We start from the raw sequence: 55,637 nt of genomic DNA, 5'->3' as shown, positions 1-55,637 counted from the left end.
CCTTGAGCGGCGTGACGCAGCCGAAGCAGATGCCCATGCGGCACCCGGAGGGCATGAGCACGCCGGCTTCCTCGCCGATGTCCAGCAACGGTGTGGCGCCGTCGGCCTCGACGGTTTTGCCGGTGGTGCTGAAGGTGACCTCGCCGCCGTCGCCGGTGGCGACGACGCTGGGGCGGAAGCGTTCGGTGTGCAGGCGCTCCGGGACGCCGTGCTCGCTCCAGTGCTTCTCGGCGGCGTCGAGCAGGCCCGCAGGCCCGCAGGCCCAGGTCTCGCGCTCGGTCCAGTCGGGCACGATTTCGTCGAGACGGGCGATGTCGAGCATGCCGTCCGTGTCGGTGTGCACCTCGGTGAGCCGCAGCTTCTTGTCCGCGACCAGGTCGTGCAGTTCGTTGCGGAAGATCACGTCTTGCGGCCGTGGCGCGGAGTGGACCATGACGACGTCGTCGAACTCGGTGTCGCGCAGCATGCCCATCACAGGCGTGATGCCGCTGCCGGCCGTCAGGTAGAGCACCTTGGCGGGCTTGGCCTGCGGCAGCACGAAGTCACCGGTCGCCTGGTCGAGTTGGATCAACGTGCCCGGTTTCGCCCTGCGGACCAGGTGGTTGCTGACCTTGCCGTCCGGGATCGCCTTCACGGTGATCGTGACGCGTCCGTCTGGGCGGTCGGTCGGAGAGGTGAGGGAGTAGGCACGCCACAGGCGCACCCCGTCGACGTCGATCCCGATCCGCACGTACTGTCCGGCCGTGTGGCCGCGCCAGCCCCGTCCCGGCCTGATCACGATGGTCGCGGCGTCACCCGTCTCGGGGTGCACGGCCTCGATGCGCCCCCGCAGGTCGGCGCCCGCACGGAGCGGGCTGACCAGGTCGAGGTAGTCCGACGGCAGCAGCGGCGTCGTGACCATCTCCAGCAGTTTCCACGCCCTGCTGCGGAGGGCTGTACTCATCATGGCTTCAGCTTGCTGTGTCCCAGGGCGTAAAGTCCTGACCGCAGGACGTGAATCTGGTCGGCTGAATTGTTCGCAGGGAATAAAAGACGTGAGCCATGCAATGCGGAGGGTCAGCGAGCTGGCTCTGGATGAGACGACGGTCACCGCACTTCGGGGCGCGCTGAAGGCCACCGCCGACGAGGTCGTCCAGGCGATCATCGACGAGGTACCCCCTTATGCCAACGCCCTGACGGGCCACATGGGCGCCACCATCCGCCGAGCCGTCCGCACCGCCCTGGGGCACTACCTGGACCTCGCGAGCGGGAACGCCACAGGCGGCGATGCCGGTGACGCGGCCTACGAGCTGGGCCGCGGCGAGGTGCGCGACGGCCGTTCGATGGACGCTCTGCTCAGCGCCTACCGGGTCGGCGCCCGCGTGGCGTGGCGATGCCTGGCAGCGGGTGCGGTGCCCGCAGGTCTGCCCGCCGCCGAGGTTGCCAAGTTCGCCGAGCTGACCTTCGCCTACATCGACGAGCTCTCCGCCGCGAGTGCCGCGGGCCACGCCGACGAACTGGCCGCCCGGGGCAGGGCCCAAGAGCGCAACCTGGAACACCTGGCCCGCGACCTGCTTTCCGGCGCGAGCCCGGACGTGCTGCTGGTCTCTGTTCAACGAGCCGGGTGGCAGCCCCCGGTTTCGCTGACCGCGGTCCTGCTGCCCGCCGCCCAGGCCCGGCCTGCGTACCGCGCGCTCGACCCGAGCACCCTCGTCGTCGACGATCTGCCGGACGCCACCGGTGTGCTGCTCGTCCCCGATGCCGACCGATCACATCTCCTGCGGCAGCTGGCCGACCGCACCGCCGTGGTCGGCCCGGCCCGGCCATGGACTCGCGCGTCAGCCTCGTACGCGCGAGCCGTACGCGCCCGCTCCCTCTCCTCTGACATTCGTGACACCGAGGACCACCTGCCCGAGCTGGTGCTGAGCGCCGACGTGGACGCGTTCGCAGACCTGCGTGCCCGAGCCCTCGCACCGTTGCGGACCTTGCCTGACGCGACCGCACGGCGGCTGGAGGAGACGTTGCGGGCGTGGCTGCTGCACCAGGGCAGGCGGGACGAGGTGGCGGCGGAGTTGTTCGTCCATCCCCAGACAGTCCGGTACCGGATGTCGCAGCTGCGGGAGCTGTTTCCGGATCTCGCATCGCCACACCGGGTCCTTGAACTGACGCTGGCGGTCGGGCTTCGGGCCGGCTGACGCGTACTTCGACCGTCCTCGACCGCGTCCGCGAGCGGTCGAGGAAGCATGCCTCACTCTCGCTGCCATCAGCTGACCCACGGGCGCGCGGCGGGCTGCGGCTGGGGGACCGGCGGGGCGGTCAGGCCGGGTCACCCCCTGCGGGGCGGGACTACTCGCGCCGGGGACCACCGTGGTTCCGCGGCGGCCCCCGTGCCTCCCTTCGGACAGGCCAAATCGGACGGCCGACCGCCGACCTTGCACACCACGCGAGGGATGATGGGGATGGAATGACGAAACGTGAGGTCAGGAGCTTCCATGAAGCGGGTTCACCGACCCCGTGAGGACGCGGAGTTCAATTTCATCCTCGGGATGAGCGAAGTCCCGGTCTTCGCCTACTTCACCGGAACATGGCCCAAGGCAATAGAGCCCTGTCGGGTGATGGACCTCGTCGTGGGTGGCATCGCCGACGACTACTCGGGCCGCCTGACGGCCGTTCGCGCCGACATCACGCGTTGTCCGGCCGCAACCGAGCGATACGGGATCACCGGAGCCCCGTCCTACGTCCTGCTGAAGGAGGGAGAGGCGGTGGCGCACGGCACGGGGTCCATGACCATCGCCGAGATACGGGAGTTCCTGGACGGCCACCTCTGAGCGACCGGCCCTCCGAGGCGGTGCCGTCCGCCGGCCTGATCGGCGGCGTCATGGGTTTTCTCGTTACTCCACAGCGCGGCCGATGAGTTTGTGGCTCCCCGCCGGTCCAAGCTCGTGACACCCAGGAAAGGACACCGCCATGTCGGAGCTTCTCGTCGACTTCATCACCTCCCTCGACGGCTACGCCTCGGGAGAGGGATGGCCCGGGTTCTGGGGCCTCGAGGGCCCGGAGTACCTCGCATGGCTCGGCGAGCAGCCCCAGGCCACCTACCTGATGGGAGCGAACACCTACCGCCTGATGTCGGGCTTCGCCGCGGGCGAGGTCCCGAAGGGCCAAGACGAGTTCAGGCCCGAGGAAGAGGCGTCCGTCGACGAGCTCACGCAAGCGCCCAAGGTGGTGTTCTCCTCCTCCCTCGACGAGCCACTGACGTGGGCCAACTCCACGCTCGTCCGCGACGACGCCGTCGAGGCGGTCCGCGCCATGAAGTCGAGTGGCTCGGGGCTCCTCAGCACGATCGGTAGCCTCAGCCTGTGCCGGTCCCTGCTACGAGCCGGACTCGTCGACCGCTTCCGGGTCGTGATGTTCCCGGTGATCACCGGGGCCACGGGCGAAGAACGCATCTACGACGGCTATCCGGACGTTGCCCTCGAGATGATCGACCACCGCACCTTCGACGGCCGCATCCAGCTGGTCGAGTACAAGCCCCGCGTGCTCGAGCACCCGCCACTCGGCGTCCCTGCATGACCTTGCTGCGTCCGCCGGTCTGCAGGGTCGTCAGGCCAGGCGCCGACGGGCGCGGAGCAAGACCTCATAGGGGGCGAAGAGCCAACGTCAGGACGCCCGGTCCAGGTCGTCGCCGCGTGAGGGTGTCGGCACGATGGCCGACATGCCGCCCATCGATGCCGAGGACGCGCTCGACGACAGGATGCGCGCCCCTGTCATCAACGAGGCGACTGGCTAGGTGCGGGTTCCGGCCGAGCGGTGTGCGACGTGCATCTTCCGGCCCGGGACCTCTCACCCGCGCCTTCGCTCCCGCGTCCTCCTCGAAACGGCATCCACGGCAAGGCTCTGGTCCACTTCTCGTGGTCGCGTACGCGGCGTGACCGCAGCTGAATGAGCTGCTGGTCTCCTCAGCGGAAGGCGTGATGGGGGAGGCCGTTGACATGGCTGGCGCGGTTGTCCAAGTCGAGGTCCGGGGCACGGCTATAAGACTTGTCCCGTACGAGGGTGGTGCCCCGTATCGGACCATGTCAGTGCGTGGTGACAGGATCCGAGGGTGCTGATTAAGGGATACCACGGCGGCCCGCTGGTGGCGGGCGAGCCACTGCTGGCCCGCCCGGGCTTCTGGTCGAACCACCTTTTGGCGATGTGCAGCGACGGGGCATGTGCCGAGCGGCCGGCTCCGGAGTGGTTCGGCGATGACGGCGCCGATGCCGATGCCATGTCCGAGGTCCTCTTCGATCCCGAACACTGGCCGACGTTCCGGGTGCCGGCCGAAGACGGTCCAGGAGCTGTGGTGATCTACCGCAACCTGGTCGGCGACTACGGCACCGACTACCTCCTCACCCATGCAGACAGGAGCTACGCCCAGCAGATCGCCAGCTGGGAAGCAGATTTCTCGGGGATCGGCCTGACGTGGCACGACCTGGTCCGCATCGCTGACAATCCTTCGACAGTGGCCGAAGGCGTCCAGGACACAGTCGCCCGCCTGCTGCTGCTCCTTCCTCTCCTTACCGACCCGGACCTGTCAGAGGCAGCCCCGGCAAGGCTCACCGCCACCCTGACTGCGGTCGGCGCGCCGCAAGACACGGCCTCCATCACGGCGGAGCACCTGCTGGCCCACCTAGAGAAAAGGTCCCGACATGATCCCACGTGGGAGTCTCCTCTGAGCGGCAGCTGAACGGCAGGCCAGCCCTCAGGCCCCCATGGAATGATCTTGATGTGTCTGGTGTGCTTACCAAGCCTCGCGACCAAGCTCACCGCCTACAAGCCCTACCTCGAACTGAGTTGGCAGGAAGGCTGCACCAACGCCTGGAAGCTGTGGGAGGAGATCAGTGAGCAGGGCTACCCGGATGGCTGCGGCAACGTCCGCAACTCCTTGAGCAGGACCCTGCGCGGCAAACCCCAGCCGATCGGACCCCGGCCGCCATCGGGCCGCGCTGTGACCCGCTGGCTCCACCGGATTCAGCTCAAGGCCGTGCTGGCGAACTGCCCCGAGCTGGACGTCCGCGCCAAGCACGTGCGGTGTCGTCGAGGCCCATGTCAACCGGATCAAGAAGCTCAAGCGACAGATGTTCGGTCGTGCAGGATTCGAGCTCCTCCGCAAGCGCGTCCTGTTCGCCAAATGACCTGTCAGCGAGCCCGATCCGACTGCCTGTGATCGTCATCGATCCTGCGGGGCATCACGCCGAGAATCAGATTTTCGAGGGCGTGCGGCATCGGCCCGAAACTGGCGACCCAGGTCTCGACAAGGTAGATCTCACTGTCCTCATCGATACCGAGAAAGAATCGGCCGTGATCGAGCTCGCCGAGCGGGAAGAGACGCCTCCCCAGGGAGTCGCTCCACTCGGAGAACCGGTCATCCTCTCCCCAAGCCAGCTCCGGCTCCAGCTCGAATGGTTCCCGGGCACGGTTGATTCCCGGGCCGCCGATGCTGACGGTCAGCCCTCCGAACTCCCGGAGAAACCTCTCCGCAGCGTCGTGCATGACGATCCCGACCGCTTCGAACCTGGACCGCCAGCCGGTCGTGTCGACCCGCCTGCCCGCCGTCCATCCGGAAGCCTCCAGGACCTCCAGTACCTCCGGCGACCACTCGCTCATGACAGGCCCAACCCCCAGCTTGAAGCATGAGGTGATCATCCCAGCAGACGACTCGACGGAACAGCGTGTGACCGCACCACAAGAAGTGGACCAGAGCCGGTTCTCAGCGACAAAGTTGACGAGGGCCGGACCCGAGGCCGAGCAGAGGGCGGTGCGAAGCCTCAGCGACGGCTTCGCCTCCAGCAGGTGGGCCGAGCGCAACAGCGACCTCGTCGACCTCGACGCGGCAGATCTCGGCCTCCGCCTGCTCATGGCTTGAACCGGGTCGCAGGTTCAGCGTCATGACGGCTCCCGGACGGCTCGCTGGTTCGGCTGGTTGTCAGGCCGACCGCGGTCCCGCCGACGGTCAAAAGGCGGCGCCCGGGCGTGTGTTGGGAGCAGAGAGGAGCAGTCGGAACGAAACGATTCCCATGCGTCCCGGACGCGTCGGCTGCCCCGTCAAGCACGGCAGCCCCGGCGTTGCAGGACGCTGGAAACGACGCCGACTCGACCGAGACAGGACCAAATGCCCAGTGAGCCGATGGCTGCCGGGCTCGGCCCGGTCACAGCAGGCCGGGCTGCTGCCATTCGGCGCCGAGGACGTGGTGGTCGAGGAAGTGGAGGAACGTCTCGTACCACAGGCGCGTATGGTTCGGCTTCAGGATCCAGTGGTTCTCGTCCGGGAAGTAGAGGTACTTCGCGGGGACTTCGTGCCGCTGCAGCTCCTGGAAGAGCGTGGCGCCCTGCCCGACAGGCACGCGATAGTCCTTCGCGCCGTGGATGACCAGCATCGGGGTGCGGATCTTCGCGACGTCCAGGTGCGGCGAGTCGGCCTCGTACCGCTCGGGGCGGGTCAGCGGGTCGCCGAAGATCCGTTGGAAGTACCAGGGCACATCGGTGTCGCCCTGAAACATCCGCAGGTCCCACAGACCCGCATGGCTGACGATCGCCTTGAACCGGTCCGTGCTGGTGGCGACCCGGTTCGCCATGTACCCGCCGTACGAGCCGCCGGCGAGCGCCGTACGTGAGGCATCGATGTCGTCCCGGGCCTCGGTCGCGTCCGTCAGCGCGATCACATCCGTGTAGGGGCGCCTGCCCCACTGCCCCCAGCCGCGCCGGTGGTTGATCTGCCCGTAGCCGGTCGACAGGGCCGGATCCGGCAGCAGTACCGCATAGCCACGCGCGGCGAACGGCCACGGGTTCCACCGCCAGGTCCAGCCGTTCCAGCTGGACTGCGGTCCGCCGTGGACGGCGACGAGCAGCGGAGCGGGCCGCTCGGCGGACGCGCCCTCGGGCAGCACGAGCCAGGCGCGCAGCACGAAGCCGTCGTCCGCCTCGGCGCGCACCTCGGTGAGCGTGCCGGGCAGTTCCCCGACGCCACCCGGGGCGGGCAGCCCGGCCGGAGTCTGGTCGATGACGTCGGCGTCGATCCGGACGGGGGTCGGCGGTGCGTCGACCGCGTGGCGCAGGGCGTAGAGCGTCCGCCCGTCGGGGGCCACGGCCAGTGAGCCGTACGCGCCCGAAGCGGTGAGACGTGTGACGCCACCGTCTGGGTCGCGCCGGAAGACGGGGGCGTGCCCCTGCTCGTCGGAGGTGAAGAAGAGCGTGTCGTCCACCGGTGAACAGGCCACGCCACCAGGCCAGTTGTCGAACCCGGGCAGGAGGTCCCGCACCGTGCCGTCGGCCAGGTCGATCCGGACGAGAGTCGCTTCCCAGGGGTCGTTGTATGTCGGGAAGCGCATCCGGCAGCACACGACGGCCGAGCCGTCGTGGGTGAAGCGCGGCGCCTCGTAGAGGTGGTCCAGATCACCGACGACGTGGATCTCCTCACCGCTCACCGCGTCGGCCACCACGATGGCGGTGCGATGCTCGTCCGGGACCCGCCCGGGCACGAACCGGCGGTACGCGACCCGTGTGCCGTCCGGCGACAACGCCGCGTCCCCCGGGTCCTCCAGACCGATCCCCTGCCCGCCGACAACGACCGGCTCCGCGTCGGCATTGGCACGGACGAAGGTGTGCGGCTCCGCCGGACCGAGGTCGTGGTCCCAGGCACGGGTCGGCCCGGCCTCGTACAGGATCGCGGTGACCTTCGCGTCCTTTCGCGCCGCGCGCAGCTTCCCGTGCGCCTCGGCATCGGCGGCACCCGGCAGCAGCCCAGCGGTGTGGCACAGCGCGCCGGAGTCCCGGGCGACGGTGACTGCGGCGATCCCGCCCGGGTGCCGGGCCACGACGACGGCCTCCCCGCGCGGCGGAAGCGCCCACAGCGCGGCGCCCTCGTCCTCGTCGCCGTCCGCAGCGTCGCGACCGGACAGAAAGTACAGCGTCCCGTCCGGACCGAACACTGGCCCCGACTCACCCTTGTCGGACCGGGTCAGCCGCAGCGCGTCGCGCTCCCCGGTCGGATCGATCTCCCACAGACTGGACACGAACCGCGTCCCGTCCCCGGACAGCGACTGCACGGCGGCGACGAGACGAGTGCCATCGACGGACAAGGCAAGGGTGTTGACGCGGGGGCAGGCAACGAGGGCGGACAGGTCACGGAAGGTGGACAAGCCACCGGAGGACTCGGTCATGCGGGCGATTGTCGCCCGTGTGCGACGCTGACGGCCAGGGAATATGACGTAGAGCGCCCGTCTGTGTGCAGCCCTTCCGGCATAGCCGCACATGCATGGAGGTGACGCCGTCCGTTATCGTTGTTACCGAGACGCTTTCGCGGGACCGCGACTCCTGCCCCAGAGGCCCCACGACGGATCTGCCCCGCCGCGTTGAGGCAGGAAGACACCTACTGAATGCCGCAGCACGATAAATGGCCGTCTTGCAGGGCGAGTTGGGCAGTATGCTTTGGCCCCTCGGTGAGCGTGGCCCGACGACCGGCTGACGTGTTCTGCAGCATCGGTGAACTGCCCTGCATCGGAGCGAGAGTTGGCTGAACGGCTGATCGGGCAACGCCCACGCCAGGATCACGCCGGGCGTCAGGCGCATGGCGGTTACGGCGAGGACCATCCAGAGCGCGGTGACGTCGCGGCCGGTCCGTGATTGCAGCCGGACGCTGTCGTCGGTCCGCCACAGCACGGTCCGGTGGCCATCGCCCTTGGTCTCGTACGCCCACGACGGTCCCGCCGGGGGCTGCGTCACAGGCCGCGCCGGGGCGGCGTCCAGAGGCCACTCCACCGCATCAGCCTTAGCGCCTCTGGGACACCGGCTGCCTGCTGGCGACCCCGCTGGGGGGTGTGACACCGGCCGGGACCGAAGAGGTGCAGGTACCGGTATGGGGCCTGAGCGGATCCGGTGGTCGGCCGTGGTGGACCGGGCGAGGCAGGTCGTGGAGGGGGATACGCCCCGCTCAAGGTCACGCTTCGGCAGGTCATGTACCGGCTGGCCGCCGAAGGCGTCCTGCCGCACACGCCGCCGATGTACCGCCGCCCGTCCTCGCAGCCGGCCAAGGCCCGGGCGCACGGGCAGCCTCCCCGACCTGATCGACACCCTGTCGGAGGTCTAGGTCCCGGCGGCCCGGCCCGACGTGGACACCTTCCTGAGCGAGGCCCCGGACTGGTTCCGTCTGGACCGCACCGAGGGTCAGGGGAACGCTCTGTACGTCGCAGCGGAGAAGGGCCACCCCGCCGGCGGCTCTCCGACTGGCTTGCGCCGTTCGACATCCCGGTGCTCGTGGCCCGCGGCTTCCGCTCCCAGTGCGACGTCGACGTCGTCCGCAGACCGGACCGGTGCTACAGGCCACAGGTTGGTCGCGGGCTCCACCGCGAGTCGCCGGGTTCACCGTTGGCGGTGTTCCTCGTGCGCGCACACCGCAGACCAGCCATCGTGGAGGAGACCGGAGCCGGGATGTGCACCTGTATCTGCTCTCGGAAGACCTCGGTGCAAGGTGAACGAGCACGGCCACGGCTGGGATGCAGGCGTGCGCATGCGTGAATTCAGGAAGGAACCGATTTGTCCAGGAAGTTCGCGGTTATCACGGTACTCGCTCTCAGTGTCTTCTGCGGTAGTGCAGGAGTTGCCTCCGCCGACACGAACACGGTCGTCACCGGCGGAGACGGCTTCTCGTCATCCACGGTCACCGTCAACGCCCCTCAGCAGGGCCTGATCGTCTCGAACGAACCTCTCCTCGACCTCCGCTGCCTCGGCGCCGGCGCGCCGAACGACCACTACGCGGCCTGCGTGGGGACGTAGGTGTGACGAATCCGTCGCCGATCACTGGATGAGAAGCGGTTTTCGATCCGGTGATCTTCAGAACGGAATGGCCGGCCAGCCCTCGCACAGTCGAAGCAGTGCCCTGCCCATGCATTCGGCGACCGAGGCCCCGCAAGCCCGCAGTCCACTGGACAGTTGGACCCCCGCCTCCTCATTGTCAGGCGACGAAGTCGGCGACCAGGGCGGCGAATTCGTCCGGGGTTGCCAGGCGGATGCCGGCTCCCGCCGCGGGGCGCGATGCCCGCGCGGCGGGTCCGCGATACCCAACTGGCCGGCGTGGTCTCGTTGATCCCCAGGTCCTTCGCGACCTCAATGAGCCGCGGGTGGTTGGTCAGGTCCAGTTCCAGTTCTGGGGTGCGTCCCCGTGCCGTCCGTCCGGCAAGGTCGGGGAGTGGTAGTCCCAGACCAGCACGGGGTCCCCGTTCTGCGACGGGTCGCTGCCGCCGTAGTTCTTGGCATCCATGAAGTCGAAGGTGCCGCCAGAGTCGGAGCCGCTCTGCAGTCGCGCCCACCCGTCGTTGTCACCGGAAAGCTGGTACCAGACCTGGTTCGCCTCAGGTTGCCCGTTGTTGGTGATGCAGTGCCACAGCTGGACCCGGTGTCCCATGCAGTCGTTGGGGATGTTGTGGTACGTGCCACGCCCACGGGGGTCTCGGTCGGGTGGTTGCCGCAGGCTGCGGGCATGGGGGAGTGGGTTTCTTGGCCCTTCGGAGCAGCGAAGCCGGCCGGTACGCGTTGGTGGTGTCACTGACAGCCGGGCCGGGGGCGCGCTGCCTGGCTTGGCGGATGCGGGCCGCTGGGCGGACTGCTGCTGTCACGGGCCGGCGGTGCCGGAGGAAGTCGACGACGGCACCGCCCTGCGAGCTGTCACGGTGGACAGGCGGCCACGCTCTGTACGACCCCGCATTCCGGCGCATCGCGCACTCCGGGCCCGGGCGTGACGTGCCGCTTCTGCTACGCCGGTGACACGCCCTGAGCTTGTTCCCCAAGCTCAGGGCCGTCGGGCGGTGGTCAGCGGGGACGCTCTGCCGTGCTGCGCCGCCGGCGTCATCCACTGACGGGCAGTTACGGTCGGTTCAGGACGACCGAGTTGATCGGCGTCAGGTTGAACACGCCGAATTCGTTGAGTCCGATGGTGATCACGCAGTCGGCGCCGTTGTAGCCGTTGCACAGCTGGGCGGTGGCGTTGGCGCCGCCGTACTGGTTGTTGAGCACGTAGTGGTTGCCGTACTGGTTGCTGAGATTGTGGGCGCCATAGCTGTAGAAGATGTTGGTCGGCGAGCTCGTGTGGATGTCTGCCCCTTCGGGGTAGATGCACACCGCCCCGCCCGGGCAGCCGTACACGGTCCTGTCGTTCGCGTGCGCCGAGCCGGTGCCGGCTGCTGCTATCGCGGCCGTGGCGAGCGCGAGCGCGGCGGCGCCGCGGGTGATCCTGCGCATCGTGGTGTCCCTCCGTCCGGGCCGGCCTCCGCCGGCCGTCACCACCGGTACTCGGCGCATGCCGGGCCGGTCCTTCCTAGACGCGCGCCGGGGTCGTGTCCTGCACCAACGGGCCGGCGCGGCCTGCACTTCAGCAGATGCCGCACCCGTCACATGTGATGGGTCGGGGCCTGCCGTCGTGGCACTCACCCTGCGACGGCTACGGCGGCTGGTCCATGAATTCGATCGTGTTCAAACTGTTGGCGCTGGGCCTGGGCATCAACATGACCGCGGCCCCGGTGCGGGCGACCACGTTTGGAACACTCAGCCGATGAGCGCGACCACGGCAGGTCGCCGTGCTGGCGAACACACCGCCAGGTGTGGGTTTTCACCCAACCCACTGTCAGTGGCGTGTGCGACAGTCGAGAGGTCATCGACAGTGAGCGAGGCCTCCTGGAAGGCCTGCACGAGGTGGATTGGGCCGAGCTGGGCCACGCGTTGGGAGAGCGCAGAACGTCCCTGGACAGCTCACCGCGTTGTGCGGCCAGGACGAGGCCGCCCGTGAGAGCGCCTTGATGTCCATGTTCGGCAACATCTTTCACCAGGGCACCCGATACTCCGCCTCACCGTACGCGGTGCCTTTCCTGGCCCGTATCGCCCTGGCGGGCCCCAGCCAGTCCGGGACGGGGTGCTGCCGCTGCTGATCAGACTCGCGATCGACTGGCACGACGAACACGACCTTCCCGGCGGCATCGACATCAAGGCTTGGCGGGCAGCAGCCGCCGAACTGAGCATGGATGAGGCATTGGCTTGGTACGACGAGCAAATAGCCGCCGAGCCGGACGAGGACAAGCGCAACAGGATCAGAGGGATTCGTGGCGGAGTGGGCCGCTGGGCGGCTGATGGACTCCCGGGCGAGTGCCCTGCGCTCCTGCGACGCGATCCGCGCCGAACTGCCCGGGCTGCTCCCGCTCCTCGACGATCCGGCGCCTGCCATCCGGACCAGGGCCGCCTACCTGTCGGCCTGGTTCCCCGAAGAGGCCGCCGCCGTACTGCCCTGTCTCCTGCACCGCCTACAGGTCGAGGACTCCGTGACCGTGACGGCCACCAACCTGGTGGCGGTCGGTCTGCTCGGCGACATCACCCTCACGTCATCGCTCAGTCCTTACCTGGACGCCACGGAGCCTTTGGTCCGCTGGGCGGCGGCCCTGCGCGTCTACGTGGGCCTTCCGGACGATGGCCAGGATGAGAGGACTGAACGCGTCTGGGATTGAACGGTGACGGCTGGTGAGTCTCAAACTCCGTGCCGTATCCGACTCTGATCCGACATCAGCTCTGAGATTCCGGCACCATGACGAAGTCCAGCTTGTCCCGCACCCCGGTGTCCACGACCAGGCCTCGCCGATCTTCCGGGTAGCGACCGGACTGCCGGACCGGCTGGCTGGGGCCTGTTGCCGCAGCTGTCACAGACAGACCGGGATCCAGGCCGTGACGATGCAGTTGGCGATACTCCCGTCCCCGCCGGCGGCGGGTGCCTTTGAGATGACGTGCGGGGTGAGTGACGCGGGGGCAGCGGACGCGGTCGTCGCCGACTCTGTTGCAAGAGCAAAGACCAAGGCAGCACCAACGGTGAGCGTTCGCAGAATGACTTTCTTCGACCAGTCCATCTGTGTGTTCATACGGATACCGTGCACGCCGCTTCGCCGCACTGTCGCCCTGGGCGCAGCTCACGTGGCAGCCGCCGACAAGCGCATCAACCATCCCGTGACCAGCGACGAGTCCCATCCTGAGTCCCGTCATGACTCATGCGAAGTTCACCCGAAGGGGTTTCTCCAGCTTCGGATCGTTGGGCTACGCCCCTGCGGCCACGGTGGTCGGGGATCCGGTGGAGGTCCGTCGCCGACCGCCGCGTTGCAGCTTGGGCAGGTCGCACGTCGGACCAGGCTCGGACAGGCTTCGGGTCTTCGACGGAGTGGAACTGGGGGTGCCGGTGCCCGCGTGAGAGGGTGGCGGACTCGGTCGCCTGCAATGGGACCGGTGTGCACTGGTGTTCGTCCATTGCGGCGAGCGGTGATGTCGTGAGCACGGCGGCCGCCACGTGTCTGGACCGCATCCTCGACGTTGGGTAGCGCGTCGAGCCGCCGACAGGGATCAGGTCGTCGAGGACGTCGACGACGAACTGGGACGCGGGGCATCGCTTCGAACTCCTCTCATAAGTCGTTGTTCACCCCCGCGTGCGTTTCAGGTGACGGATGCTCAGCGATGGCTGGGGCGCCGGTCAGTCGACGCCCTCGATGATGCGGAAGTCGCGCTCGAAGCCGTCGGGGAGGGCCACCAGCGCTTTCTGGTAGGCCTCGCTCGTGTATGCCGCGACGGCCTGTTCAAAGCTGTCGAACTCGATCAGAACGACGCGTTGCGTGATTCCAGCCTCGTGCGCGACGACTCGACCCCCACGGGACAGGGTGCGCCCGCCCGCAGCCCGGACAGCCGGACCGGCCAGCTCGAAGTAGGCAGTCAGGCTCTCAGGGGCGGAGGTGGCGGGGTAGACACTGGCCCAGTAGCCCTTAGCCATGGAAACCTCCTGTGTTCGGCCGGACAGGTCCGACTTCGAATTGACCTCAGATCGATCGATCCCGGCGATGGGTAATGCGGTCGGTTGGATCGTCATATGCGCAGGCTAGGGCTTGATACGTGGCCGAGGGAAAGACCGGTTCGACATAGACTCAGAACGCATCGTTATCAATCGACGGGGAGGGCATGTGGCGCCGGATACGGTGAGCCTGCGGTACTTCCTGGTGCTGGCGCAGGAGTTGAACTTCACCCGCGCGGCCGCACGGATCGGTATCGCACAGCCCGCACTCAGCGCCCGGATGCGCCGATTGGAGGCGGAACTCGGTACGGCTCTGCTGGTGCGCAACACTCGTAGCGTCGTATTGACCACGGCCGGTGCGGCTTTGGCGGAGTCCGCGCCGTCCGCTCTGGCGGCGCTGGACCGGGCATGGGACACCGCCAGGAGCGCGGCGGCCGGTGAACTGGGCACGCTGCGCATCGGATACAGCCTCAGTGCCGGGGCCGAGACGGCACCGGCCCTGGTGGACAGGCTGATTCGCGGCAACAGCGGACTCGAGGTCGGCGCGGTCCCGATGGCGACACCGGAGATCTCTCCCGCGGTCGCCGACGGCCGCATCGATGCCGGGATCACCCGCGGTGAACAACCGGGCCGTGGCGTGCGCCGGTTCCTGCTGCGGCGTGCGCGCATCGGGGTCCAGCTGGCGCAGCATCATCCGCTGGCCGAACACCCGGAGATCGAGATCGCCGACGCGGCCGCGTATCCGCTGCGCCTCGCGGACCGTGCGGCCAACCCCGTGATCCACGATCAGCTGTCCGCACTGTTCCGAGACACCCGACCAAACTCTCGATTCCACACGCCCGCAGTCTCTTTCGACATGTCTCAGCGCGACCTGCGCGACGGGGTCACCCTCGCCCCGGCCGGAGAAGCCGCGGCCACGGCACAACCGGCCGGCCTCACCTGGCGACCGCTACGGGGCGCGCCCAGCCTGACGTTCCACCTGGTCCTCCCACGCCAGCAGTCGCCACTACACCGCCGCATCCGTGCCGTCGCCAAAACCCTGGCGCACGAACTGCACTGGCTGCCGGACTGACGCCCAGGAAGCCAGGCGAGACGGACGCCTGCCGTGGCGAGGCCGAGGACCGGGGGTGGAATCGGCGATCCACACGTTGCCGGACCAGAAGGCCGTGTCCGCGGCCAGGCCGTATCACCCGTTTGGCCAGCGGCAGAGCCGCCCGCAACCGCTTGTTGCAGCCTGGGCGTTGTGGCAGGTAGGAGATCGTCGAACCGAGGTGCGTGTGAGCGAACCTCAGCCGGCGGGCCTCGGAGCGGAAGCCCAGGATGGACTGAGCCACCGCCAGGCAGACGGGTTCGGAGTTGCTGACCCGGGCCGTCGGCCAATGCCCCGGGTTCCTTCGATCTCGTCGTCGATCTTCACATGGAGCGCGGTCAAGAGGGTGTTCAGGTCGGTCGTCATGAACTGATCTTGGACATCCTCGTTGCGTCAGCGAGCGGCGAGTGGTCGGTCGCGTCAGCAGCTCCTTCGCTGCGGAAGCGGGCTCACTCATGGCGTTGGGCGTCAGGACGTGGGGCGGGTAGGGGAGTGGGATGTGATGCAGTTCACGGGGGAAGGGTGACAGGGTGTTGTCGCAGGCACCTGCGACTGTCGGCGCATGACGATCACAGATGAGGACTGCCTCGCCGAGACCCTGGCATTCAACGCCCAGTTCGAGGCTACTGCCGCGAGCCGTCCACCTCGTGGGCAAGCGCCGAATGCAGACGTGCTGGCACTTCTGCGGCGCAACCGGCTCGGTGGCGACACGCCACCAGTGCGACTGCCGCAGGGCCAGGATCGCGTCGTCGCGGGCAGGGTGAAGGTCCGGGCGTTCGTGCCGGAGCACGTCGACGGCGTGTACTTGCACATACACGGCGGCGGCTGGGCGTTCGGCTCCGCTGACGGGCAGGACGAGAAGCTGTGGCGACTTGCCGTGGAAGCCCGGCTGGCGGTAATGAGCGTGGACTACCGCCTGGCGCCGGAGCACCCGTTCCCCGCCGGACCCGACGACTGCGAAGCGGCTGCCCGGTGGCTGGTGGACCACGCCGAGGCCGAGTTCGGTACAGGGCGGCTGCTGATCGGCGGCGAGTCGGCCGGTGCCCACCTGAGCGTCCTGACCCTGCTGCGGCTTCGCGACCGGCACGGCATCACCGGCACGTTCCGCGCGGCCAACCTGGCCTTCGGACCGTACGACCTGTCGATGACACCGAGCCACCGGCTGTTCGGCTCACGGCGGTTGCTGAGCAACTCCGACTCGTTGCGGGGAAGCTACGAGCTCTTCACGCCGGGAATGGGTCCGGAGGAGCGCCGCGCCCCGGAGGTCTCGCCGCTGTACGCCGATCTGACCGGCCTGCCGTCCGCCCGGATCGTCGTCGGCGCTCAAGATCCGCTGCTGGACGACTCTCTCTTCCTGGCCCAGCGGTGGCAGGCGGCAGGGGCGCCCGTGCACCTTGGCGTCGTCGCGGGCGCGATGCACGGCTTCACCCTGTTCCCGCTGACCATCACCGCACGCGAACAGCAGCGGGAGCGGGACTTCCTGGCAGGCGTGTGACGGTAGCGTCCGCCCCATGAACCGCACTCCTCGGCTCTACGCTCTGGTGGAAGAGTTGCGCGCGGCTGCGCCGCGATCGTTGACGGTCGCCGCGCTCGCCGCGCGGTTCGAGGTGAGCACGCGCACGGTGCAGCGCGATCTCCAGGCGCTGATGGAGGCGGGTGTCCCGGTGCGCGCCACAACCGGGCGGGGCGGCGGCTGGTCGATCGACCCGGCGATGACCCTCCCGCCGATCCGCTTCACCGCTGAAGAGGCCGCGGCGCTGGTCGCCGCGCTCGCCGCCGCCGACGCCTCCGCGCCCTACGCCGGCGCGGTCCGTACGGCGTCCCAGAAGATTGCGGCCTCGATGACCGGCCCCGCCTCGACGGCGGCCCAGCACCTCGCCGGCCGGATCGTCGCGATGCCGACGCGGACCGTGGAGTCGGTCCGGACCGCGGTGGAGAAGGCTCTCACCGACAGCACAGTGCTGCGACTGTCCTACGTCGACGCGGCCGGGCAGAAGAGCGACCGCGCCGTTGAACCGGCTGGACTGCTCACCGCCGATGGCAAGTGGTACCTCATCGCCTGGTGCCGCACGCGGCAGGCCGGTCGAGGCTTCCGACTGGACCGAATCACTGCGGCGGCTCCGACCGGTGAGCAGGCGCGACCCCACAACCTGGCCGACCTACTGCTCGGCTCGGCCGCCGCCAGCGCGGGGCAGCCCACCGCGCTGGCTTCACTCATACCCCCGCCGTGACGATCGGAACTACTTGTCTGGATAACCACGGCTACCGGTCGCGGCTCCGCCATACCCGGAGGCGCGGGGGCGGGACACTCGGTCTCGCCGAGACCGTCGCGATCCTTGAACGCTCAGAAGACGAGGCCTTGCGCATCCGCATGATCAAGACGGCGGATCGAGCCTGGAGTTCATGCTCTTCTTCCACGCCACAGCTACGACGGTGCCGGCCTGCGCCCGCGGCGGGCGCGTCCAACCCGAGAGGGACTGAGGGCAAGCCGAACGCTCACCCGGCCACCTCGACCTCTCGCCGGCCGGCTGAAGCGCGCACGTGCTGACACGACAGTTGGCCTGCCGAGCCGTACCCAGGTCTCTCGGTACATCACGCACACCGGCCAACTGAAGGGGGACAATGGCCAAGTAGGTGCTCAGTCACAACCGTTGGTCCGGGGGGCGCTCGCGTATCCGCGAGGGGATGGTCATGCAGGCGATGTTCGGTTCAACGGGGTCCCGTCGCCTCCGTTACGGCAATGGGGCCGGCCGGTCACGGTCACACTCCTGTGAGTCCGAGGCGGTGGGCCAGGTCGTCACGGTGGCGAGCAGCAGTCAAGAGTTGTGGGTGAGGTGAGTTCAGCTCTCACTGCGGCGGTTGAGGCCGGTCCTGGCAGTGTTGCGGATCCGTTTGGTGCGGCCGGCTTCGGCGAGGATCTCGACGGCCTCGATGTTCGTCCCGGCGGCGGTCATGAGCTGGAGCCAGTTGGATGACGCGAGCAGGTCGTCCGGTTGCCAGGGCAGCTTGAGCGTGATGGCGCGAAAGAGTGACCACTCCCGCAGGCGCTGAGCCAGGAAGGGATGGTCGATCGTGGCCTGAGTCATCGCCTGCGCCCACCCCTCGTAGGCCGGGCCGGGGTAGAAGTCGGCGGCTCGACGGTCCAGGTGCCGCAGCACGGCGGACCGGGCCATCGTCTGGTCCGGATCGGTGAGCACGCGGCTGACCAGGTCGACCTCGTCCGGGGTCGCAACGTGTGCCAGCTTGTCGAGATAGGCCACGAAGCGGGCGTGCTCGTCGGGGTTCTGCAGGATGTCGTGGACGTTCATGCGGCCTGCTCCTCGTGCTCGACCAGGACGCCGTTCTCGAATCGTGCGCCGGCGCGGACCAGGGACACCAGGTGGTCAACCGTGGAGATGGTCGACTCGATGGGGTTGGTGGCCCGCAGGTGAATCCAGTGCTCGGCAGGGAAATCGTGGAACGCGAGCAGTTCGTCACGGTCCTCGGTGATCTTCGCGACGGCCTTCGGGAACCTTGCCCCGTAGGTCTTCGCGACCGCCTCGATCGCCTTTTCGGTGTGGGCGCGGCCCTCGGCGTTGCAGATCTCCCGCATCGCCTTCGTCGCGCAGGACTGCGCGGACTGGGGCAGGCCGTTAGCGACGTTGCGGGCTTTGTGAACCCGGCACCTTTGCGCCCTGGCTGCCGGGAACACCTCGGCGAGCGCCCGCCACAGGCCCATGGCGCCGTCGCCGATGACCAGTTCGGGGTCGCGCATGCCGCGTCGGTGGCCGTCGCGCCACAGCTCGGCCCACGACTCGGTGGACTCGCGCAGGCCCTCGGCCAGGGCGATCATCTCCTTCGTGCCGTCCCGCCGGACCCCGAGCAGGAGCACGACGTATGAGCGGGCCCGGCCGAGCCGCACCTTCGGGTGCACCCCGTCCGCCCGCACGTACTCGACGTCGCGGTCGGACGGGTCACGGTTGGGGAAGGCGGAGTGCTCGTCGCTCCGCTGCCGCATCAGCCGTGTCACGGTCGCGGCCGACAGGCCGGCCGCGCCGCCGAGGAACTGTTCCAGCGCCGGGGACGAAGTCACCGGAGGACAGGCCGTGCAGGAAGAGCAGCGGCAGCAATGCGCAGATCTTCGGGGACTTGTGGCACCACGACGGAAGGATCTTCGAGGAGAACCGCTTGCGCTCGCCGGTCTCGTCGTCGACGCGGCGGTCGTTTACCCGCGGAGTCTTGACCTCGACCGGTGCGGCGGCGGTTACCACGGTCCTCGCCTTGTGGTGGCCGTCGCGGACCACGAGACGTCGGTCATGCTCGTCGGTCTCGGGCGCCAACTCGGCTATGTACTGGTCGACTTCCGCTTCCAGCGCGGCGGCCGGCATCCGCCGGGCGCCTTGCCGCACGATCTCGTCGATCATGGAGCCGGACGGGGCGGAGCCGTCGTCGGCGACTACGCTGAGCACGGGCATCCCTTCCCGACCCACGCTGCGACGCGGGCCCACTCGGAGACCTTACGGATCATTCGGGAAGGTACGCCCTCGCATGCCATCCCGGAACCGATCCACAACTACGGCAACCGTTGACAGGTCTGGTCCGTCATCGGCCCGCACCCGGGAGTCTGCGTGCGCCACGCGACCCCGGAGCAGAAGGGTGCCGCACAACGGCGCGCTCGACACTCCCGTGCCGCTCGCCACCGCTGACCTTGCCGCCGCGTTTCCCGGGGTGTCCAAACAACGCAGCGGGTGAGCTGTGCTGTTGGAACGGTTGAACAAGTGCTGTCCGCTCTCGGGTTCTGGCTCAAGTTCCGTGACCTGCGCACGCTGAGTCACGGTTGGTGGTCGTGTTGGTCTCCTGAAAGTTCGCCCGAAAATGATCAGTGGTGACTTCGAGTACCTGACAGTTCGGCACCGTGGAAGAACTGGTCCTCCGGCTGGAGGAGTTGCTGTTCCCGTCGATCGCGGACGTGTCGGTGGTGTCGGTGGACGTGAGCAACGAGACGATACGAGTCGAGGCCCGCAGCACAACGAGCGGTTCGGCGTGTTCGGGCTGCGGGAACTGGTCGATCCGGGTTCATAGCTCCTACCTGCGGTTTTCCACGGATGTTCCCAGCGCGGGGCGCCGGGTGGTGCTCTGTCTGCGAGTCCGCCGCTTCGCCTGCCCAGTCGCTTCGTGCGGGCGACGGACGAGAGCGCTCCACCATCAGTCCGGCGGCCTGTGCAGGTTTGACGATGGCCGGGCGTAACTCGTCGCGGCTCATGGGCCCGACAAGGACGGTGCCGTCCTGCAACACAGCAGTCAGAGCGGAGTGTTCGGCACAGCGCCCGAGGAAGTCCGCGCGTACGGAGATGACAACGCGCAATCTGTTCCCGGGATCAGTGGCGCTCAGGAGACGATCGATGAACTGGTCGCGCTCGTCCGGGTCGTGGCAGAGGGTGTAAAGCTCTTCGAACTGGTCCACGATCAGCCAGGTGTCCCCGTCGCCGTCCTTCGGGGCCAGCCGCTGCTCATGGGTGCGCAGGGGGTGCTCGCCGGGAGTGAGGACGCGTAGCGCGGCCGGCTGGGGGCCGGCCGGGTCCGAGGCACGCAGGCAGGGGATGAGGCCGGCGCGCAGGAGAGAGGACTTGCGCTGCCGGATGGACCGAACACGGCGGTGAACCGTCGGGAACGGGTCAGATCGGCCAGGCGGTCGGTGAGCTCGTCGCGGCCGAAGAACAGATCGGCGTCGCCCGGCTCGAAGCGGGCCAGACCCCGGTACGGAGGCTCGGCATCCTCATCCTCGGCCCGGGGCTCCGCCGCTGCTTCAGCGGCCGCCTGCCGCCAACGCTCCTCCCACTCCTGCGGATCACCGCCGCACGCCTTCACATAGGCCAGCGCTACGGGCAGGGTCGGCAGCCGCTCACCACCAGCAGCCTGCGACAGGGTGCTCGTCCCCTGACCCGTGCGCTGCGCCATCACTCGGTAGGTCGGACTCCCGGCCTCCGCCCGGAGTTTGCGCAACTCGGCCGCGAACCGCGCCACCGGCCCGGTGCTGGGATCCAGTGGACTCTCCGGACGTCCCGCCATCGACAGCTCACCCCTCCAGCTGCCCGCTTCCCCCGTGGACGCGGCGTTGAGGCCGGACAAGGTACGGATCTCGTGGCAGGAGCGCAATCCGAAGGCGTCTCCTTTGGCCACCGCCGCAACGCCACGGCCGTGACCTGCGGCAGGTGCATTGAAGCCTCCGCACCCCAGGAGCAACCCTTCACACACCAGAACCGCCCCCGCATGCGAAGGCGCTTCTGAGTAACTCTCCCGGTTGGTCCCACTGCTCACTCCCGCGTGGTGATCACCGCGGGATCGTCGCGCGCGCCTCGCGAGCCGGCGTCTCGGCCGGTTCCGGAACGGTCCGCCGCACGGAGAGCAGCGATACGCACGCGATCAGCGCAGACAGGGCTGGAACGACCACCGGTCCTCCCGCCGACAGGGCGACGCCGCCGACGGCACCGCCGACGGCGACTCCCAGGAACTGCACGGAGAAGTGCACCCCCAGCGCCAGGGACCGCTGCCCGGGCGCCAGGGCGGCGATCCGTGTCTGCTGGGAGACCCCGCCGCAGCACCAGGCGGCACCCAGGCAGAACAGCACCGGAAACGCGGCGATCGCCGCGGTGGTGCGGGGATGTCAGGCGGTGCCGACGGCAATGGCTGCGAGGAGCAGCGCCATCAGCGAGAGAGCCACGCGCAGCACCCGTGCCACGGGCACCTTGACCAGGATCCTGCCGATCGTGCGCCCGGCCAGCAACGCACCCGCACCGAAGACGATCATCAGCGCCGCGACACCCTGGCTTCCCATCCCGGTCGCCCGCTCGACGATCGGCGCAAGATACGTGTAGGTGCAGTACGCGGTGAGGAAGACCCCGAAGGTGGTCAGCAGACTCCACCGGACGGCCGGGTCGCGCAGCAGTTCGGCCCGGCCGGTGCCCACGGGAGCCACCGGCACCGTCGGCAGCAAAGCCGCCAGCATCAACGCAGTGACCAGCGCCAGGACCGTGACGAACAGGAACGTACCCCGCCAGCCGAACAGTCCGCCGATCAAGGTGCCGAGCGGCGCGCCCAGAGTGAGCGCCAGCGCGTTGCCGCTGGCGGTTACCGCGATCGCGTTGGGCATGTCGTGCGGACGGCACAGCGCCGCCGCGGCGGCGGCCGGCGCGGCCAGCAGGGCCGCGCTCGCCGCGGCCAGCACGCGCGCCGCGGCGAGCACGACATAGTCGAGTGCGCACGCCGCGAGGGCGTTGCTGAGCGCGAAAACCAGCATGGCCCCGATCAGCACCGACTTCGGCGGCACTCTGCGGAAAGCGCCGATCAGCGGCGGCCCGCCCAGGGCGTAGACCAGCGCGAAGACCGTGACCAGTTGCCCGCACACCGACACGGACACATGCATGGAGTGCGCGACCTCCGGCAGCACGCCGGCGATGACATACCCCTCAGTGCCGACGGTGAAAGTGGCCAGGGCCAGCACGTATACCCGGGGGTTCATGCCGGTTCCGGCGCGGTGGGAACCGCTGCGGCAAGGCGCCGGCGCGCGAGGTCGTCGGCGGCCTGCGCGGTCGTGATCTTCGTGCGCGCGGCCGTTTCGAACAGGCCGGTCAGCGTGTGGGCGATGGACTCGATGCGCTTGACCGCTTCCTCCGGTTCGTCGCCCAGGACTTCGCGAGAGACCGCGTTGACCACACCGCCGGCGTTGGCGATGTAGTCGGGGGCCCAGAGGATCTCGCGCTCCCGCAACAGCTCCGCCACGCCGGGATCGGCCAGTTGGTTGTTGGCCGCGCCCGCCACCGCGCCGCAGCGCAGCCGTGCCACCAGATCCCGGGTCAGCAGGCCGCCGAGCGCGGAGGGGACGAGCACGTCCACCTCGGCGGTGGCCGCCGCGTCGGGTGCGGCGAACACCGCGCCCAGTTCCGCGCCGAGGGAGCGCTTCGCCGGGTCGACGTCGCTCAGGATCAGGCCGGCTCCGGCGGCCGCCAACTGCCGGGCTATCTGCTCCCCGACGTGTCCGAGACCGATCACCGCGAATCTCCTGCCTTCCAAGTCCGGCGAGCCGAACAGCTCCAGGCAGGTCGAGCGCAGCGCGGCGACGACGCCCCGGGCCGTGAACGGCGAGGGGTCACCACTTCCGCCGGCGGCCTGCGGCCGGCAGAACACGTGCTCGGTCCGTTCGCCGATGACCGCCATGTCATCCGGTCCGGTCCCCGCGTCGGGACCGGTCACGTACGCGCCGCCGAACTCCACCACGATGTCGCCGACATCGTGCAGCGCCGCGCGGCGCTCGTCCGCGGTGAGGCTCCGCCCGGTGGGAAGGACCACGACCGTCTTCCCGCCGCCGTTCGGCAGTCCGGCGGCAGCGCACTTACGGGTCATGCCCTCGGACAGGCGCAGCGCGTCGCGCAGGCCGTCCTCCCAGCTGTCGTACGCCCACATCCGGCAGCCGCCGACCGCACGGCCGAGAGCAGTGGAGTGCACTGCGACGACGATCGGCCGGCGGCTTCGCCGCCCGCGTCGCACCACGACCGATTCATGACTGAACTCCATCGGAGTCTCCACGCGTCCTCCCGTGCACCCAGGTGTTTTCGACCCATCGCTGGGGACCAGGCCCCGGCGGCGTCCCCTGTCCAGCCTGCTGACGACCGGTCCGCGGGACCAGAACCGAATCCGAGAACTTCCCCGCACCGTTTTTGCGAAGTCCACAAAAGTGCAGCGTGCGCGTTCTTGATCTCCTATCGTCGAGGCGTGGTCGCAGCGCCGCTGCAACGCAATCGCGAGAGGGAGCACGACGAAATCCACATATCGGGAGGGGCCATGGTGGAGCCCGTGACCGAAGGGACCGGGGCGCGGGGCGACACCGCCGCGGCGTGGCAGCCCGTCGTCGAACTCTGCGCATCACTCGCCGCAGAACTGCCCACGGTGATCCCGAGGATCGTCGACCGCATACGGCTCGAGATCCCGAGCTATCAGATCGTGGACCGCGAGCAGCAGGAACGCGACGTCACCCGTCACTACCAGGGACTGCTGACCGGCGTGGCCGCACGCCGCTCGCCCACCCGCGAAGAGGTCGAGGCCGCACATGCTCTCGGAGTCGAACGCGCCGCCACCGGCCTGCCGCTGCATGCCCTCATCGAGGCCTACCACGTCGGCTACCGCGAGATGTGGAACGTGCTGCTCGCGCGTGCTCAGTCGCACGACACCCGGGCCGGCGCCCAACTCCTTTCGATCGTCGGGATGGTCTGGACGTGGGTGCAGGCTTCCAGCAGCGCGGCCGCCGAGGCGTACGGCGTTGCCGTCCGCGCTGCCGATGCCACGCTCCTGAGGCTGACCCACCAGTTCCTCGACGGACTTGCCACCGCCGCGCCCGCCGGCGTCGACCTCGAACAACTGGCTGCCGCCCTCACCTTCGACCCTGCCGGCGGGTTCCAGGCGCTGTGCTCACCGGCCGAGGCCTGGACCGACGAGCGCATGATGGATCTGCGGCACCGCCGGTGGCCGGGCACGCTGCGCTGCGCGACCCGCGGCAACCTCATGATCGCCCTGGTCCAGGACATCTCGCCGCAGGCCGTGGTCGAAGCGGCCCAGCGGCAGAACCCTGACGCGAGCTTCGGCATCGGCCTGCCGCGGACCGGGCTCCCCGGCGCCGCGATGAGCATGGCGGACGCGAGAGCGGCGCTGCCCCTGACGGATCCGGGACAGGTGAAATCCTTCGCAGACCACTGGCTGCTCGCCACCTTGGCGCCCACGGCGCAACGCTTCGCGGTGCTGCTCGAACCGCGCCGAGAGGCCGCGCAACAACACCCCGACCTGGCAGAGACCGTGCTCAGTTTCGCCGAGCACGGCTTCTCGCTCACCGCGACAGCCCGCGTCCTGCACGTGCATCCGAACACTGTGAAGTACCGCCTTCAGCGCTGGCAGCAACTCACCGACTGGGACGTACGCACCTGGCACGGACTGTCGTCCACCATGATCGCGCTCGGCCTGCCGACACTCTGAAACTCTCATCCGGCCAGGGCCGCAACTCGGTGACATTGCCCTTGCCGGAAACCTCGTCCGCGCAAGTCACGCGGCATGTTTCGTACTCGTGGAGGATCCGCCGAGGCGGTCGCGTCGTCGTATGCCGAGGTGGGCGACGGCGTCCGGGTCGGTGGTCGGTGTGGGGAGCGGTTGCAGCGGGCGGGTGTTGGTGATGCCCTGATGCGGCCTATGGGAGTTGTAGAAATCCTCGTCACGCCGTAGCACTTCTCTGTTCCCGTTGACGCAGGTGGGATGGGGACGCGCTCGGTCCGGTAGATCGCCACCAGCGGATGGAGCTGGAAGTTTCAGGTCAGCACACGGGAGGTGGCAGCCCTCGTGGTGGGTGACCCTGAGCTGTGGTGATGAGCTGAGTCCCGTAGCACCGGCGCTTGTTTCAGGTGTGCCAGCCGTGCTTTGCGACTTGGACAAAGCCGCGTACCAGTGGGCTGCTTGCTGCCCGTGGCCAGGCCACGACGAGATCACTGGGCGGGCGATCAGCCAGCGGGACGACAACCAGACCGGCGGGCAGCGGCTGATCGATGGGAGCGAGAGCCGATGTGCCGTTCCACAGGACCCCTTGCAGGCACTCCTGGATCGTTCGCATGACCGGCGACGCGTCGTTGTCTCCGTTGCCGGTCCAGTACGCCGTCCACACCGGATCGGCGCCCTCCGGCAGCCGGACCCACCGGCGGTCGGCGAGGTCTCCCGACGAGACCGAGGCGTAACCGGCGAACGGGTCATCGTCACGCATGACTACACCGACAGGTACCGAGCGCAGGACGTGCATGCTGATGCCGGTGTCGTCGAAGGGAGTTCGGGTGATGGCCACGTCTACCAGCCCTGCGCGGAGTCCGGCTGTGGGGTCGCCGAGGTCGGATTCGTGGATGCTGACGTGGACGTGTGGATAGCGGGCCCGGAAGAGCGGGACCAGTCGGCCGCCGACCTGTTCGGCCGCGTCCGCCAGTGTCCCGACGGCGAGGGGTGCCGTCCCCGCTGCGGCGGCCACTCGCCTGCGGATCCGATCGGCTCGCCCCAGCAACGCCCCCGTTTCGTCGTACAGGACCTTGCCAGCGGGCGTGACGGTGACGCCCTTGGGCGTGCGTTCGAACAGGAGGGCGCCGAGTTCGTCCTCAAGCTGCCGGATCGCGCGGCTCAGTGGCGGCTGCGTCATGTGCAGGCGGTTCGCGGCCCGGCCGATGTGGCCCTCCTCGGCGACGGCGACGAAATACCGGAGCGAGCGAAGGTCCACCTCAAACACGATACCCGTGCGGTATCGGGCGTTCCCAACGGGTCTTGGACAGCAGACAGACCGACGGCCAACGATGGAAGCAGCAGAGCCGACGAGGAGGAGTATTCATGGCCACCACCCCTGCCCTCACGGTCGGATGCTTCCCGTACGACACCACGCGGGCCCTGCTCGACGGAACCGTAAGCACCGACTGCATCGACGTCACAATGAAGACCGGAGCCACCCTGCCGGAACTCTTCGACCGGCTGATCCGCGGAAACGAGTTCGACGTCGCCGAGCTCGGTCTCACGTTCTACCTTCGGTTGCTGGAGACAGGACTGCCGTACGTAGCGTTGCCGATCTTCCCGAACCGCGTGTTCCGCCACTCGTGCATCTTCGTCAACATCCACAGCGGCATCAGGGAACCGAGCGATCTCGCCGGCAGGACCATCGGCGAGTTCGGCGTCTACGGGCAGGACTCCGGTGTGTGGGCCAAAGGGATCCTGATGGACGAGTACGGATTCAAACCCGAGGAGAGCCTATGGGTGATCGGCGGCCTCGAACACCCCTCGCCCCCCTTCGACTTCATCCCGCATCCGCACCCGGCCGAAGTCGACGTGCGCGTCGCACCCGAGGGAAAGACTCTGAGCGCGATGCTCGACGCAGGTGAGATCGACGCGCTGTTCTCGGCGAACGTCCCCCAGTGCATGCTCGACGGATCGGCAAACGTCACCCGGCTGTTTCCCGACTTCGAGCCACTGGAACGCGACTACTACCGGCGAACCAAGATCTTCCCGATAATGCACACCATCGTCATCCGGCGGGAACTGCTAGAGGACCATCCCGGACTCGCACACGGCGTCTTCCGTGCCTTTTCCCAGGCGAAGAACGCCGCTGCCGCACGCTACCGCCAAAACCGCAGGCTCTATCAGGTCCAGACCATGATTCCGTGGATGAACGCCCTGGTGGATCGCAACGATGAAGAGTTCCCCGAGGACTGGTGGCCCTACGGCATTGCGGCCAACCGCGCCGCCCTCGACACCTGCCTGCGCTATCACCACCAGCAGGGCCTGACCAGCCGGCAATGGCGGATCGAAGACGTCTTCGCCGCCGAATCGCTCGACACCTGACCGCCCGCCTTCACGAGCAGCGATCTTCACAGAGTGGGGCCGATTCCAGCCGCCACGGTGGTTCCAAATGACCGCCGTCACAGCCAGCCTGAACGAATGCCGGGAGATCGGCCCGTGGGCAGGTTCTCGTGCTTCTTCGAGGTCAAGGACGTGTTCCGCCGCAAGGTGCGGTGGGTGACCCCGGAGGAGGTCGCGCGGATGATCGGCCGGATGAGGCCGCAGCCCTCAGAGTGACCGAGGGTCAGCCGCCTCGGCCTACGGCATCGGTAGGGCGGTGCAGGTCGGGTCTTCGAGGCACTTCCGAGCCTCCTGCTGGTTTTCCTTGTTCCGTTTCTGCGAGCCGTTGAACTGGGCGCTTGTCTGGTCGTCGGCGGAGAGTCCGTCGCACGCTGCCGGGATCTTGGAGGCCGTCAAACCGAGTGAAGTCGCTCTCGTCGGGTGCGTCCTGTCGCTGGTGTGGCACTTGCTTCCCATGGAGTGGATGCGTAGTTCGGCCCGGAGCGTCCGGTGGCGGGTGGGGGTCGGCGTACGAGCGGTGCGGCGGGCGGGGGCCGGCCCGGGGCCCGAGCGGGATGTGGTGGTGCAGGCGGGCAAGGCGGCGCTGGCCGCCTGGGCGGCGTGGGCGGTCGTGGGATGGTGGCTCCAGGCGCCGATGGCCTTCGTGGCGCCGTGGGTCGCCGTGGTGCTGGTGGAGTCGACGGTGTACAGGTCGGTGGCGCACGGGCTGCAGCAACTCGCGTCGATCGCGGTGGGTACGACGGTCGCAACCCTGGTGGCGCTACTGGTGGACAACACGATGGTCACGATGGCCCTCGTCCTCCCGGCGGTGTTGCTTCTGGGGCAGTGGCAGCGCCTGGGGAGCCAGGGCATCTACGCGGCGACCGGTGCGCTCTTCGTGCTGACCGGCGGCGAGGTCACCGTCGTCTCGGGGGCCGCCCGCATCGCGGAGGCGGTCTTCGGCGCGGTGGTCGGAGTGGTGATCAACGCGCTGATCCGGCCTCCGGTGTACTTGCGCGACGCCCGCGCGGCGTTGGAGGACGCGGCCCGTGAGGCGCAGGAGCTCCTGGACGCGGTGGCCGACGGTCTGGCCACCGGGGGGTGGGACGGCCGCGCGGCCGGGGAATGGCACGAGCGCGCACTGCGTCTGGGCCGCCTGGTCGACCGGGCTGGTTCGGCGATCCGCTGGAGTCGAGAAAGCATGCGCGGCAATCCACGCGGCCGCCACGAGCGGTCCCCTTCCGCGCCCGGCCGGGCGTACGCCGATGCTCTGGCTGTCCTCGACTACGTCGCTGTCCACACGGCGGGCATGACCCGGACCGTACGGGAGATCGCCGGGGGGAGTGCGGTCCCGCCGACCGCCAGACTCACCCGCGCCTACGCGGACTTCCTGCGTCATGCGGCGGACGCCGTCCGGCTGTACGGTCAGTCCCGGTTCGCCCCGAGCCGTCGAGACGACTGCTGCGCGAGGCGGCTGCGCGAGGCAGTCGGGGAACTCCACCGCGCGCTCGACGAGTTCCGTCGGCGGCTGCCGGAAGCCGTGCCCGACGACCCCGACGCGCTGGTGACCTACGGAACGCTGCTGGGCCAGGCGCATCGCCTTGCCGATCAACTCGCCCAGGACTGAGCTGTCGCCCGCAGTACGGTGAAGGTCGCTTTCTGCGCTGCACCTGTGACCACGTCGTCGTGATCGACGGTGGCAGGCTCCTGCGCTCCAGCTCCACCACGGACTTCACGCAGACCACGACCACCCTCGCGATCGAGGTCACCGACGGCGACGAGCACCCGGACGGCACGCACGCGGTGCGTGAGACGCTGCACGCGCGCGGGGTGGGGCAGGAATCGAGCTGCCCACGGCTACCGCCCGTGAAGCTGATAACGCAGCGACCGCCGGCCGTCGCGCAGTGGGTCGCCGGTGCGGGGGTGGTCAGCGTTGCGGCTGCCCGTCAAGGCTGGCGGCCGGCTGCATGCTGCGGGTGACCAGTGCGTAGGTGGTCTCGGTGAGACGGACGTGGCCGTGGGCCGGCCTAAGCGTTGAGCAGTCGGGCGGCCTCGGAGAGGGGCACCCCGGCGTACTCGGCGATCATGCCCTTGGCGATCTCCAGGGTGGTCTTCGCCGCGATGACGCTTTGCACGCGCGTGATGACGTCGTCACCGCGGGTCGGCTCGGTCGACCCGTGCATCAGGACCGGTGTGGCGGAGTCGGCGAGGGCCTGCGCGAGGTGCAGGTCGTCCTCGGGCAGGTGTCCGGTGAGTCGGCGTAGCAGGGTGAGGGCGCTCAGCGTGCGGTCGTGGAGCCGCACCACTGGTGTGCGCACAGCGCCGGTCAGCCAGCCCCGCCCCGAGGCCTGGCCTACGCCGGGCAACTCCCGGCGCGGGGTGGACACCGAGCAGCTCAAGGCTCGGATCACCACTCTCGAACAGCGAATCGTCGACCCGGAGCTCACACTCCAGGACCAAGGCGACGAGCTCGCCGCAACCCGGGCGGCCGACCGTGAGCTCGTGGCCCCGCTCAACCCGCCCCCCGGGCTGAGCAGAGCCCGGGCCGGTCGCTCAATGGCCGGCGGCGGTGCGCTGTGTGCGGATCAGCGGGCGATCGAGATCGCGAAGGGCGCGAATCCGCTGGACCGAATCACGTGCGGGACGAACAGTATCGCGGCCTCCGTGGCGCGGGCGGTCTGGATCCCGCCGAGATCGGTGATCCACTCCTTGCGCCAGCCGAGGTTGATGAGCAGTTCACGCACGGTCTGCTTGGCCTGCGGGTCCTCGCCCGAGAGGTAGGCGTCGGGCGCCTGGGTGAGCGTGGCCGGCGCAGTCATCACCGGGAAGAGCATGGTGTTGAGTGTCTTGACGACGCGCGTTTCGGGGAGCGCTTCCTGGAGTTGCTCGGCGAGGCTTGAGCCGGGGTAGATCAGGTCGGCGGGCAGTCCGTCCGGTCCGTCGACGGTGGCGTTGGAGACGTCGACGAGGATCTTGTCGCGCAGTTCCTCGCGCAGGGCGACGAGCCGGTCCAGCGAGCCGGCTCCCGGGGTGGCGTTGATGACGATCTGGGCTGTCCGGGCAGCATCGGCGGCGGCGCCCGGTGCGCGGCCCGCCACGGTCACCTCATGCCCTGCCCGGGTGAGGGCTGTGGCCAGACTGCCGCCGACGCGGCCGTTTCCGAGAACTGCGATCGTGGTCATGATGATGGTCCTTCCGTGTGTGCAGGTTGTGGTGCCCCGTCAGCGCGAGAGCGTGGATACGGCCTCGTCGTGGACGCCGGGCGTGGCGGCCAGGAAGCTCTCGCTCTGCGGGGTCCAGGGGCGGCCCTCGGCGTCGGTGATCTGTCCACCGGCCTCGGTGACGAGCAGCGCCCCGGGAAGCAGGTCCGCGCGGGCGCCGGCGAACTGCCAGAAGGCGTCGATCCGGCCGGCGGCCACGTTCACCAGGTGAAGGGTCGCGGGCACGGAAGTGCGGACGACGAGCGCGTCGAAGAGCATCGCGGTGATCGAGGAGCCGACGCGCCGTACGACCTTCTCGTCCTCGTCCGGCCGGGCCTGACTGGTGGCCACGATGCTCAGGCCGAGGTCCGCAGTGGGGGAGACGTGCAGCGGCCGGCCGTCGAGGTGGGCGCCCGCGCCGGCGAGCGCGGTGTAGGTCTCGCCGGTCAACGGCAGGTGGACCGCGGTGAGCACCGGCTGGTTCTCACGCACGAGGGTGGCGGTCACCGCCCACTCCGGCAGGGCGTGCAGGTGGTTGACGTTGCCTTCGGCCGGATCCACGACCCACCATTCGCCGGGCGGCAGCGCCCCGCCGTCCAGCTCGTCCTCCACCCAGCCGGCGTCAGGGCGCAGGCGCGTGAGGCGGGGGCGCAGGATGTCGAGGGCCGTGTCGTCGTTGTCGGCGAGCGCACGCATCAGCTCGTCGCGGCTCTGGTAGCGGACCACCTCGCCGAAGCGCTCGCGCAGTGCCGAACCGGCGGCGCGCACGGCGATCGCGGTCTGGCCGAGCAGGTCGGCGTCGGAGGCGGCGACGTCAATGGTCTCAAGCATTTCGGACATGGCGAACTCCCTTTTGAGAAACGGGTGGTGGGGCCGTTCGGGCCGAACTGAGCGGTCTGTTCAGCGCTCTGGTCTCGAAGGTATAGAGCCCATTGATTAACTTCAAATGCATGTAAAGCACGGCTAGGATTACTCACATGCAATTGGATTTGAACCTGCTGGCCGCGCTCGACGCGCTGCTGGAGGAGGGCAGTGTGGCCGGGGCGGCCGCACGCATGCATGTCACCGCTCCCGCGATGAGCCGGAGCCTGGGCCGAATCCGGCACACGACCGGGGACCAGATCCTGGTGCGTACCGGCCGCACGATGACCCCGACGCCGTACGCGATCGCCGTCCGGGAACAGGTGCACCAGCTGCTGCACCAGGTCCACGGGGTGCTGGCACCGAGCCGTGAACTCGATCTGGCGATGTTGGAGCGCACCTTCACACTTCGCTGGCACGATTCCCTGGTCGCCTTGAGTGGTCCCACACTGCTCTCGGCCGTGCGTGAAGAGGCGCCGGGCGTGCGATTGCGCTTCGTCGCCGAATCGAGCATCGACACCCCCGAGTTGCGGCGCGGCGAGGTGGACCTTGAGGCGAACGCCAACCGCCCGAGCGCACCGGACATCCATGCCGAGAACGTGGGCGAGACCCGCCTCGTCATCGTCGTGAGGCAGGGCCACCCTCTCACCCGCGTCAGGACTGTCACCGCAAACCAGTACGCCGCCGCTGAGCACGTCACCGTCTCGCGACGTGGAAACCTCAGCAATGTCCTCGACGACGCTCTCGCGCGGCTCGGCCTCACCCGCCGGGTGGTGGCGACCGCGCCCACGGAAGCGGCCGCGCTGGAGTTCGCGCGCGGCTCCGATCTCGTGATCAGCGTCCCCGAGGCCACCACACGGTCAGCGGCCGCCGACCTCGGCCTGGTCGTGCTTCCCCTCCCTCTCGAACTGCCGTCGGCACCGATATACCTGTCATGGCATCAGCGCTACGACACCGACCGCGCCCACGCCTGGCTGCGCGGGCTGGCGCGAACCGCGCTGGCCGTGCGCGGAGCGTCGGCGTAGTCGGCGCCGTCCGGCCGCTTCACCTCTTCAATATCAGCAGTGGCTTGTCCGTGCGGGTGCTGGCCGTGGGGCGGCCAGACCGACGCCTGCGGCTCACTATCGCGGATCTGGGGCCCTGCTCACTCGGTCGGCTCCTGGCGACTAGCAGGTTGAGCAAGCCGGCGGGGGCATTGTCGCCGAAGATGAGCCGGCGGTTCCTGTCGGATTCGGCGGCGAGCGGGCGAACCGGGTGCTGCGGGAAAAAGCGCCTGCTCGTACTCCGCCAGGGCGGCTTCGATGTCGTTGGGATGGGCGGCGATGGCTTTGCCGAGTTCGGAGCCGTCGAACATGGCGAGGTTGGCGCTCTCCCCGGCGAACGGTGACATGAGGTGGGCGGCGTCGCCCAGCAGCGTCCCTCCGGGAACGCGGTCCACCGGTGGCCGATCGGCAGGGCGCTGATCGGGCGCGGGGCAAGGGGAGTTCTTTCATGCCGCCCATCCGGACCTTCTTCCGGTCGATATTTCGGACTTTGTTCGGTATCGCTGTGCTTGGACGGTGGGCAGCCAACGACGAGCCGTCAACGGTCTGCGAGGGCACTTTGGGGCGAGCCTCCGGTGATGTGATTTCTCGCGCCCCGGTTGCTCCGATATCCGTTGGTCCCTATGGGTTTCGACGGTCAGTTCATTCCAACCTGGCGGCGCAGTCAGTCCGTTGGGCGGCTCTGCAACGTGATGAAGTTGCATGCCAGATCTGTGGGGTGCGCCGATCGATGCGACCCCCGCGCCGCTCTCTCTGGGGGCCTTGCCCGGTGAGCCGGGGAGGGGCACGTTGCAGTGCCTGCGGCCTTGACGTCGAGGCGCACCGGAGCTGTGTGGGGGATCCTCGCGCCATCGCTTTTGCCCCGCGTCTCGTCGGCAGGTGGGGAGTGGCCCAGGTCAGTCGCCCGGTGGGAGTCGGGGCGATGCCTTTCCGTCTGGCGGCTGGTCTGGATATCCGACGGAATCGTCCATCATCCGGGAGTGTTCGAAGTCTGGTGCAGTACAGACGGCCGTGGCACCGGTGGCGGCCGAGATTTCAGGCGTGCGATCAGTGCCGCGCCCGCCGCTGCGGGTAACCGTGTCGTGGGTCTGACGCGTCCCGAACGGGAGTTGCCGGCCGTGCGCGACGACCTGGGTGAGGGCTCTATGTCTCTCACCGCCGATGCCACCGATGAGATGCTCGCCGAGCACGTCATCCGTGACCATGCCCCTTCGTTGCTGGTCCTCAACGCCGGCGCCGCCCCGCACATGGCGCCCGTGCACGAGCAGACCCATGCGCGTGGCGTCTGGGACGCCATTCGCGCTCAGTTGCCTGGCGAGTCGCCGACGGAGCCGGTGGAGGGGGCGTTCGCAGTGGCGACGATGGCCTGCAGTGCGGCTACGTGGCCTTGGAAGGCGGCTCGACCGTCGGTGGTCAGGCGGGCGCGTACGCGGCGTCTGACGGAGCGGTCGACGGTGACGTAGTCGGCCTGCTCCAGCGTCGACAGCTGTTTGGACAGTGCGGAGTCGGACAGGCCGAGTTGGTCGCGGATGTAGCCGAAGTCGGCCCAGTCGGCGGCCGCAAGCAGGGATACGATGGACAGCCGGGTGCTGGGATGGATCAGCTCGTCGAACCGCGGCGTGGTCATGATGCCGCGCCGGTCCGTACGGCGCGGCTGCGTGCCGCGGCCAGCAGCAGCGGCCCGCCCAGCACGAGCATGACCGCGGCCAGGACGGCCGCCCCGGTGACCGGGTGACGCGCGTCGTCGGCGTTCAGGATGAGCGCTGCGGCGATGGTGACGCCGACCAGGGCGACCAGACTGCCCAGCACCCAGACCGCCAGCCAAGGGCCGGCGATCTCAGCACGCACGCTCATCTGGCTGTTGCGGTGCCGTCCGTTGACCACCCGGGGCGCGATCGAGGAGTGCGCGGCCCCGAAGGCGAGGGTGACCAGGGTGGTCACCAGCGGATGATGCAGGTCGGCGATCACGCCGAGCCCGAGCCAGCCTGTGGCCAGGCCCGCCCAGTACCAGCGCGGCACGTCGATCTCGTCGATCACCCTGCGGCGGGATCGCTCCACGGTGTCCAGCGCGGCTCGTGCCTGCTCAGGTGTCAGCTCGTCCATGACGCCTCACTTTCCTGCCTGGAAAGTCCAGTGTTGGCTTTCCTTCCTGGAAAGTCAATGCTGTCGGCCGAGAGGCCAGGGATCGGGAGACCAGGGATGGGGTTCACGCGGTCCGACGACGCGTACGACCTGGCAGCCGGCGTCCGGAACGCCTTCCTCGATGAGTTCGTCTCCGGCGAGGAACTCCACGAGGCCAGCGGCGACTTCGGGGCGAGGGCCTCTACGGCATCGAGGGGCCGGTGGCGACCCTGCTCGACTGGCTCATCCGGCGTCATCCCCTCACCGCCCACCACCTCATCGGCGAGATCGTCGGTGGCGCTGAGCGCGCATGGCATTCCACCTGACCCGCAGGCCGAGGTCTGCCTCAGTTCATCGGTGCGCCAGCGCATGCACGGCGCGTTGGAGAGAAGTACAGACGAAAGTCCGTAATGCCGAGAGCAGTCAGGAGCATCTCGACCTGCTGACTCGCTGGGTGCTCAGGGCCGCCCACGCCGCGCGCCGGGAACTGCGGCGGAACCCTCCGAACCAGAGCCGGCGGCCGTGGGGCTGTCGGCGTCCTGGCGGGCAGACGCGGACGATGCTCGGCGATGGCCAGCCGGCCCAACCGCCGGCCGGGAAGGCCGCGCACGTGGCTTGCCGTCCTGGCGGATTGCGGTGGTGGGGTCACGCGTCGTCGACATCCCCTGAGAGTCCCCGCCCGTCGACATCCGCGACGATGACGACAGTCCCGCGTCCGGTGCGGCCGAAAATCGGCGTCGTCCGTTCCGATTTGCCTGATCTCCAAAGCCATTTCCAGCCGATCATTTGACCGGCGCATGACAGTGTGGCTGTGTGGTGTCACTCTTCTGCAGGAAGTTCACCATTCCTTGACACATTCACCACGCGGTGCACCCGCAGTGCCACCCCAGCCCCATCTCACCCCCCACCTCCTTCCACCCGCATGCCGTGCAGCCTCCAGACCGGCGTCCTCTGCCGCTCCGTGCCGCCCGCGGCCCCATGGGCCGTCATATCGAAGGAGAAACCGTTGCCTCTGCGAGACCGCACCCTTGCCCGGCGCAGACGCGCCACCGCCCTCGCTCTCAGTTCCCTGGGGTCTCTACTCGCCCTGACCCTTCCCGGCCACGCCACCGCCGCCCCTGCCGACCCGAGCCCCACGAAAATCACCGCCAAGCCCCGGGTCGGCGCTCTGCCGGCGTCCCTGACGCCCGCCCGCCGCACAGCTCTGCTGAAGAAAGCCCAGACCTCGGCCGCCGACACGGCACGCCGTGTCGGCCTCGGCGCCAAGGAGAAACTCGTCGTCAAGGACGTCATCACGGACGCCGACGGCACCACGCACACCCGTTACGAGCGCACCTACGCCGGCCTGCACGTCCTCGGCGGCGATCTCGTCGTCCACGACAGCAGCGGTCGCACCACCGTCACCAGGGCGAGCCGGACTGCCCTTGCCGTGCCCTCGCTCAGTCCGAGGATCCGCTCAGCCGCCGCCGCAGCCAAGGCCGAGGCAGCCTCGAAGCGCGCCCGGGTCAAGGGCTCCGAGGTCGAGCGGAAGCCCCGCCTGGTGATCTGGGCCGGCTCCGGAAAGCCCGTCCTGGCCTGGGAGAGCGTCGTCGAAGGCGTCCAACGGGACGGCACCCCCAGCGAGTTGCAGGTCGTCACCGACGCCACCACCGGCAAACAGCTCCTGGCGGCCGAGAAGGTGGACACCGGCACCGGCACCGGCCAGTACGTCGGCACGGTCCCGCTGGGCACGACCCAGTCGGGATCGACGTACCAGCTCACCGACCCGGACCGCGCGGGACACAAGACGTACGACCTCAACCAGGGCACGTCGGGCACCGGCACCCTTTTCACGGACGACAACGATGTCTGGGGAGACGGCCTGCCGTCGAACCGTCAGACCGCCGGCGTGGACGTCGCGTTCGGCGCCGCGGCCACCTGGGACTACTACAAACAGGTGTACGGCCGAAACGGGATCCGCAATGACGGTGTCGCCGCCTACAGCCGCGCCCATTACGGCAGCAACTACGTCAACGCCTTCTGGCAGGACTCCTGCTTCTGCATGACCTACGGCGACGGCTCGGGCAACAACCACCCGCTGACCGCGCTGGATGTCGCGGCCCACGAGATGAGCCACGGTGTCACCGCGGCCACGGCCGGCCTGAACTACTCGGGCGAGTCCGGCGGTCTGAATGAGGCGACCTCCGACATCTTCGCCGCCGCCGTGGAGTTCTACGAGAACCTCCCGGCCGACCCGGGCGACTACCTGGTCGGCGAGAAGATCGACATCAACGGCGACGGCACCCCGCTGCGGTACATGGACAAGCCCTCCAAGGACGGTGCCTCCGCCGACAGTTGGAGCCCCTCCCTCGGCGGCCTCGACGTCCATTACTCCTCGGGCCCCGCGAACCACTTCTTCTACCTGCTCTCCGAGGGCAGCGGAGCCAAGACGGTCAACGGCGTCTCCTATGACAGTCCCACCTACGACGGTCAGCCCGTCACCGGCATCGGCATCCAGAACGCCGCCGCCATCTGGTACCGCGCCCTGACCACCTACATGACCTCCACGACGAACTACGCCGGCGCCCGCACTGCCACCCTGTCCGCCGCCGCCGACCTGTTCGGCGCCTACAGCCCCACCTACCTCGCCGTCGCCGACGCCTGGGCCGCGATCAACGTCGGCAACCGCATCGCCCTCGGGGTCAACCTCGCCCCGATCGCCGACCAGACCAGCGGCATCGGCCAGGCGGTCAGCCTCCAACTCGACGCCTACACCACCAACACCGGAGCCACACTGACCTACGAAGCCACCGGGTTGCCCGACGGCCTGAGCATCAGTCCCAGCGGTCTGATCACCGGCACGCCGACGACGCTCGGCACCGGCGACGTCACCGTCAAGGTCACCGACAGCACGGGAGCGTCCGTCTCGAAGACCTTCAGCTGGCGGATCGCCTACGTCTACGCCAACGCCACCCGCGTGGACATACCGGACAACGGCCCCGCCGTGGAGTCACCGGTGACCATCACCGGCCGCGACGGCAACGCCTCCGCGACCACCTCCGTCTACGTCAACATCGTCCACACCTACCGCGGTGACCTGACCGTCGACCTGGTCGGCCCCAACGGCACCGTCTACTCCCTGCTCAACCGCAGCGGCGGATCCGCCGACAACGTCGACCAGACCTTCACCATCGACGCCTCCGCGCAGCCGCTGAACGGCACTTGGAAACTGCGCGTGCAGGACCGGGCATCCATCGACGTCGGATACATCGCACGCTGGCAGCTGACCCCCTGACCCCCTGACCCCCTGACCCACAGACGGCACACCGCTGCCCGGACTCGCCGGTCCGGGCAGCGGCACAGGGGCATCTCTCTGCCGGCACCGGCTCGCGCAGCTGCTGCCCCCGCGTCGTTCACGCGACGCCCGGCGACGGATGCTCGACGGGGCAGTCCGGGTCGGCTCCCAGGCCGGGGAAGCGGACGGCCGGCGAACCGAGCGCCAGGAGCCTGAACTCAGTGTCGGGCGCTGCCCAGCGGCTGGTTGTATTGACCCGCCAGGTTGTTGACGCGGGCGATGGGTGTTTGTCAGTCGAACATGCCCGCGTAGGGGTCTGGTTCGCCAGTCATCGGGTCCAGGCCCGCTTGGAACCGGCGTTCCTGCTCCTCGTGATGGACGAAGGTACCCACTCGTCCCCACAGAGAGAGGTCGCTGAGGGGGCACGTGTCGAATTCAGCAGTCATGAGGCGCCGCAGGAACTCGGCCATACCGCAGTCGAACAGGGCCCAGTGCGGATTGCCATGTCTTCGCCAGACGACCACAGGCCATCCGTCGGGGTTTGGTCCGGTCATCAGCCAGCCGAGTTCGTTTGCGTTGCAGCCGCTGCCCCAGGGCAGCACTCGGTCAGCGTCCAGTCCAACCCCGGGTACTCCGCCCTCCGTGGTCCACAGCTCGCGGAAGCCGGCTGTGTGACCGGTGATCGATGCCTGCCAGCCGTTCCCGGTCGGCAGAGGCGGGAGCACGATCAGGTCATCGATGCAGCCGCCACCGTAGACAGCCATGAAGTCGCGATAGTCGGCAGGGAGAGGAGTGCTCAGGTGGGCTTCAACTGCCGTCCAGTCCACCCGCTCGTCCGCACCCCATTCGTGGTGCAGGATCCGCTGCAGTGCCTCTATGTCGGTTCGGCTGTCCACCTGTCCTCCTGGCTGCTCGTGCTGGTGCACGATATCCGGCCGAACGCCGGCAAGTGCGGTCGTCAGTCGTTGCAGTCTTGCCCCCATGAGGACGACTGCGAGGTGGAGTGCGGCCTGGTAAGCGATGGCGAGTTTGTCCGTCACGTAGCTCCCCAGCTGGTCGGCTGCGGGTGAGACTGGTCCGCGATGGAGGGGGCTGCGGCCGTGAGAGCCTCTGGTCAGCTTCGCGGCATGAGTTTGTTCAAGCGGGCCGACAAGTCCGAGGGTGCTGGTCACGCGATGGACAGCGCTGACCTGAGTCGCTGTTTTTCAATCCGATCCTGAGGGTGCCGGTCGAACGTGAGTGTCCTTGGGTAGCTGCGGCGGCGATCAGCGAGATCGAGATACTGAGACCTGACGGCGAGAAGCAACACCATCGACTCGGGGTTCACCGGTGGCGGCTGTCCGCCTCCGCCTGGATCAGCATCCGCTTGAGCAGGGCGCTGAGTGCGTCCTGCTCTGCCGGGTCGAGCGGGGCGACCATGGAGTCCTCCGCCTGCCCGCGCAGCTCCATCGCGGCCAGCCAGCGGGTGCGGCCCGCCTCGGTGAGCTCCACGTCCACCCGGCGTCGGTCCTGACTGCTGCGCACACGCCGCACCAGCCCTGACTGTTCAAGGGTGTCCAGACGGCCTGTCATGCCAGCAGGGGAGAGCATGAGTTCAGCCGCCAGCTCGGAGGGGGTGGCCCGCCCCGGGGCCTCGCGCGCGCCGAGCCGGTGCAGTGTGGCGAACTCGAACTCCTGGAGGCCAACCTCGGCCAGGGCGCGGTCTTTGGCTTGGCCGACATGCTTGGCCAGGAGCTGAATGCGGGTGATGATCCCCTCCACCCGCGCGTCGAATGGGGCTTTGCCGCGCCAGCGTGCAAGGTGCACGTCAACGGAGTCGTCCCCTTCTGCGGGCCGCTTCCGGCCCTGACTCTCGGTGTCCATGCTCTCAGCATGCTACGCCAACTTATATTTCGTTGCCAAATAATTCGCTGACGAAATACTGTGCGGGCATGACGCAACCCATGCGCCGACTGCTGGTCGGCCGTACCTGCGCGGCGCTGGCCACCGCGCTGATACCCACCACTCTCACGCTCGCGCTGCTTCGAGGGCATGCCGCAGGCTCTACGGGTTCGGCAGGGGATCTGGGCCTGGTGCTGGCATGCGAACTGCTGCCCATGCTGGTGCTGCTGCCGGTCGCCGGCGTGCTGGCGGACCGCTTCCCGCCGCAGCGGGTCGTGCTCGCTGCCGATCTACTCAGGGGCGCGGCGCAGACCGCGATCGGCGCGGAGCTGCTCTGCGGCCTGGTCCGGGTGCCCGACCTCGCCGTGCTCGCCGCGGTCACCGGCGCCGCGGTCGCCTTCGGCACCCCGGCGGTCCGCACCCTGGTCGCGGCGACCGTCGACGCCGACCAGCGGCTGCGGCTGAACTCGCGGCTGGACGTCGCCACCGGCCTGGCCCAGACCGCCGGTCCTGCTGCGGCGGGCGGCATGATGCTGATGCTCGGCGCCGGGTGGTCCTCGCTACTGACCGGCGCGCTCTTCATCGGCTCTGCGACCACCCTGGGCGGCCTGCACACCCGCCGGGCTACCAGGCCGGCCGACGGCGGCCACTCGGGGTTCCGGGCGCAGTTGCGCGAAGGCTGGACCGAGACCCGGCGCCACCGCTGGTTCCTCACCAATGTGCTGGGCCATGGAGTATGGCATCTGGCGGCCGGCTTCCTGCTCACCCTGGGACCGCTGATCGCTGTCCGGAGCATGGGCGGTGACGGCGCGTGGGTCCTGGTGGCCCAGCTGGGGACCGTCGGCATGCTGGTCGGTGCTTTTGCCGCAGGACGGATGCCGATGCGCCGCCCGCTGGTCGGCGTGGCCGTGGGCGCGGCCGTCCTCGCGCTGCCTCTGGCGGCCTTCGGGCTGGGACTGGCGCTGCCCTGGGCGGCGTCTGCGTACTTCCTGGCGATGTTCGGCCTGGGAGTGCTCAGCCCGCTGTGGGAGACCGCCATCCAGCGCCGCATCCCGCAGGAGGTGCTCGGGCGGGTAGGCTCCTTCGACGCGCTGATCTCGTTTGCCGCCCGCCCGTTGGGCCTGGCCGTGGCTGTTCCGGTTGCCACCCTCCTCGGCACCTCGGCACCACTGCTGGCAGGTGCGGTGCTTGTGGCGGCGGCGAACCTGGCCGTGCTGCTGCTGCCCGAGGCATGGGAGCACCCGGAGCCGGTCATGGCACGGGGCGATGCCAGGCGCGAACCTGTGGCCGCGGCGGGTCAGGGTCAGTCGGAGGCCGGCTCCAGGGCAGCGGACGGCAGGTAGCCGGAGGAATGCAGACCCGGTGTCGGCCCGCGCCGTTGCCTGACTGGCTGTCGTCGTGCCCATCTCGAGGGCCACTACGGGGTCCCGATGGGGTGATCGTGGCAACTGTCGTGGATAAGAACAGGGCGTCTTGGCAGCTCGAAGGGTGTCTACGCCAACAAGCTGTCCAGAAGGCCCTGTTGCCGCGGTTCTACGGCATGGTGGGAGCGGAGTCCACATCGGTCACTCTCGCATGTGACTGCCCGGCGCACAGGTTCGGGAACGCCGGCGACCACGGGGCGCGCCAACGCGGCTACCCGACCGACAGGTCGGACGCCGAGTGGGCGGTGGTCAGGCCGCTGCTGCCGGTGCCGGGCTCGCTGTGGGGCCGGGGCGGCCCGCCGGAGGCATACTGCCACCGAGCGATACCGGACGCGATCCGCTACCTCGTCGACAACGGCACAAAGCGGCGGGCGATCCCGATCGACTTCCCGCCGTGGGACCGGGTCTATGCGTTCTTCCGAGCCGCAGATCGATGCTGATGAGCAAGGGGCGGCCACGCTCACGGCGTTGGCTGTGAGGGTCACGGAGGCGACCGGCTTTCATCGGGGTAGTGGAGGCAACTCCATGGTGATGATTATCTTCGGGCCGGTCACCTTGGCCATGGCGGATGGCAGCACGTCCACGTTCAAGGTCAATATCAACTAGCGGACAGGTGCTGCCGCGTTGAAAGCCTCGGTGCCTCGCCTTGTGAGCGATCAGGCATCGAGAGGACCCGGGGGACTACGCCTGGATCACGGACCGCACCGACGAAGCTGCTTGAGCATGTTTCAAGTCACGTGGCTTTGGGCGGCGCGGCTTGTCGTCGGGATGGGCGGTCCTGCGTCACATAGGGAGCGAGAGCAGCCGCACTGGCCCTGAGGGCCAGCGGACACCGTCGAGCAGGGGCGTCACCATAGTCCGCAACGGCATGGACACCAGACGGTCTTCGGGTTGTTCGACGAGTACGTCCGTGTCGAGCAGGTGCCATCCGAGGCGCTGGTAGAGCGGCACGAGGGGAGGTCGGCAGAACAGGAGTGCGTGCTGGGGGCCCATCGTGCGGGCGTGCTCCAGGGCAGCTGTGACGACGAGCCGAGCCAGGCCCTGACCTCGCATGCCGGGTGCGACGGCCACCCCGCCGACGCCCACCACCTGTGTCTCGGCGTCGCCGATCGCGACAGGCAGGCGGAGTAGGCCGGCGTGTGCCACGAGCCGGTCTCCGTGTCTGATTCCGAAGTGTTCTTCTTTCGGCAGCCAGGTCAGGCCGGCCGAGGCGACACCGAAGGGATCATCGCGGTTGCCGAGGATCTCCTCCTGGTCCGCCTTCGTGTACTGGAGGAGGCGCACCACATTCGGTGCCACAGCGGAACGGTTGTCGGGCATTCTCACATCATGATCTCTCCGCCGAGCGCTGGCCAAGTCGATTCATCCGGCCTCCACCAGGACTCAGGCTCTGGCCGACTTCGCGTGTCTCGTGGCGCTCGATCATGCGAGCCAGCTCATCTCCTATAGCCCTCCGGTTGGTTGCCGCCGTGCAGCGTCCACGAAGGGATGACCGCAGTTCTCAATCAGCGGCCGGAGCGTCCCGGAGGACCGGGCAGCCACTCACTCGGAGCCATCAACGGCAGGTCACCATCAGCTACACCCAGTCCTCCCGGACCACCACCATTCTTAAGGGGTGACCATGCTCATCGTCACCCGCGAAGGTGACTGCCGCTGCAAACTCCCACCGCACCAGCGTGGGCTGGTCGGCCCGGTGTACTTGCGGAGGCACGACATGGCAGGTGAAGGAGCTGGTCGAACCGTTCCGCCTGTACCTCCTCCAGCCCGACCACACGTTCTACCTGCGGTGCACGGACGCCACCCTGCGCGACCGTATGGCCCGAAAAAAGAGGACTAGAACCAGGACGACGAGATGGTCAACGTCCCCGGCCGGCTGACACCACTCCGCACCAATTTCGACAAAATCGCCGCCGCTGACCCCACGGGCGTCATCATCGACACGGACGACAACACCCCCGCTCAACTGGCCGACACCATCACGCCTACCTCACGGAAACGAGCCCATGCCCCAGCTTCAGGACGCCTCCGTGGGCGTCGCCCGCACCAAAGACGGCCGGGTAGCCGTCCTGTCCTCCCGCAGCGCCGAACACGGGGAGATTTTCAATCCCGGTGGCCGGCGCGATCCGGGAATGACTCTCGAGGACTGTGCGCGGCGGGAGCTGAAGGAAGAGGCCGGGGTCGAGGCCACCCGGTGGCAGCGTCTCGGCCCCTACGCGATCACCCTCGGAAACAACGCCCGCCTGTCGCTGTTCCTCGCCTGACACCTCACGCTCGGACCACAGGAACTCAACGACACCGAAAAGGACTTCAAGCTGTCCTGGTGGCCGATGAACGAGGCGATCCAGGTCGCGCAAGGCGGCCGGTTCCACATCCCCCGCGGTCCCGTTGCACCTGCTGCTCGCCGACCGCACCCAACCCAAGGGAGTACCTGAATGCTGAAACGTACGGGAACTGTCGTGGCCGCTGCTGCCGTTGCCGCACTTGCCCTCCCCGCCGACGCCCACGCCGCCGCCATCGCCTGCGGCGGGTCCGTCTCGACCCAGGGCGTCTCCGGCAACGGCTGTATCAGCGCGGAGCGGTGGAAGGACGGCCACGTCTTCATGCGCAACATCACCGCGCACACGGTCCTGACGAATACACGCCCGCACGCCTCCTCGGTCGAGTACGAGGCGTACTTCCGCGTCGTCTCGGGCGGTCACTGGGTGAAGATCGGCAACGGGCGTACCGTCGTCCAGCGACGGTCCACGGTCGGCCCCATCGCCATCGGCTCCACGGACCGCGTCTGCGGCCCGGTCAACGTCAAGGTCGAGATCCGCGTCCATGTCAGGCCCGCCGGGGGCGCCTGGTCCAACTGGAGCAGCGCCGCGACCTCCCAGTGCCAGACCTGAGCCTCAGCACGCGCAGCGCCCCCGCCTCCGCGACCAGGGGGACGGGGGCGGGGGCAGCCGGTACTCGATCGGGTGATGCTGCCGCGTCAGCGCAACCTGACTGACTCGCCCGCAGGTTCGGGACCACGGCCGACCGGCCTGCTGGCCCGGCGCCGCCGGTCCCGCTCGGACATGCGCGATGCCGAGTGGGCGATCGTGCGATATCTCGTCGGTGGGGATCAGTCCCCAGGTGTCGTCGACGGTCCATCCGATCAGCCGCTTGTGGGCAGTCTGGAATGAGTCGAGCTCGTCGAAGAGGTTCCGCCAGGGCGAGTTGGCGCGGTACTTCCACGCGATGGACCCGAGCGTGCGGCGGTGATCGGCACACCGCCGCACGCGAACCGGATCGGCTGCCATCAGCGGCACGGTCCTGCTCCACATCGCATCAGTGATCACTAATCGGAGAGGCACATCCGATCAACTCACCAGCCCATCAGAGAGACGCTCGCTAGCGGGACCCCTCGTTGGTGCCGTGTCTCGTGTCGGCGAGCCAGCAGGCACCGCCCTGGGGGCGCCAGTCGAACCGGTCGAGCATGGCGACGACCCGACGCACCAGAGCCTCGGGACTGCCGCTCCACGCCTCGAAACCGTTGACGCCAAGGTCTCCCACAGCCATCAGCCGGCCGCACAGCAACTCGGTGAGTGCTTCCGTGGCCACGACCCGGAAATCGCGGCCGGTCTGTTCGGCCGTCTCCTGTGCGAGCCCGATCAGCCGGTCGACGGGCACCCAGTCGTCCAGCGCCTCCTCCAGCAGCTCGCTGATGATGAACTCCGTGTTCATGACGGTAGGTGCACCTTCTTTCCCTTACCTGTGACGGGGAAGATATCGATGGTCTCGCCGCCTGAGGCGGATGACGCACGCCACTGGATGATCGTGCCGTCGGGGAGCTGGTACACATCCGGGATCTTCGGTCCGCGGGCCGGCAGCCGCTTGGCGTCCTTGGTCCACCGCTCGAAGGTCTTGCGAAGCTCCGCGGCGGTCGAGATCTCCTTCACATGGCTCTGCTTGCCGTTGGGGAGGGCGTCGAACTCGGCCTTCCACTTGCCGCAGCCGCTGGTGTTGTGAACCAGCAGCGGTGTGCTGCCGGCCACGACGTAGAAAGTGTGCAGATCATCGACGGAGAGGTTGCGGACCTTCTGGTCGGAAGCGGTCCAGGCCCTCACCGCGCCGACCTGTACCCGGGTGCCCGCGCTGGTCCGGAGCCAGGCTCCCGGTCGCAGCTGGTCCGCTGTCGCCCAGGCTTCGAGGTCGTCCACCCAGAACGGGTGCTCGTCCGTGGCCGTGACCGTGGCGGGTCCCTGGTCGGTCTGCACGGTGACGTCGACGAGGTTCTTCTCGCCCTGACCGGTGATCAGAGCCGTGACCGGCTCGGGCTGCCGGCGGCCGGTGTCGGGATCGGCGGCCAGGACGCGATCCCCTTCCCGGACCTGTTCGATGGGCACCTGGGAACCGTCCGCCATCAGCACCCTGGTGCCTTCGGGGAAGCTGTTGCAGGTGACGACCTGGCGCCCCCGCCTATGTGGAGAGCCTCTTCGCGAGGTCGCAGGCAATGCGGTAGGAGCCTTGCGGCAGAGCGTCCCCGCAAGACGCTGTTGTAGTGCCGATCTTGAGAGGTGCGTGTCGACGGGAATCTTGATCGGGTGATCGCAGCTGGCCGCGGGCATGCGCTTCTTGATCACCTGTCCGGTGGCGGTGACGCGGGTCAGCCGCCGGAGGCGGTGCTGTTCTGCTGTGCCGCTTCCTGGAAGTCGGCGACGGCGGCGCCGTACGTCTTCGCCCAGTCGGTCAGGGCGGCGATGGGTTCGGTGAGGGTCTGGCCGAGGTCGGTGAGGCTGTATTCGACCCGTGGGGGTGCCTCGGCATAGGCATGGCGTTCGATCAGGCCGTAGCTCTGAAGTCTGCGCAGTGTCTGGGTGAGTACCTTGCGGGAGATGCCACCGACGAGGTCGACGAGTTCACCGTGCCGACGGGGACTGCGGCTGAGGGCGAACAGGACGACGACGGCCCATTTGTTGGTGATGATGTCGATGGCGAGCCGGGCGGGGCAGTCGGCGAGGAAGACGCTTCCGGCAGAGTCGGGCATGACCGAAGGTTACCAAAAGGTACCTATCGGCTCCGTAGCGTCTTCCTACATGAATACCTCGCACACGAAAACCTATGTTCTTGTCCATGGTGCTTGGCACAGCGGGCGCGTCTGGGACCGGGTGGTTCCCTTGCTCACCCGGGCCGGGCATCAGGTGTTCGCCCCTTCGCTGACCGGCCACGGCGAGAAGGAGCACCTCCTCACTCCGGACGTCGACCTGGACACCCACGTCGCCGACGTCGTCGCTCTCCTCAGCGAGCGGGACCTCACCAACGTGGTGCTGGTCGGGCACAGTTACGCCGGGATGGTCATATCCGGCGTGGCCGGCGAGGTCCCGGACCGGATCGCGCATCTGGTCTACGTCGACGCGATGGTTCCGAGTGACGGTGAGAGCGCGCTGGACGTCATACCCGAGATGACCCGGCGACTGATCGACGCGGCCGCCGCCTCCGACGCCCCCTGGCGCATCCCGCCCGCGCCGGAAATGCCCGCGCCCATGGGCCTGTTCGGGGTGACCGACCCGACGGACACGGCGTGGCTGCGCACCATGCTGTCGGACGAATCGGTGCGCTGCTTCCTGCAGCCGGTCCGGCTGGACAACCCGGCCCTGGACGCGATTTCCCGGACCCACATCCACTGTGTCGGCAGCGCACCGGACGATGTCACGCGCCGCCCAGTTCCGGCTGTGCAGCCGGGCGGCGCTGCGTCGCAGGTGTGGGAGCTGCAAAGCGGCCATGACTGCATGGTCACCGTGCCGGACGCGCTCACCGACCTGCTGTTGAAAGCCGGCTGACCGGTTGCCAGTTGCCTGGCGCAGGGGCCTTGCGTGGCCGCGGCTTGAGCGAGATCGCTCCGTGATGGTCCCAAGCGTCGGACGGCCCGCGCTGCGGAACGTACATGGCAGCGGCTCCCGACTTGTGTCCGTCCCAGTTCCGACCTCCTGGTACGTCACGCTCTGGGGCGCGTGAGGCACGTGGTGGCGACCTGAGCCGACCGGTGCACTGATGTCCGGGTGGGGGCTCATGGGACATGGCCCGGCACCCGGCTCAGGTTCCGGGGAGGATACGGCGGGTTTCGTAGGCCCACATCGCGATCTCGACCCGGTTGCGGGCGCCGAGTTTGGCCATCAGGCTGGCCAGATGCGTCTTCACCGTGCTGAGGCTGATGTGCAGCGCATCGGCGATCTCGGTGTTGGTCAGCCCGCGAGCGACGGCGAGGAGCACCTGCTCCTCGCGGGCGGTGACGGGGGAGACCGGCTGGGCCGCGGGCCGGCCGGCGGGCAGGTCCGCGAATGCCTGGAGCAGACGGACGGTGACGCTGGGCGCGATGAGCGCCTCACCGTCGGACGCCGACCGAACGGCCTGGGCCAGAAGGTCCGGTCCCGTGTCCTTGAGGAGAAATCCGCGGGCGCCGGCACGCAGCGCGCCGTAGACGTACTCGTCGAGGTCGAACGTGGTGATGACGACCACGGCCAGCGGGTCGGCGACGCCCGGGCCGGCGACCGACCGGGTGGCCTCTAGCCCGTCGATCACGGGCATGCGGATGTCGAACAGGCAGACGTCGGGGCGCAGTTCGCGGGCCAGACGTACCGCTTCCCGTCCGTCGGCGGCCTCGCCGACCACCTCGATGCCGGGCTGGGCGTTCAGCATGATCCGCAGCCCGGTGCGGATGATGGTCTGGTCGTCAGCGACGAGGACGCGGATGGGCACCGCTCTCGGCCCTCCCTCTTGGCAGCTCGGCTTCGACATGCCAGCCCTGGTCGGCGCCCGGGCCGGCTTGTAGCGTGCCGCCGAGCAGGTCAGCGCGCTCGCGCAGTCCGGCAAGTCCGTATCCGGCACGGCCTCGGCCGGTGCGTTGGCCGTTGTCACGCACGCTCACCCGTACCGTGTGCCGTTCCGTGGTGACCCGGACGACGACCTCGGTCGCGTTGACCGCATGGCGCATGGCGTTGGTCACCGACTCCTGCACGATGCGGTAGACGGCAGCGTCCACGGCCGGGGACAGCGCGTCCAGTTCGCCGTTGAGCCCCAGGTCGACCCTGAGGCGACCACCCGGGGTGCGCACCAGGCGCTCCAGATCCGCGACACCGGCAGGCGGCGCCAGCTCGGCGCCGGACCCGCGGTCGCGCAGCGCGGCGACCATGGCTCGCATTTCCTCCAGCGTGCGCGCCCCTTCCTCCTCGACCCCCTCCAGTGCCTCGACGGCGGCGGACGGGTCGGTGCCCGCGAGCACCCGGCCCGCCTGGGCGCGGATCACGATGGCCGAGACATGGTGGGCCACCGTGTCGTGCAGTTCCCGGGCGAGTTGCTCGCGCTCGCGGGACCGTACCTGCTCCAACTGCCGCTCGCGGGCGGTCACCCGGAACCGCACGGTGGCTCCCATCAACCCGGGCAGCAGCAGGAAGACGAAGCCCCCCACCTGATCGGCGGCCGGGGTTTCGTCGGTCACGACCGACAGCGCGAAGGCCGCGAGGATCAGCGCGCCGCCCAGCACGATCTCCCGTCCCGATCCCCACCGGGGCAGCGCATACACCAGTACGACCACGATCGCGCCGATGTTCAGGCCGACGTGCTCGCGCGGCGCGGCGACCAGCGAGGCGACCTGGAGCAGGATCACCGAGCCGAACGCCAGCGTGACCATCGCCAGTGGGCGGGTCCGGCGCCACAGGGGCAGCACGCACAGCCAGACGGCGAACACCACCGCCACCGGCCGCCACACGACGTTCTCGCGCAGGGTGGCCTCCAGCACCACACCGCCCAGGCCCGCGGCGAGCAGCGCCCAGTCCCGCCACACCCGGGCGGGCGCGCCGGGCGGCCGGGGTTCGGTCCACAGGGTTCGCAGGTCGTCTCGCAGCACGGTTCTCAGCCTAGGGACCGCGCCGCGGTGCGCATCGGCCGAAAGGACGGGTCGTCAATCCGCCCTGGGGCCGACGGATCCGCGGCCCGCGAGCCGATGCCGCAGAGCGCCGTGGCGACGAACCTCGGCGTCGGCGGCTGTACAAGGACGGCCGACGAGGTGGTTGGAGGACCCGATGCTCTCGAAAGCCCTGTTGCGCCTGGGCGCAAGCGCCGCCCGCCATCCCTGGCGGGTGATCGCGGCATGGCTGATCGCCGCCACGCTTGCCGTCCTCGCCGCGTTCGCCGTCGGCGGGCGGACCGCGGACTCGATGACCGCTCCGGGACTGGACTCCCAACAGGCCGCGCAACTGATCGAGCGGGCCGGCACCGGCCAGGAGGGGATGACCGCCCAAGTGGTCGTCACCCCCCTCGACGACGGTGCGACGTTCTTCGACCACGGCAGCGCGCGCACCGCTCTCACGCGGCTGCGGAACGAGGTGCAGCGGCTGCCGCACGTGCTCGGCACGAGCGACCCGGCGGGGGCACTCGACACGGGCGGCGACACGGCCGTGCGCGGCGGCCTTGTCTCGGCCGACGGGCGGATCGCGGTCGTCCGGGTGCAGTACCCCGACCAGAGCCGGCTGTCGGCCGAAGACCTCCACGCCCTCGTCGATCTCGGCGACCGGCTGCGCGCGGAGCTGCCCCTGCGCATCGAGATGGGCGGGAACCTCTTCTACGTCTTCTCCGACCCCGACGGCGGTGCGAGCGAGCTGATCGGCATCCTCGCCGCGGCCGCGATCCTGTTCCTGGCGTTCGGTTCGCTCGTCGCCGCCGCGCTGCCGATCGGCATGGCGGTCTTCGGGCTGACCGTCGGGGTTGCCACGATGACGGTGCTGGCGGGGGTGACGGACGTCCCGACCTTCGCCCCTGTCCTGGGCAGCATGGTCGGACTCGGAGTGGGCATCGACTACGCGCTGTTCGTGCTCGTCAGGCACCGGGAGTACCTCGCGCGCGGGCTCGATCCCCGCGAGGCGGCGGGGCGAGCGGTGGCCACGGCGGGAAGGCCCGTGGTCTTCGCCGGCGGCACCGTCGTCGTATCGATCCTCGGTCTGGCGGTCGCGAACGTGCCGTTCATGACGGTGGGCGGGCTCGCCGTCTCGATCGTCGTTCTGACCATGGTGGTCGCGTCGGTGACGCTGCTGCCGGCCTTCCTCGGCGCCGCCGGCCCACGCCTGGCCCGGGCCGGCCGGATCGGCCGCGCTCTTCAGACCAGGAAGCCCGGCCGACTCGCACGGCGGGGGGACCCGGCGGCGGGCGCCGCCTCCGCCGCCGGGTGGCGGCGCTGGATCGGGCACGTCAGCCGGCACCCGGTGCCGTGCGCGGTCGGCGCGGCGGGGCTGCTGCTGACCGCGACGCTGCCCGTGCTCGGCCTGCGCGTGGGTCTGCCCGACGACGGCTCACTGCCCCACAACCGTACCGAGCGCCGTGCCTACGACCTCGTCGCCGAGGGGTTCGGCCCGGGTACCAACGGTCCCCTCGTCATCGCAGCGGACCCCGCCGGTGATCCGGGAGTGCTGGACCGACTCGTCGGGGCGGTCGCGGCGGATCCGGGCATCGCATCCGTCGCGCCGACGCATATCGATCGGGCCACCGGCATCGCGACCCTCGTGGTGTTCCCGACCACCAGCCCGCAGGACAAGGCCACGGCCGACACCATCGCCCGGCTGCGCACCGACGTGCTGCCCACGGCGATCGGGCACGGCCCGGCCAGGGTCCACGTCGGCGGCGCCGCCGCGAGCCTGTCCGATGTGGGCCAACGCACCAGCCAACGCCTACCGGTGCTTGTCGCCGCCGTGCTGGCGATGTCTTTCCTGCTGCTGATGCTGGTCTTCCGCTCGATACTCGTACCGCTCAAGGCGGTACTGCTGAACCTGCTGAGCATCGGCGCGGCCTACGGCATCATGGTCGCGGTCTTCCAGTGGGGCTGGGGAGGCGCACTCATCGGGCTGGAAGCGACGGTTCCGATCGTGTCGTTCATCCCGATGTTCCTCTTCGCCATCCTGTTCGGCCTGTCGATGGACTACGAGGTGTTCCTCCTCTCCCGCGTACGTGAGGAGTACCTGCGCACCGGCGACAACGGCACGGCGATCGTCGAGGGTGTCTCGGGCACCGCCCGGATCATCACCTCGGCTGCCCTCATCATGGTGGCGGTCTTCCTGTCCTTCGCCGTCGCCGAGGACCCCTCCACCAAAATGTTCGGGATCGGCCTGGCCACCGCGATCTTCATCGACGCCACGCTCGTACGCATGGTGCTGGTACCGGCGACCATGACACTCCTCGGCAGGACCAACTGGTGGCTGCCGGGGTGGCTGGACCGGATGCTTCCCCGCGGCCCGGTCGGCACCGACGGCACCGACCCGGAATCCACCGGTGAGGCCCCGCGTCCATGGCTGGTCGACCGTTGACCCAACTCCTGCCCGTCCTTGGCGTCCGGCACCTCAGCGCGTCGCCTAGGGGGCGTATCGAGTCGTGATCAGCGGGTGGTCCTGGTGAGGTCTTTGATCCGGATCATCGAGGCGCGCAGGTGGAGACCGGCGAGGTGGCTGTCGGGAGTCTTGTCGTACCGGGTGGCGATGCCTCGCCATGCCTTGAGCCTGTTGATCAGGCGTTCGACGGTGTTCCGCTCCTCGCTCGGGATACGGGCCGTACTCGCCGATCGGCAGGTACGGCTCGATGAACTCCCAATCAGGATCGGCCAGTTGGTCTCGCGTCACGTAAGACCGTCTGTCGGACCGGACCGTGCCACGAAGGCACATCCCGCGAATTGGACCGTGACCATGATCGTGGCCTGTCCGGCGGGGGAAGGACTCCAGGTGGCCGTGCACCAGTTGGCGTCCCCCAGGCAGTCCACCTCGAACAAGTCGGGAAGGCCGTGCGCCGCGAAGGTCTCGGTCGTCATCCTTGCTGGGAACAGGCGCGGTGCCGGTCAGGGAGAAAGCGCCCCGGTGTGCTTCGGGGCACTTGGCTTGCCGCGTCCCATCCAGGTCTGTCGTGGGGTGTGAACCGACGCCGTACTGGTGACCGGATCACAGAGGGTACGCGACCATTGGTGCCCCCCTCGGTCTGAAGCGGTGCTGCGCGTGACGTCAGTCGGTGCAGGTGACGGTGGCGGGCGGCGGGCGACCGCAGGGCCCATGCCAGCAGCAGGCCGGTGGACAGTGCTGTCACGTGGCCGACGGGAGTGACTCGCAGCGTGGTCAGGCCGCTCATGATGTGCGGTGCGCGCACCACGAGCGCGGCGAGTGCGGTCCATCGGTGCCATGGCCGGGCTCCCGCTGCCACCACGGCGGCCAGGGCCGAGACGATCACGTAGGACGGGCCGACGTCCAGCGTTGCACGCAGCGCCGGGTCGGCTTGGCCCGCCGCGATCCGCGCTGCCAGCAGCCCCTCGCTCACCAGGGTGCCGAGGACTTGGCCGGCCGCGATCAGCGCGAGCGCCCGCATGTTGCCGAACCGGATGACGAGAAACGCCAGCATGGCCCCGGCGAAGGCGATGCCGCGCAGACTGGCCCAGGGATCGGCGCCGAACAGGAAGGCGGAGGTGATGAGCGCCTCCACAGGATGATCTCCCATATTGGCCAGGTTGGTCGATGCCCAGGCGTTCACCGCGTGATCACCGCCGTACGTCAGGGACGACGCGGCGGCGAGCAGGGCGAAGCCGCAGGGCACGGGGGAAAGCCGGCGGCGGGCGGGGGTCCGGGAGAGTTCCATGGGGCCGACCCTGGCAGAGGGGGCCCGCCCCGCGGATCTGGCCACGGAATGACCGGCTGGTCTCTGTCTCTGGACAGAGGCGGATGATCATCCTCCCGGCTAGGGTCGGATGTGTGCGAAGCGTCTTGGTGAGACATGAAGCAGTGTCCTCCGGCAGGGGGTTGACGCCCACTCAACTGATCGGGCTGGATGTGCTTTTGGCCATGGCCCTGATGGTGTGGAACGTCTTGTGGTGGACGCTTGGCACGCACCGCACTGGCTGGCCGGCATGGCAGGCCGTGCTGACGTGCTCGTTGGTCTTGGCTGTCGCCGTCCGGCGGCTGCTGCCACTGCCGGCACTGGCGGCGGCATCGGTGGCAATGGCTACCGAGGCCGCGGTCGGCCTGTCGGGGATCATGGCGACTGCCTTGCTGGTGTACGAGGTGGCGGTCACCCGGCCCGCGCGTGTCGCGGCGTACGCGGGCGCGGTGGCAGGCGCCGCACAACTCGCCTTGATGATCCCTCTGCAGGGCATGACAGGGCACTCCTGGGGGCGGCCGGGGATGATCCAAGTCCTCATCGTCGAGGCCGCTGCGTGGACGATCGGGTGGTCCACCAGACGAGGCCGCGCCTATTCCCGAGGCCTGGTCGAGCAGGCCGAGGAGCGGGCACAGCTCCTCCTCGTCGAGGAACGCATGCGCATCGCCCGGGAGTTGCACGACGTCGTGGCGCACAGCCTGAGTATCGTCGCGGTGCAGGCCGGCGTCGGCCATCACGTGATCGGCAGCCGACCTGACGAGGCCGCGAAGTCCCTCTCCGCGATCGAGACCACCAGCAGGGCAGCCCTGGGAGAGCTGCGTTCACTGCTGGGTGTTTTGCGTGATGACGACGGTGCCGAATGGCTTCCCGGCGGACTGGACGACCTCAACACGCTCCTCGAACAGACCCGACGGGCGGGTGTCCAGGTCGAGTTGACGATCAGCGGTCACCCGCACGCCCTGCCCCGAGGTGTGGACCGCGCCGCCTACCGCATCGTGCAGGAAGCCCTGACCAACGTCGTCAAGCATGCCCGCACCAGCCAGGCCCGGGCGACGGTCGCCTACACGCCGGGTGAGGTCGCTCTCACGGTCGTCGATGCCGGAGCCGGCCGCACGACCACCCCGATCACCGAGGGCCACGGTCTGACCGGCATGAAGGAACGCGCCGCCCTCTATGGCGGCGAGGTTCACGCGGGCCCGCTCTCGCCACACGGCTTTCGTGTCACCGCCCGGCTGCCGTACGCCATGGACGCGCGAACAGCCCAGTTCCCCGTGGGCGCCGATCTGGAGGGCACATGACAGTGCGGGTCGTCGTGGTGGACGACGAGACGCTGGTGCGTGCCGGGTTCCGTGTGCTGATCGAGTCGGAAGACGATCTCCAGGTCGTCGGCGAGGCGGCCGACGGGACCCAGGCGGTCGCGGTGATCCGCGAACTGCGCCCCGATGTAGCCCTGATGGACATCCGGATGCCCGGGCTCAATGGCATCGAGGCCATCCGCACGCTGCTCGGCGGCCCCTCTCCGGTGCCCGTCCACGTCCTGGTGCTCACCACCTTCGACCTGGACGAGTACGTCTTCGAGGCGCTCCGCGCAGGCGCCGCAGGCTTCCTCCTCAAGGACACTCCACCCGCACGCCTGATCGACGCCGTGCGAGTGATCGCCACGGGGGAGTCGTTGCTGTCACCCGGCGTCACCCGCAGGCTCATCGAGACCTACGTCCGCCGCCCCGGCTACACAGGCCCGGTCACCCATGCCCTGGACGGCGTGACAGGCCGCGAGCGTGACGTGCTGGGTCTGATCGCACGTGGCCTGTCCAACAGCGAAATCGCAGCCGAGCTCTATCTGACCGTTGGCACGGTCAAGACGCACGTCAGCCATCTGCTCACGAAGCTGGGGGCCAGGGACCGGGCCCAACTCGTCATCGCCGCCTACGAAAGCGGACTGGCCGGGCCCGCACGTCGTTGAAGCACGAACCCACGGCATCGTCGGAAGGGGCGCGCGGCGTTCTGGGCGGCTTCGGCGATCTTGGAAGCAGGAAGCCCACCATGCTGGCCACCCCGAGCTTGCGCGCCTGGAGCCGTCGGGCGCCTTGGCCTTGGGAGCGATTACGACGTAATAGATGACCACTCCTCGAAGGAGTCGCCCTCTAACGAACAGCAGAATCGGCTGCCGCCGCGGCAGAGGACGCCAGCCAACCTTCACGCCGTGACGACCCCGGTACGGCATTGCCGGGAAGAAGCAGGACAACGTCGAGGGCCGCATCATCATCGCCCGGAACATCCACTGGACGCTGCCTGCGCACCTACGGCACGCGCTGGCCAGCCCCATCGCCACCGACCGGCTCGGTGCCCTCGACGGGCTGGCCCACCTGCACCGGATCGGCAACAACCATGTGCGGCGGCCCGCCCTTGAGGAGATCCGGCGGCTGGCCGACGACGACAGCCGGACCGTGTCCGCCGCCGCGGCAGCCCGGCTGCAGAACTTGCTGCCACCGGCCCCCGCGCCTCCGCACGGGCCGGTCGTCGACCCAGCGCCGACCACCACGCCAGTCATGCAAGCACCGGCAAAGCCAGCCGGCTCCGCTCCCCAGCCAACCCAGCCGCGGCCACCGCAGCCTGGCTCCGGGAACGACATCTGGCCTCCTCCCCTCATCAGGCCAGCCCCCACACAGCCGGGGCACATCCGAAATCCAGGGCAGGATGCGCGGGAGGCACGAAACAGGGCCAACACCGGCTCAAGGGCGGGGCTGGCTCACGTCTCCGAAACCACAGGCCCTTGCGTTCCAGCACGGGAACGGGCGGCAACGCCACGCACTGCTAGGGTCTGTTGTGAAAGTGCTGGTCACAGCCACTCATTGAGGACTGCGACCAGCACGGTCGCTTCGTAGCGGACCGCGAGTTTGTCGTACCTC

Annotated in this window: 51 protein-coding genes and 8 pseudogenes (1 of these 59 running past the window's edge); 27 read left to right on the top strand and 32 right to left on the bottom strand. The window is 68.9% G+C overall.

Translation table 11 applies throughout. The features are described from left to right. Positions 1-946, bottom strand: partial view of a ferredoxin reductase gene (locus ACWDAG_RS26915; protein ID WP_450698132.1) — the 5' portion only. It extends 110 nt beyond the left edge of the window; the window shows 946 of its 1,056 coding nt (coding positions 1-946); the start codon lies at positions 944-946; its stop codon lies beyond the left edge, outside the window. Positions 947-1,034: 88 nt separating this feature from the next. Here ACWDAG_RS26915 and ACWDAG_RS26910 point away from each other — a divergent pair, with 88 nt between their 5' ends. From ACWDAG_RS26910 to ACWDAG_RS26895, 4 genes are all read left to right on the top strand, one after another. Next, positions 1,035-2,174, top strand: coding sequence for a PucR family transcriptional regulator (locus ACWDAG_RS26910; protein WP_450698131.1), 1,140 nt, complete (start codon positions 1,035-1,037; stop codon positions 2,172-2,174). A 297-nt stretch (positions 2,175-2,471) separates the two neighbouring features. Next, positions 2,472-2,807, top strand: a complete 336-nt coding sequence (locus ACWDAG_RS26905; protein ID WP_450698130.1) for a thioredoxin family protein — start codon at positions 2,472-2,474, stop codon at positions 2,805-2,807. Between the two features lie 139 nt (positions 2,808-2,946). Next, positions 2,947-3,552, top strand: a complete 606-nt coding sequence (locus tag ACWDAG_RS26900) for a dihydrofolate reductase family protein (protein WP_450698129.1) — start codon at positions 2,947-2,949, stop codon at positions 3,550-3,552. A 532-nt stretch (positions 3,553-4,084) separates the two neighbouring features. Further along, the gene (locus ACWDAG_RS26895; protein ID WP_450698128.1) at positions 4,085-4,708 is read left to right on the top strand and encodes a hypothetical protein; all 624 of its coding nucleotides are present in this window, start codon (positions 4,085-4,087) and stop codon (positions 4,706-4,708) included. Between the two features lie 452 nt (positions 4,709-5,160). On the opposite strand, the gene ACWDAG_RS26890 is transcribed toward ACWDAG_RS26895, so the two are convergent. Continuing rightward, positions 5,161-5,628: an SUKH-3 domain-containing protein gene (locus tag ACWDAG_RS26890; RefSeq protein WP_450698127.1), complete on the bottom strand. Its 468-nt coding sequence runs from the start codon at positions 5,626-5,628 to the stop codon at positions 5,161-5,163. Positions 5,629-5,746: 118 nt separating this feature from the next. Between ACWDAG_RS26890 and ACWDAG_RS26885 the strand changes: the two are divergent. Further along, positions 5,747-5,887 (top strand): annotated as a pseudogene (locus tag ACWDAG_RS26885) (MerR family transcriptional regulator); the annotation flags it as partial. Positions 5,888-6,170: 283 nt separating this feature from the next. Here the strand turns inward: ACWDAG_RS26885 and ACWDAG_RS26880 are convergent. Further along, positions 6,171-8,180, bottom strand: coding sequence for a S9 family peptidase (locus ACWDAG_RS26880; RefSeq protein ID WP_450698126.1), 2,010 nt, complete (start codon positions 8,178-8,180; stop codon positions 6,171-6,173). Positions 8,181-9,552: 1,372 nt separating this feature from the next. Here ACWDAG_RS26880 and ACWDAG_RS26875 point away from each other — a divergent pair. Beyond that, entirely contained in the window at positions 9,553-9,792 is a 240-nt protein-coding gene (locus ACWDAG_RS26875) for a hypothetical protein (protein WP_450698125.1), read from the top strand. Positions 9,793-10,144: 352 nt separating this feature from the next. Here the strand turns inward: ACWDAG_RS26875 and ACWDAG_RS26870 are convergent, their stop codons facing one another. Together ACWDAG_RS26870 and ACWDAG_RS26865 are read right to left on the bottom strand one after the other, a co-directional pair. Then, a complete protein-coding gene (locus tag ACWDAG_RS26870) occupies positions 10,145-10,420 on the bottom strand; it encodes a hypothetical protein (RefSeq protein WP_450698124.1) in 276 nt (91 codons plus the stop codon). Between the two features lie 458 nt (positions 10,421-10,878). Beyond that, on the bottom strand, positions 10,879-11,313 hold the full coding sequence (locus ACWDAG_RS26865) for a hypothetical protein (RefSeq protein ID WP_450698123.1): 435 nt from the start codon (positions 11,311-11,313) through the stop codon (positions 10,879-10,881). A gap of 794 nt (positions 11,314-12,107) precedes the next feature. Between ACWDAG_RS26865 and ACWDAG_RS26860 the strand changes: the two genes are divergently transcribed. Beyond that, positions 12,108-12,506 carry a hypothetical protein gene (locus ACWDAG_RS26860; RefSeq protein WP_450698122.1) on the top strand — a complete coding sequence of 133 codons (399 nt, stop codon included), beginning with the start codon at positions 12,108-12,110 and terminating at the stop codon, positions 12,504-12,506. Between the two features lie 189 nt (positions 12,507-12,695). On the opposite strand, the gene ACWDAG_RS26855 is transcribed toward ACWDAG_RS26860, so the two are convergent. Both ACWDAG_RS26855 and ACWDAG_RS26850 read right to left on the bottom strand, forming a co-directional pair. Beyond that, positions 12,696-12,911: a hypothetical protein gene (locus ACWDAG_RS26855; RefSeq protein ID WP_450698121.1), complete on the bottom strand. Its 216-nt coding sequence runs from the start codon at positions 12,909-12,911 to the stop codon at positions 12,696-12,698. A gap of 599 nt (positions 12,912-13,510) precedes the next feature. Then, positions 13,511-13,804, bottom strand: coding sequence for a DUF1330 domain-containing protein (locus ACWDAG_RS26850; RefSeq protein ID WP_450698231.1), 294 nt, complete (start codon positions 13,802-13,804; stop codon positions 13,511-13,513). A gap of 187 nt (positions 13,805-13,991) precedes the next feature. Here ACWDAG_RS26850 and ACWDAG_RS26845 point away from each other — a divergent pair, with 187 nt between their 5' ends. Continuing rightward, positions 13,992-14,894, top strand: coding sequence for a LysR family transcriptional regulator (locus ACWDAG_RS26845; protein WP_450698120.1), 903 nt, complete (start codon positions 13,992-13,994; stop codon positions 14,892-14,894). On the opposite strand, the pseudogene ACWDAG_RS26840 reads toward ACWDAG_RS26845, so the two are convergent. Further along, positions 14,895-15,278 (bottom strand): annotated as a pseudogene (locus ACWDAG_RS26840) (IS982 family transposase); the annotation flags it as partial. It abuts the gene before it with no gap. Between the two features lie 196 nt (positions 15,279-15,474). On the opposite strand from ACWDAG_RS26840, the gene ACWDAG_RS26835 reads away from it, so the two are divergent. After that, positions 15,475-16,407 (top strand): alpha/beta hydrolase, encoded by a 933-nt coding sequence (locus ACWDAG_RS26835; RefSeq protein WP_450698119.1) that lies wholly within the window; start codon positions 15,475-15,477, stop codon positions 16,405-16,407. 16 nt (positions 16,408-16,423) lie between these two features. Then, the gene (locus tag ACWDAG_RS26830; protein WP_450698118.1) at positions 16,424-17,143 is read left to right on the top strand and encodes a helix-turn-helix transcriptional regulator; all 720 of its coding nucleotides are present in this window, start codon (positions 16,424-16,426) and stop codon (positions 17,141-17,143) included. Between the two features lie 609 nt (positions 17,144-17,752). On the opposite strand, the gene ACWDAG_RS26825 is transcribed toward ACWDAG_RS26830, so the two are convergent. Beyond that, positions 17,753-18,220: a hypothetical protein gene (locus ACWDAG_RS26825; RefSeq protein ID WP_450698117.1), complete on the bottom strand. Its 468-nt coding sequence runs from the start codon at positions 18,218-18,220 to the stop codon at positions 17,753-17,755. Further along, a pseudogene (locus tag ACWDAG_RS26820) lies at positions 18,217-19,360 on the bottom strand (IS256 family transposase). Before ACWDAG_RS26820 ends, ACWDAG_RS26825 begins: the two are co-directional and overlap by 4 nt. Before the next feature lie 446 nt (positions 19,361-19,806). On the opposite strand from ACWDAG_RS26820, the gene ACWDAG_RS26815 reads away from it, so the two are divergent. Next, on the top strand, positions 19,807-20,139 hold the full coding sequence (locus tag ACWDAG_RS26815; RefSeq protein ID WP_450698230.1) for a transposase family protein: 333 nt from the start codon (positions 19,807-19,809) through the stop codon (positions 20,137-20,139). Here ACWDAG_RS26815 and ACWDAG_RS26810 read toward each other — a convergent pair. The 4 genes and pseudogenes from ACWDAG_RS26810 to ACWDAG_RS26795 all read right to left on the bottom strand — a co-directional run. Then, positions 20,047-20,960 (bottom strand): annotated as a pseudogene (locus ACWDAG_RS26810) (nSTAND1 domain-containing NTPase); the annotation flags it as partial. The gene ACWDAG_RS26815 and the pseudogene ACWDAG_RS26810 sit on opposite strands and share 93 nt — an antisense overlap. A gap of 262 nt (positions 20,961-21,222) precedes the next feature. After that, positions 21,223-21,519, bottom strand: a complete 297-nt coding sequence (locus ACWDAG_RS26805; protein WP_450698116.1) for a hypothetical protein — start codon at positions 21,517-21,519, stop codon at positions 21,223-21,225. A gap of 36 nt (positions 21,520-21,555) precedes the next feature. Further along, a complete protein-coding gene (locus tag ACWDAG_RS26800; protein WP_450698115.1) occupies positions 21,556-22,410 on the bottom strand; it encodes an MFS transporter in 855 nt (284 codons plus the stop codon). Continuing rightward, positions 22,407-23,393, bottom strand: a complete 987-nt coding sequence (locus ACWDAG_RS26795; RefSeq protein ID WP_450698114.1) for a Glu/Leu/Phe/Val dehydrogenase dimerization domain-containing protein — start codon at positions 23,391-23,393, stop codon at positions 22,407-22,409. Before ACWDAG_RS26795 ends, ACWDAG_RS26800 begins: the two co-directional genes overlap by 4 nt. 348 nt (positions 23,394-23,741) lie before the next feature. Here ACWDAG_RS26795 and ACWDAG_RS26790 point away from each other — a divergent pair, with 348 nt between their 5' ends. Next, positions 23,742-24,911, top strand: coding sequence for a PucR family transcriptional regulator (locus ACWDAG_RS26790; protein WP_450698113.1), 1,170 nt, complete (start codon positions 23,742-23,744; stop codon positions 24,909-24,911). Between the two features lie 415 nt (positions 24,912-25,326). Here the strand turns inward: ACWDAG_RS26790 and ACWDAG_RS26785 are convergent, their stop codons facing one another. After that, complete coding sequence (locus ACWDAG_RS26785) at positions 25,327-26,181, bottom strand: LysR family transcriptional regulator (protein ID WP_450698112.1); 855 nt, start codon at positions 26,179-26,181, stop codon at positions 25,327-25,329. A 107-nt stretch (positions 26,182-26,288) separates the two neighbouring features. On the opposite strand from ACWDAG_RS26785, the gene ACWDAG_RS26780 reads away from it, so the two are divergent. The 3 genes and pseudogenes from ACWDAG_RS26780 to ACWDAG_RS26770 form a co-directional block, all read left to right on the top strand. After that, positions 26,289-27,290, top strand: a complete 1,002-nt coding sequence (locus tag ACWDAG_RS26780; protein ID WP_450698111.1) for a 4,5-dihydroxyphthalate decarboxylase — start codon at positions 26,289-26,291, stop codon at positions 27,288-27,290. 472 nt (positions 27,291-27,762) lie between these two features. Beyond that, on the top strand, positions 27,763-28,914 hold the full coding sequence (locus tag ACWDAG_RS26775) for an aromatic acid exporter family protein (RefSeq protein ID WP_450698110.1): 1,152 nt from the start codon (positions 27,763-27,765) through the stop codon (positions 28,912-28,914). A gap of 32 nt (positions 28,915-28,946) precedes the next feature. Continuing rightward, positions 28,947-29,150: pseudogene (locus ACWDAG_RS26770) on the top strand (ABC transporter ATP-binding protein); the annotation flags it as partial. Between the two features lie 164 nt (positions 29,151-29,314). Here the strand turns inward: ACWDAG_RS26770 and ACWDAG_RS26765 are convergent. The 3 genes from ACWDAG_RS26765 to ACWDAG_RS26755 all read right to left on the bottom strand — a co-directional run bounded on the left by ACWDAG_RS26765 (position 29,315) and on the right by ACWDAG_RS26755 (position 31,327). Further along, positions 29,315-29,674, bottom strand: a complete 360-nt coding sequence (locus ACWDAG_RS26765; protein ID WP_450698109.1) for a hypothetical protein — start codon at positions 29,672-29,674, stop codon at positions 29,315-29,317. A gap of 198 nt (positions 29,675-29,872) precedes the next feature. Next, positions 29,873-30,469: an NADPH-dependent F420 reductase gene (locus tag ACWDAG_RS26760; protein WP_450698108.1), complete on the bottom strand. Its 597-nt coding sequence runs from the start codon at positions 30,467-30,469 to the stop codon at positions 29,873-29,875. A 39-nt stretch (positions 30,470-30,508) separates the two neighbouring features. Next, positions 30,509-31,327, bottom strand: a complete 819-nt coding sequence (locus ACWDAG_RS26755) for an inositol monophosphatase family protein (RefSeq protein WP_450698107.1) — start codon at positions 31,325-31,327, stop codon at positions 30,509-30,511. 137 nt (positions 31,328-31,464) lie between these two features. On the opposite strand from ACWDAG_RS26755, the gene ACWDAG_RS26750 reads away from it, so the two are divergent. Next, on the top strand, positions 31,465-32,373 hold the full coding sequence (locus tag ACWDAG_RS26750; protein WP_450698106.1) for a LysR family transcriptional regulator: 909 nt from the start codon (positions 31,465-31,467) through the stop codon (positions 32,371-32,373). Positions 32,374-32,588: 215 nt separating this feature from the next. On the opposite strand, the pseudogene ACWDAG_RS26745 reads toward ACWDAG_RS26750, so the two are convergent. From ACWDAG_RS26745 to ACWDAG_RS26730, 4 genes and pseudogenes are all read right to left on the bottom strand, one after another. Then, positions 32,589-32,830: pseudogene (locus tag ACWDAG_RS26745) on the bottom strand (FAD-dependent oxidoreductase); the annotation flags it as partial. Positions 32,831-33,287: 457 nt separating this feature from the next. Beyond that, positions 33,288-33,665: a hypothetical protein gene (locus tag ACWDAG_RS26740; RefSeq protein ID WP_450698105.1), complete on the bottom strand. Its 378-nt coding sequence runs from the start codon at positions 33,663-33,665 to the stop codon at positions 33,288-33,290. 29 nt (positions 33,666-33,694) lie between these two features. Further along, a complete protein-coding gene (locus ACWDAG_RS26735; RefSeq protein ID WP_450698104.1) occupies positions 33,695-34,018 on the bottom strand; it encodes a transcriptional regulator in 324 nt (107 codons plus the stop codon). Then, the gene (locus ACWDAG_RS26730) at positions 34,015-34,494 is read right to left on the bottom strand and encodes a hypothetical protein (protein WP_450698103.1); all 480 of its coding nucleotides are present in this window, start codon (positions 34,492-34,494) and stop codon (positions 34,015-34,017) included. Before ACWDAG_RS26730 ends, ACWDAG_RS26735 begins: the two co-directional genes overlap by 4 nt. Positions 34,495-35,518: 1,024 nt before the next feature. On the opposite strand from ACWDAG_RS26730, the gene ACWDAG_RS26725 reads away from it, so the two are divergent. After that, the gene (locus ACWDAG_RS26725; RefSeq protein WP_450698102.1) at positions 35,519-37,786 is read left to right on the top strand and encodes a M4 family metallopeptidase; all 2,268 of its coding nucleotides are present in this window, start codon (positions 35,519-35,521) and stop codon (positions 37,784-37,786) included. Positions 37,787-38,076: 290 nt separating this feature from the next. Here ACWDAG_RS26725 and ACWDAG_RS26720 read toward each other — a convergent pair whose 3' ends face one another. Together ACWDAG_RS26720 and ACWDAG_RS26715 are read right to left on the bottom strand one after the other, a co-directional pair. Continuing rightward, positions 38,077-38,826 carry an SMI1/KNR4 family protein gene (locus ACWDAG_RS26720; protein ID WP_450698101.1) on the bottom strand — a complete coding sequence of 250 codons (750 nt, stop codon included), beginning with the start codon at positions 38,824-38,826 and terminating at the stop codon, positions 38,077-38,079. Positions 38,827-39,109: 283 nt separating this feature from the next. Beyond that, complete coding sequence (locus tag ACWDAG_RS26715) at positions 39,110-39,649, bottom strand: MarR family winged helix-turn-helix transcriptional regulator (protein WP_450698100.1); 540 nt, start codon at positions 39,647-39,649, stop codon at positions 39,110-39,112. A gap of 68 nt (positions 39,650-39,717) precedes the next feature. Here ACWDAG_RS26715 and ACWDAG_RS26710 point away from each other — a divergent pair, with 68 nt between their 5' ends. The 3 genes from ACWDAG_RS26710 to ACWDAG_RS26700 all read left to right on the top strand — a co-directional run bounded on the left by ACWDAG_RS26710 (position 39,718) and on the right by ACWDAG_RS26700 (position 41,697). Next, complete coding sequence (locus tag ACWDAG_RS26710) at positions 39,718-41,010, top strand: MFS transporter (protein WP_450698099.1); 1,293 nt, start codon at positions 39,718-39,720, stop codon at positions 41,008-41,010. A gap of 179 nt (positions 41,011-41,189) precedes the next feature. Then, positions 41,190-41,531 carry a transposase gene (locus ACWDAG_RS26705; protein ID WP_450698098.1) on the top strand — a complete coding sequence of 114 codons (342 nt, stop codon included), beginning with the start codon at positions 41,190-41,192 and terminating at the stop codon, positions 41,529-41,531. Then, positions 41,500-41,697, top strand: coding sequence for a hypothetical protein (locus ACWDAG_RS26700; protein ID WP_450698097.1), 198 nt, complete (start codon positions 41,500-41,502; stop codon positions 41,695-41,697). The genes ACWDAG_RS26705 and ACWDAG_RS26700 overlap by 32 nt, the downstream gene beginning before the upstream one ends. A gap of 177 nt (positions 41,698-41,874) precedes the next feature. On the opposite strand, the gene ACWDAG_RS26695 is transcribed toward ACWDAG_RS26700, so the two are convergent. Continuing rightward, positions 41,875-42,411: a GNAT family N-acetyltransferase gene (locus tag ACWDAG_RS26695; protein ID WP_450698096.1), complete on the bottom strand. Its 537-nt coding sequence runs from the start codon at positions 42,409-42,411 to the stop codon at positions 41,875-41,877. 301 nt (positions 42,412-42,712) lie between these two features. Here ACWDAG_RS26695 and ACWDAG_RS26690 point away from each other — a divergent pair. The 3 genes and pseudogenes from ACWDAG_RS26690 to ACWDAG_RS26680 all read left to right on the top strand — a co-directional run. Continuing rightward, positions 42,713-42,805 (top strand): annotated as a pseudogene (locus ACWDAG_RS26690) (IS5/IS1182 family transposase); the annotation flags it as partial. A 289-nt stretch (positions 42,806-43,094) separates the two neighbouring features. Next, on the top strand, positions 43,095-43,352 hold the full coding sequence (locus tag ACWDAG_RS26685; RefSeq protein WP_450698095.1) for an NUDIX hydrolase: 258 nt from the start codon (positions 43,095-43,097) through the stop codon (positions 43,350-43,352). A 171-nt stretch (positions 43,353-43,523) separates the two neighbouring features. Continuing rightward, entirely contained in the window at positions 43,524-43,979 is a 456-nt protein-coding gene (locus tag ACWDAG_RS26680; RefSeq protein ID WP_450698094.1) for a hypothetical protein, read from the top strand. Positions 43,980-44,204: 225 nt separating this feature from the next. On the opposite strand, the pseudogene ACWDAG_RS26675 reads toward ACWDAG_RS26680, so the two are convergent. From ACWDAG_RS26675 to ACWDAG_RS26660, 4 genes and pseudogenes are all read right to left on the bottom strand, one after another. Beyond that, positions 44,205-44,399: pseudogene (locus tag ACWDAG_RS26675) on the bottom strand (transposase); the annotation flags it as partial. A gap of 67 nt (positions 44,400-44,466) precedes the next feature. Further along, positions 44,467-44,799 carry a hypothetical protein gene (locus ACWDAG_RS26670; RefSeq protein ID WP_450698093.1) on the bottom strand — a complete coding sequence of 111 codons (333 nt, stop codon included), beginning with the start codon at positions 44,797-44,799 and terminating at the stop codon, positions 44,467-44,469. Continuing rightward, positions 44,796-45,683, bottom strand: a complete 888-nt coding sequence (locus tag ACWDAG_RS26665; protein ID WP_450698092.1) for a Hint domain-containing protein — start codon at positions 45,681-45,683, stop codon at positions 44,796-44,798. The genes ACWDAG_RS26670 and ACWDAG_RS26665 overlap by 4 nt, the downstream gene beginning before the upstream one ends. A gap of 38 nt (positions 45,684-45,721) precedes the next feature. After that, entirely contained in the window at positions 45,722-46,102 is a 381-nt protein-coding gene (locus tag ACWDAG_RS26660) for a winged helix-turn-helix transcriptional regulator (RefSeq protein ID WP_450698091.1), read from the bottom strand. 49 nt (positions 46,103-46,151) lie between these two features. Between ACWDAG_RS26660 and ACWDAG_RS26655 the strand changes: the two genes are divergently transcribed. Further along, a complete protein-coding gene (locus ACWDAG_RS26655; protein WP_450698229.1) occupies positions 46,152-46,895 on the top strand; it encodes an alpha/beta fold hydrolase in 744 nt (247 codons plus the stop codon). 253 nt (positions 46,896-47,148) lie between these two features. Here ACWDAG_RS26655 and ACWDAG_RS26650 read toward each other — a convergent pair whose 3' ends face one another. Both ACWDAG_RS26650 and ACWDAG_RS26645 read right to left on the bottom strand, forming a co-directional pair. Continuing rightward, positions 47,149-47,811, bottom strand: coding sequence for a response regulator (locus tag ACWDAG_RS26650; RefSeq protein ID WP_450698090.1), 663 nt, complete (start codon positions 47,809-47,811; stop codon positions 47,149-47,151). Then, a complete protein-coding gene (locus ACWDAG_RS26645; RefSeq protein ID WP_450698089.1) occupies positions 47,786-48,958 on the bottom strand; it encodes a sensor histidine kinase in 1,173 nt (390 codons plus the stop codon). Before ACWDAG_RS26645 ends, ACWDAG_RS26650 begins: the two co-directional genes overlap by 26 nt. Before the next feature lie 175 nt (positions 48,959-49,133). On the opposite strand from ACWDAG_RS26645, the gene ACWDAG_RS26640 reads away from it, so the two are divergent. Then, positions 49,134-51,404: an MMPL family transporter gene (locus ACWDAG_RS26640; RefSeq protein WP_450698088.1), complete on the top strand. Its 2,271-nt coding sequence runs from the start codon at positions 49,134-49,136 to the stop codon at positions 51,402-51,404. Positions 51,405-51,894: 490 nt separating this feature from the next. Here ACWDAG_RS26640 and ACWDAG_RS26635 read toward each other — a convergent pair whose 3' ends face one another. Further along, positions 51,895-52,710 (bottom strand): rhomboid-like protein, encoded by an 816-nt coding sequence (locus ACWDAG_RS26635; protein WP_450698087.1) that lies wholly within the window; start codon positions 52,708-52,710, stop codon positions 51,895-51,897. Between the two features lie 299 nt (positions 52,711-53,009). Here ACWDAG_RS26635 and ACWDAG_RS26630 point away from each other — a divergent pair, with 299 nt between their 5' ends. Both ACWDAG_RS26630 and ACWDAG_RS26625 read left to right on the top strand, forming a co-directional pair. Then, complete coding sequence (locus tag ACWDAG_RS26630; protein ID WP_450698086.1) at positions 53,010-54,026, top strand: sensor histidine kinase; 1,017 nt, start codon at positions 53,010-53,012, stop codon at positions 54,024-54,026. Beyond that, on the top strand, positions 54,023-54,691 hold the full coding sequence (locus tag ACWDAG_RS26625; protein WP_450698085.1) for a response regulator: 669 nt from the start codon (positions 54,023-54,025) through the stop codon (positions 54,689-54,691). Before ACWDAG_RS26630 ends, ACWDAG_RS26625 begins: the two co-directional genes overlap by 4 nt. Positions 54,692-55,637: the final 946 nt, after the last annotated feature.

Source organism: Streptomyces sp. NPDC001157, from assembly GCF_053598255.1.
This window is presented reverse-complemented; position numbering and strand designations above follow the sequence as displayed.

Excerpts from the sequence above, each read along its gene's own strand:
- ACWDAG_RS26905 (WP_450698130.1), top strand. The coding sequence starts at position 2,472 with ATGAAGCGGGTTCACCGACCCCGTGAGGACGCGGAGTTCAATTTCATC.
- ACWDAG_RS26900 (WP_450698129.1), top strand. The coding sequence starts at position 2,947 with ATGTCGGAGCTTCTCGTCGACTTCATCACCTCCCTCGACGGCTACGCC.
- ACWDAG_RS26890 (WP_450698127.1), bottom strand. The coding sequence starts at position 5,628 with ATGAGCGAGTGGTCGCCGGAGGTACTGGAGGTCCTGGAGGCTTCCGGA.
- ACWDAG_RS26880 (WP_450698126.1), bottom strand. The coding sequence starts at position 8,180 with ATGACCGAGTCCTCCGGTGGCTTGTCCACCTTCCGTGACCTGTCCGCC.
- ACWDAG_RS26870 (WP_450698124.1), bottom strand. The coding sequence starts at position 10,420 with ATGGGACACCGGGTCCAGCTGTGGCACTGCATCACCAACAACGGGCAA.
- ACWDAG_RS26865 (WP_450698123.1), bottom strand. The coding sequence starts at position 11,313 with ATGCGCCGAGTACCGGTGGTGACGGCCGGCGGAGGCCGGCCCGGACGG.
- ACWDAG_RS26855 (WP_450698121.1), bottom strand. The coding sequence starts at position 12,911 with ATGAACACACAGATGGACTGGTCGAAGAAAGTCATTCTGCGAACGCTC.
- ACWDAG_RS26850 (WP_450698231.1), bottom strand. The coding sequence starts at position 13,804 with ATGGCTAAGGGCTACTGGGCCAGTGTCTACCCCGCCACCTCCGCCCCT.
- ACWDAG_RS26835 (WP_450698119.1), top strand. The coding sequence starts at position 15,475 with ATGACGATCACAGATGAGGACTGCCTCGCCGAGACCCTGGCATTCAAC.
- ACWDAG_RS26830 (WP_450698118.1), top strand. The coding sequence starts at position 16,424 with ATGAACCGCACTCCTCGGCTCTACGCTCTGGTGGAAGAGTTGCGCGCG.
- ACWDAG_RS26825 (WP_450698117.1), bottom strand. The coding sequence starts at position 18,220 with ATGAACGTCCACGACATCCTGCAGAACCCCGACGAGCACGCCCGCTTC.
- ACWDAG_RS26800 (WP_450698115.1), bottom strand. The coding sequence starts at position 22,410 with ATGAACCCCCGGGTATACGTGCTGGCCCTGGCCACTTTCACCGTCGGC.
- ACWDAG_RS26780 (WP_450698111.1), top strand. The coding sequence starts at position 26,289 with ATGGCCACCACCCCTGCCCTCACGGTCGGATGCTTCCCGTACGACACC.
- ACWDAG_RS26775 (WP_450698110.1), top strand. The coding sequence starts at position 27,763 with ATGGAGTGGATGCGTAGTTCGGCCCGGAGCGTCCGGTGGCGGGTGGGG.
- ACWDAG_RS26760 (WP_450698108.1), bottom strand. The coding sequence starts at position 30,469 with ATGACCACGATCGCAGTTCTCGGAAACGGCCGCGTCGGCGGCAGTCTG.
- ACWDAG_RS26755 (WP_450698107.1), bottom strand. The coding sequence starts at position 31,327 with ATGTCCGAAATGCTTGAGACCATTGACGTCGCCGCCTCCGACGCCGAC.
- ACWDAG_RS26750 (WP_450698106.1), top strand. The coding sequence starts at position 31,465 with ATGCAATTGGATTTGAACCTGCTGGCCGCGCTCGACGCGCTGCTGGAG.
- ACWDAG_RS26740 (WP_450698105.1), bottom strand. The coding sequence starts at position 33,665 with ATGGGTCTGCTCGTGCACGGGCGCCATGTGCGGGGCGGCGCCGGCGTT.
- ACWDAG_RS26735 (WP_450698104.1), bottom strand. The coding sequence starts at position 34,018 with ATGACCACGCCGCGGTTCGACGAGCTGATCCATCCCAGCACCCGGCTG.
- ACWDAG_RS26730 (WP_450698103.1), bottom strand. The coding sequence starts at position 34,494 with ATGGACGAGCTGACACCTGAGCAGGCACGAGCCGCGCTGGACACCGTG.
- ACWDAG_RS26715 (WP_450698100.1), bottom strand. The coding sequence starts at position 39,649 with ATGGACACCGAGAGTCAGGGCCGGAAGCGGCCCGCAGAAGGGGACGAC.
- ACWDAG_RS26710 (WP_450698099.1), top strand. The coding sequence starts at position 39,718 with ATGACGCAACCCATGCGCCGACTGCTGGTCGGCCGTACCTGCGCGGCG.
- ACWDAG_RS26700 (WP_450698097.1), top strand. The coding sequence starts at position 41,500 with ATGCGTTCTTCCGAGCCGCAGATCGATGCTGATGAGCAAGGGGCGGCC.
- ACWDAG_RS26695 (WP_450698096.1), bottom strand. The coding sequence starts at position 42,411 with ATGCCCGACAACCGTTCCGCTGTGGCACCGAATGTGGTGCGCCTCCTC.
- ACWDAG_RS26685 (WP_450698095.1), top strand. The coding sequence starts at position 43,095 with ATGCCCCAGCTTCAGGACGCCTCCGTGGGCGTCGCCCGCACCAAAGAC.
- ACWDAG_RS26680 (WP_450698094.1), top strand. The coding sequence starts at position 43,524 with ATGCTGAAACGTACGGGAACTGTCGTGGCCGCTGCTGCCGTTGCCGCA.
- ACWDAG_RS26670 (WP_450698093.1), bottom strand. The coding sequence starts at position 44,799 with ATGAACACGGAGTTCATCATCAGCGAGCTGCTGGAGGAGGCGCTGGAC.
- ACWDAG_RS26665 (WP_450698092.1), bottom strand. The coding sequence starts at position 45,683 with ATGCCCGCGGCCAGCTGCGATCACCCGATCAAGATTCCCGTCGACACG.
- ACWDAG_RS26660 (WP_450698091.1), bottom strand. The coding sequence starts at position 46,102 with ATGCCCGACTCTGCCGGAAGCGTCTTCCTCGCCGACTGCCCCGCCCGG.
- ACWDAG_RS26655 (WP_450698229.1), top strand. The coding sequence starts at position 46,152 with ATGAATACCTCGCACACGAAAACCTATGTTCTTGTCCATGGTGCTTGG.
- ACWDAG_RS26640 (WP_450698088.1), top strand. The coding sequence starts at position 49,134 with ATGCTCTCGAAAGCCCTGTTGCGCCTGGGCGCAAGCGCCGCCCGCCAT.
- ACWDAG_RS26635 (WP_450698087.1), bottom strand. The coding sequence starts at position 52,710 with ATGGAACTCTCCCGGACCCCCGCCCGCCGCCGGCTTTCCCCCGTGCCC.
- ACWDAG_RS26625 (WP_450698085.1), top strand. The coding sequence starts at position 54,023 with ATGACAGTGCGGGTCGTCGTGGTGGACGACGAGACGCTGGTGCGTGCC.